General features: G+C 33.6%; 36 protein-coding genes and 1 pseudogene (2 of these 37 running past the window's edge). 29 read left to right on the top strand and 8 right to left on the bottom strand.

Going from position 1 to position 57,671, the window contains the following annotated elements; genetic code table 11:
• From Q4Q47_RS00595 to Q4Q47_RS00510, 18 genes are all read left to right on the top strand, one after another.
• Positions 1-252 carry the end of an alpha-galactosidase gene (locus Q4Q47_RS00595; RefSeq protein WP_303304711.1) on the top strand. It extends 1,860 nt beyond the left edge of the window, so 252 of the gene's 2,112 nt are visible here — the last part of the coding sequence; its start codon lies off the left edge, out of view; the stop codon is at positions 250-252.
• Positions 253-328: 76 nt separating this feature from the next.
• On the top strand, positions 329-2,791 hold the full coding sequence (locus tag Q4Q47_RS00590; protein WP_303304710.1) for a hypothetical protein: 2,463 nt from the start codon (positions 329-331) through the stop codon (positions 2,789-2,791).
• A gap of 7 nt (positions 2,792-2,798) precedes the next feature.
• On the top strand, positions 2,799-5,033 hold the full coding sequence (locus Q4Q47_RS00585; RefSeq protein WP_303304709.1) for an alpha-N-acetylglucosaminidase: 2,235 nt from the start codon (positions 2,799-2,801) through the stop codon (positions 5,031-5,033).
• 20 nt (positions 5,034-5,053) lie between these two features.
• A complete protein-coding gene (locus tag Q4Q47_RS00580; protein ID WP_303304708.1) occupies positions 5,054-6,763 on the top strand; it encodes a glycoside hydrolase family 172 protein in 1,710 nt (569 codons plus the stop codon).
• A gap of 72 nt (positions 6,764-6,835) precedes the next feature.
• Entirely contained in the window at positions 6,836-10,429 is a 3,594-nt protein-coding gene (locus tag Q4Q47_RS00575) for a sialate O-acetylesterase (protein ID WP_303304707.1), read from the top strand.
• Positions 10,430-10,518: 89 nt separating this feature from the next.
• Positions 10,519-11,760 (top strand): alpha/beta hydrolase family protein, encoded by a 1,242-nt coding sequence (locus tag Q4Q47_RS00570; protein WP_303304706.1) that lies wholly within the window; start codon positions 10,519-10,521, stop codon positions 11,758-11,760.
• A 43-nt stretch (positions 11,761-11,803) separates the two neighbouring features.
• Positions 11,804-13,123: an SGNH/GDSL hydrolase family protein gene (locus Q4Q47_RS00565; RefSeq protein WP_303304705.1), complete on the top strand. Its 1,320-nt coding sequence runs from the start codon at positions 11,804-11,806 to the stop codon at positions 13,121-13,123.
• 3 nt (positions 13,124-13,126) lie between these two features.
• Positions 13,127-15,214, top strand: coding sequence for a glycoside hydrolase family 172 protein (locus Q4Q47_RS00560; RefSeq protein ID WP_303304704.1), 2,088 nt, complete (start codon positions 13,127-13,129; stop codon positions 15,212-15,214).
• A gap of 225 nt (positions 15,215-15,439) precedes the next feature.
• On the top strand, positions 15,440-17,056 hold the full coding sequence (locus Q4Q47_RS00555; protein WP_303304703.1) for a UxaA family hydrolase: 1,617 nt from the start codon (positions 15,440-15,442) through the stop codon (positions 17,054-17,056).
• Between the two features lie 103 nt (positions 17,057-17,159).
• Complete coding sequence (locus Q4Q47_RS00550) at positions 17,160-18,635, top strand: alpha-L-fucosidase (RefSeq protein WP_303304702.1); 1,476 nt, start codon at positions 17,160-17,162, stop codon at positions 18,633-18,635.
• 111 nt (positions 18,636-18,746) lie between these two features.
• Complete coding sequence (locus Q4Q47_RS00545) at positions 18,747-19,601, top strand: fumarylacetoacetate hydrolase family protein (protein WP_303304701.1); 855 nt, start codon at positions 18,747-18,749, stop codon at positions 19,599-19,601.
• Between the two features lie 88 nt (positions 19,602-19,689).
• Positions 19,690-21,837, top strand: a complete 2,148-nt coding sequence (locus Q4Q47_RS00540; RefSeq protein ID WP_303304700.1) for a GDSL-type esterase/lipase family protein — start codon at positions 19,690-19,692, stop codon at positions 21,835-21,837.
• 10 nt (positions 21,838-21,847) lie between these two features.
• Positions 21,848-22,672: an amidohydrolase family protein gene (locus Q4Q47_RS00535; protein WP_303304699.1), complete on the top strand. Its 825-nt coding sequence runs from the start codon at positions 21,848-21,850 to the stop codon at positions 22,670-22,672.
• A 709-nt stretch (positions 22,673-23,381) separates the two neighbouring features.
• A complete protein-coding gene (locus tag Q4Q47_RS00530; protein ID WP_303304698.1) occupies positions 23,382-24,164 on the top strand; it encodes an SDR family oxidoreductase in 783 nt (260 codons plus the stop codon).
• Between the two features lie 34 nt (positions 24,165-24,198).
• Positions 24,199-25,539 (top strand): L-fucose:H+ symporter permease, encoded by a 1,341-nt coding sequence (fucP, locus tag Q4Q47_RS00525; protein ID WP_303304697.1) that lies wholly within the window; start codon positions 24,199-24,201, stop codon positions 25,537-25,539.
• Positions 25,540-25,551: 12 nt separating this feature from the next.
• A complete protein-coding gene (locus Q4Q47_RS00520; protein ID WP_303304696.1) occupies positions 25,552-25,881 on the top strand; it encodes an L-rhamnose mutarotase in 330 nt (109 codons plus the stop codon).
• 16 nt (positions 25,882-25,897) lie between these two features.
• Complete coding sequence (locus Q4Q47_RS00515) at positions 25,898-27,595, top strand: beta-N-acetylhexosaminidase (RefSeq protein ID WP_303304695.1); 1,698 nt, start codon at positions 25,898-25,900, stop codon at positions 27,593-27,595.
• Between the two features lie 99 nt (positions 27,596-27,694).
• A complete protein-coding gene (locus Q4Q47_RS00510; protein WP_303304694.1) occupies positions 27,695-28,237 on the top strand; it encodes an NUDIX hydrolase in 543 nt (180 codons plus the stop codon).
• Positions 28,238-28,314: 77 nt separating this feature from the next.
• On the opposite strand, the gene Q4Q47_RS00505 is transcribed toward Q4Q47_RS00510, so the two are convergent.
• Positions 28,315-28,905, bottom strand: coding sequence for an RNA polymerase sigma factor (locus Q4Q47_RS00505; RefSeq protein ID WP_303304693.1), 591 nt, complete (start codon positions 28,903-28,905; stop codon positions 28,315-28,317).
• Positions 28,906-29,009: 104 nt separating this feature from the next.
• On the opposite strand from Q4Q47_RS00505, the gene Q4Q47_RS00500 reads away from it, so the two are divergent.
• The 3 genes from Q4Q47_RS00500 to Q4Q47_RS00490 all read left to right on the top strand — a co-directional run bounded on the left by Q4Q47_RS00500 (position 29,010) and on the right by Q4Q47_RS00490 (position 35,538).
• Complete coding sequence (locus Q4Q47_RS00500) at positions 29,010-30,146, top strand: FecR family protein (protein WP_303304692.1); 1,137 nt, start codon at positions 29,010-29,012, stop codon at positions 30,144-30,146.
• 268 nt (positions 30,147-30,414) lie between these two features.
• A complete protein-coding gene (locus Q4Q47_RS00495; protein WP_303304691.1) occupies positions 30,415-33,996 on the top strand; it encodes a SusC/RagA family TonB-linked outer membrane protein in 3,582 nt (1,193 codons plus the stop codon).
• Between the two features lie 24 nt (positions 33,997-34,020).
• Positions 34,021-35,538 carry a RagB/SusD family nutrient uptake outer membrane protein gene (locus Q4Q47_RS00490; protein ID WP_303304690.1) on the top strand — a complete coding sequence of 506 codons (1,518 nt, stop codon included), beginning with the start codon at positions 34,021-34,023 and terminating at the stop codon, positions 35,536-35,538.
• Positions 35,539-35,880: 342 nt separating this feature from the next.
• On the opposite strand, the gene Q4Q47_RS00485 is transcribed toward Q4Q47_RS00490, so the two are convergent.
• Positions 35,881-37,329 (bottom strand): LamG-like jellyroll fold domain-containing protein, encoded by a 1,449-nt coding sequence (locus Q4Q47_RS00485; RefSeq protein ID WP_303304689.1) that lies wholly within the window; start codon positions 37,327-37,329, stop codon positions 35,881-35,883.
• Positions 37,330-37,865: 536 nt separating this feature from the next.
• Here Q4Q47_RS00485 and Q4Q47_RS00480 point away from each other — a divergent pair.
• From Q4Q47_RS00480 to Q4Q47_RS00445, 8 genes are all read left to right on the top strand, one after another.
• The gene (locus Q4Q47_RS00480; protein ID WP_303304688.1) at positions 37,866-38,441 is read left to right on the top strand and encodes an RNA polymerase sigma factor; all 576 of its coding nucleotides are present in this window, start codon (positions 37,866-37,868) and stop codon (positions 38,439-38,441) included.
• A gap of 178 nt (positions 38,442-38,619) precedes the next feature.
• Complete coding sequence (locus Q4Q47_RS00475; RefSeq protein ID WP_303304687.1) at positions 38,620-39,759, top strand: FecR family protein; 1,140 nt, start codon at positions 38,620-38,622, stop codon at positions 39,757-39,759.
• Positions 39,760-39,887: 128 nt separating this feature from the next.
• Positions 39,888-43,415, top strand: coding sequence for a SusC/RagA family TonB-linked outer membrane protein (locus tag Q4Q47_RS00470; RefSeq protein ID WP_303304686.1), 3,528 nt, complete (start codon positions 39,888-39,890; stop codon positions 43,413-43,415).
• Between the two features lie 18 nt (positions 43,416-43,433).
• Positions 43,434-44,897, top strand: coding sequence for a SusD/RagB family nutrient-binding outer membrane lipoprotein (locus Q4Q47_RS00465; RefSeq protein WP_303304685.1), 1,464 nt, complete (start codon positions 43,434-43,436; stop codon positions 44,895-44,897).
• An 11-nt stretch (positions 44,898-44,908) separates the two neighbouring features.
• The gene (locus tag Q4Q47_RS00460) at positions 44,909-46,678 is read left to right on the top strand and encodes a LamG domain-containing protein (protein ID WP_303304684.1); all 1,770 of its coding nucleotides are present in this window, start codon (positions 44,909-44,911) and stop codon (positions 46,676-46,678) included.
• A 207-nt stretch (positions 46,679-46,885) separates the two neighbouring features.
• Positions 46,886-48,490 (top strand): alkaline phosphatase family protein, encoded by a 1,605-nt coding sequence (locus Q4Q47_RS00455; protein ID WP_303304683.1) that lies wholly within the window; start codon positions 46,886-46,888, stop codon positions 48,488-48,490.
• Positions 48,491-48,503: 13 nt separating this feature from the next.
• On the top strand, positions 48,504-50,120 hold the full coding sequence (gene pafA / locus Q4Q47_RS00450; protein WP_303304682.1) for an alkaline phosphatase PafA: 1,617 nt from the start codon (positions 48,504-48,506) through the stop codon (positions 50,118-50,120).
• Positions 50,121-50,537: 417 nt separating this feature from the next.
• A complete protein-coding gene (locus tag Q4Q47_RS00445; RefSeq protein ID WP_303304681.1) occupies positions 50,538-50,771 on the top strand; it encodes a PI-PLC domain-containing protein in 234 nt (77 codons plus the stop codon).
• A 257-nt stretch (positions 50,772-51,028) separates the two neighbouring features.
• On the opposite strand, the pseudogene hisB reads toward Q4Q47_RS00445, so the two are convergent.
• The 6 genes and pseudogenes from hisB to iolG all read right to left on the bottom strand — a co-directional run.
• A pseudogene (gene hisB / locus Q4Q47_RS00440) lies at positions 51,029-51,580 on the bottom strand (histidinol-phosphatase); the annotation flags it as partial.
• Positions 51,581-51,758: 178 nt separating this feature from the next.
• A complete protein-coding gene (locus Q4Q47_RS00435) occupies positions 51,759-53,108 on the bottom strand; it encodes an aspartate aminotransferase family protein (RefSeq protein ID WP_303304680.1) in 1,350 nt (449 codons plus the stop codon).
• Between the two features lie 133 nt (positions 53,109-53,241).
• Positions 53,242-53,391 carry a hypothetical protein gene (locus tag Q4Q47_RS00430; RefSeq protein ID WP_303304679.1) on the bottom strand — a complete coding sequence of 50 codons (150 nt, stop codon included), beginning with the start codon at positions 53,389-53,391 and terminating at the stop codon, positions 53,242-53,244.
• Between the two features lie 10 nt (positions 53,392-53,401).
• Positions 53,402-54,904: an FN3 associated domain-containing protein gene (locus Q4Q47_RS00425; protein WP_303304678.1), complete on the bottom strand. Its 1,503-nt coding sequence runs from the start codon at positions 54,902-54,904 to the stop codon at positions 53,402-53,404.
• A gap of 5 nt (positions 54,905-54,909) precedes the next feature.
• Positions 54,910-57,186, bottom strand: a complete 2,277-nt coding sequence (locus Q4Q47_RS00420) for a Sip1-related alpha-galactosidase (protein WP_303304677.1) — start codon at positions 57,184-57,186, stop codon at positions 54,910-54,912.
• Positions 57,187-57,249: 63 nt separating this feature from the next.
• A protein-coding gene (gene iolG, locus Q4Q47_RS00415; RefSeq protein ID WP_303304676.1) for an inositol 2-dehydrogenase crosses the window boundary here: on the bottom strand, positions 57,250-57,671 show its final stretch. It continues 583 nt past the right edge of the window; 422 of the gene's 1,005 nt are visible here — the last part of the coding sequence; the start codon falls outside the window, past its right edge — the gene reads right to left on this strand; it ends in the stop codon at positions 57,250-57,252.

Genomic DNA, 57,671 nt, shown 5'->3' with positions numbered 1-57,671 from the left:
GGGTATTGCGGATTTAATAATGAGGGTGGTTACGCATCGTTTCATAACCCTTCGCAAACGGAAACTCAAACATACACATTTACGCTAAACAGATCTATGGGATGCATGACATCATTGAATCGCTTAGGTATGAGTTCTCCTCTTGAAAATGCATCCGAATTTGGTAACGCAGAAACAGGATATGAAAAAACAATTAAAATCATATTAAAACCAAAAGAAGTAAAAGTTCTGAATTTTGATCGGGTTAAATAATATGGATCATCAATTCATTTACAAATAGAATTAGTACAAATTTTAACAGATTTGGAATAAATACAAAACTAAAATTATGCTTAGAAAATTGACTTTGATAATAATGCTCGTTTATGGTATAACAGCATTCAATACTGAAACTAAGGATCCGTTTCTTGAAAACAATTATTTTAAAATTTCGATGGATGAAAAAGGTAGAGTTATCGAGTTGTTGGAAAAGAAATCTGGTAAGAACCTTTTAATTCCAGATTACAAAGTTTCGATCATTACTATTGAGCATGAAGGAATTAAATATCCAGTTTCTAGCTGGAAACCTAAAGGAAAAATATTGAAACTTAAATTCGATGAACTGGAAGCTGAAATTGATGTTAAGGTTAAAAGTAAACCTAATTATTTAACTTTTGAAATCACAAAAATACACTCTGAAAAACAAATTGATAAAGTTATTTTCGGACCATACCATGTATTGCCTTCCGATAAAATAGGTCAATCCATTGGCATCGCCTATGATGATGATACTGCTGTCGGATTTATGGGACTCAATCTAAAAAGCCGCGGTGGTTTTGAAATTATGACACGAGAAAGGTTTGGGAATACAGCTCAAAAAATTGATGGAGGCGCTAGCTTAACAGGTTTTGTTCGTGACCGTTCCACACTTCGTATTGAAGATAATTGGGAACAAAAGTTAGGTCAGGCGGTACCGGTTAATGATAGCGATGCTGAAATCGTAGGTGCAAAATTTGCAATGTATTGTGTACCATCTGAGAGTCTTACAGAGGTAGTTGAGAAAATTATATTGGCAGAAAATTTACCGCATATTAAAAATGGCACTGAATGGAATAAAACTTCGAATTATTCGACATCATCAAAATTTATAATGTCTTATAACGTCAATAACATTGATGCATGTATTGATATTGCGAAAAAGGCTGGGATCACCTGTGTGTATCACGGAGGGATTTTTGAAACTTGGGGAACCTTTAAAGTTAGTGAGAAAAATTTTCCAAATGGTTATCAGTCGGTTAGAGAATGCTCAAATAAGGCGGAAGAACATGGGATCAATCTGGGAGCTCATACCTTAACCAATTTTATCACCCCTAACGATCCACTGGTAACGCCTAAGCCTCATTCAGGTTTAGTTTTAGCTGGTATCACAAAATTGGAAAAAGACATTTCGGAAAACGATATTGAATTGCTATTGCAAGATGAAATGGTACGTGTGGCATATCATGAACCAAATATAGATAAAGTTAATCCTAGATGGCGAGAACATATGGCTGTTCGAATTGGTGATGAAATAATTGAATATACTAATGCAACTGCTAATGGTCAATTAATACTAAAGGACTGTAAACGCGGCGCATTTGGCACCAAGGCAGTAGCTCATAAAAAAGGAGAACAAGTGGCTCGTTTAATGTCGCACGGTTACAAAGTTTTTTTCCCTGATATTAACCTACAAGATGAAATGGCAAAAAATCTGGCTAAATTCTTTAATGAAGGAAATCTAAAGAGAATAAGTTTTGATGGTATTGAAGGTGGTTTGGCTAACGGTCATGGACGTTATGGCAGCGATCGTTTTGTCAAGGTTTTTTACGATAACCTGAATAATCCAAATATAGTAGCCAATTCATCGGATGTGACACATTTTGGCTGGCATTATTTCTCGAACGAAAGTTGGGGTGAACCCTGGACTTCCAAGAATTTTAGAGAAGCCCACTTGGATCATCGAATTAAAGTGCAAAAAGGATTAAAAGAAGATTTATTACCCCGAAAAATGGGGCAATTTAGTATCAATAGAAAAACCACCAAGAAAGACATGGAATGGGTTATGGGCTTGGGAGCAGGCTACGATGCAGGTGTCGATTTTTACATTAGTCCGAATTTTGAAAAAATTAATGATGAGGCTGCCGATATTTTGGCTGAAATAAAGAAATGGGAAAAAGCAAGAATGAACGGTCTTTTTAGTGAAGAACAAAAAGAAAAGCTTCGTGACCCTTATACGTTTTATGGTTTAGAATTAAAAAATGGTCAAGCACAATTAATATTTATAGAATCGTGGGCACCAGAAGGTGGACATGCTTCCGGTTTGGACGAATCTAATACCTTACCCTCTCAAATTTTGGAAAACACATCGAGTGCTCCTATTTCATTAGATTACAAACATTCGAATATGACAACAGAACCTGGCTTACCAACATCCTCTACATGGGAATATTTTTGTGCTGGACCAAAGCAAAAATTACAATACGTCATTCGCCTTCCAAAAGTATCTAAAGGGCCTGTGACGGGAGTTTATCTAAAAGTAGGTACACAGAAAACCGTAATGCCGTTCACATTAGAACCGGGGGAGTATATTGTTAATGAAGGGACTCAAACCCTTAGGCATTATTCAGAAAACCATCAAGTTAAAAAAGAAGTGATACTCAAAGCAAGTGCCTTTATTGTAAATGAAGGCAAAAATCTAATAGAATTTGATTATAAAGGAAAAGGAAGAGTTGCAGGCCCCGAAATGATTGTAAACTTTAGAACAAAAAAATAAAAACAAAATGAAGTTTAGAATAGTAGCAATGTTGTTAATAACAACATCTATGAGTTCGTGTAATTCAGATAAAAAACTGTCAATTAAGGATGAAAAAGTTATTCATAATCTTATTGAAGTATACAATCTTATAGAAAGAGTTATTCCTGGTTATTCTAATCAGTTTGTTTTAGAGAGCATTCCTCAGGAAAATAATAAAGATACTTTTGAAATTGCATCAAAAAATGGAAAAATACTATTAAAAGGAAACAATGGTGTATCAATAGCATCGGCTTTAAATTGGTATTTAAAGTATGAATGTAATGCTCATTTTTCATGGACGGGCGATCAATTAGACTTACCTAAAAAACTACCAATCCCTAAAGAATCTTTTAAAAAAGTAATTCAGCCCGAGTACCGAGTTCATTTTAATTATTGTACAATAAGTTATACAGCTGCATGGTGGGATTGGGAACGCTGGGAACGGGAAATAGATTTTTTGGCATTAAATGGCATTAATATGCCACTTTCTGTGGTTGGTTTAGAAGGTGTATGGTATCATGCGCTTTTAAAATCGGGATTAACAGATGAAGAAGCCCGTAAGTTTTTAGTAGGCCCGGCTTTTTTTGCGTGGCAATGGATGACTAATATACAAAGTCATGGAGGACCTTTACCTAAAACCTGGATAGATAAGCACATTGCATTGGGCAAGAAAATTATGAATAGGCAGTTAGAATTAGGCATGCAGCCAATACAACAAGGTTTTTCAGGATATGTACCCAGAATCTTTAAAGAGAAGTTCCCTAATGCGGCAATAAAACAAGAAACCACATGGTTAGGCTTTAAAGGAACCATGCAACTAGACCCATTAGACCCTCTGTTTAAAACATTTGGAAAGACATTTCTAGAAACTCAAAAAGAACTTTTTGGAGCTCATGGTGTTTATGCTGCTGATCCGTTTCATGAAGGCGAGCCACCACAAGAAGGAGAAGAATATTTAAATAAAGTAGGAAAGGCTATTAAGGATCTTTTGGTTGATTTTGATTCAGAGGCTAAATGGGCGATGCAAGCATGGTCAATTAGAGAAGGTATTGCCACGGCGGTACCTAAAGATAGATTATTGATTTTAGACCTCAATGGGGAGCGTTATAAACAAGACAACTTTTGGGGCTATGATTTTGTTGCCGGAAACTTACATAATTTTGGAGGACGCATCAATATGCATGGCGATATGCGCTTATTAGCCTCCAATCAGTTTAAAACAGCGTTAGAAAAAACTGGTACAGCCAAAGGAAGTGGTCTTTTTATGGAAGCTGTAAATCAAAATCCAGTATACTATGATTTAGCTTTTGAAATGCCATTCCATAATAGTGAAGTAGATATAAATGCATGGTTAAAGAAAAGTATTGCACGTAGATATGGAACAAGTTCTAAAAGTGCTAACGAAGCATGGAATATACTATTGGAAGGCCCGTATAAGCAAGGTACTAATGGTGTAGAAAATAGTTCTATTATCTGTGCCAGACCTGCTATTGATGTTAAAAAGTCAGGACCAAATTATGGGTTTAAGATCCCTTATGCACCGCAAGAACTTATAAAATCACTTCAATTGTTATTACAAGATGCAAAAACTTTGAGCAAGTCTGACCCTTACCTTTTTGATATAGTAGATATAACAAGACAGGTATTGACAAATCTTGGTCAGGAGATACATAAAGAAGCTGCACAGGCCTTTAAGGATAAAAACCTTTATGAATTTGATAAATTTTCAAAACAATTTTTGCAATTATTAAAAGATACAGACCAATTGTTAAAGACAAGGTCTGAGTTCAGCTTCGATAAATGGGTAAATGATGCGCGATCATGGGGAAATACAGAAGAAGAAAAAAATCTTTATGAATATAATGCTTCGATGCTGGTTACCCATTGGGGGTCGGATGAAGACTCCCATATTTTCGATTATTCGTGGAGAGAATGGAGCGGACTTATTGATGGCTACTACCTCCCTAGATGGCAAAAATTTTATGAGATGTTAAGAGGGCATTTAGAGAATGGTACTGACTATAGCGAAGAAGGATTGCCACAAGTGTACGAAAGGGAAACACTAAGAGCAAATGAATTTTATGATAAACTGGCTGATTGGGAAACAAGGTGGATAGAAAGTGTAAAAACTATTGATGCAAAACCTATAGGAAATGAAATAGAAGCAGTGGAAAAAACTCTTAAAAAGTATAATTCCTTTTTCAAAGAATATTATAATTAAAAAATATACAAACCTTATTTATGAAATTACAAAGAAATAAAACAAAAATTCTACTTATTATATTTTTGATAGCCTTTCAAGAGCATGTGATATCTCAAATGATAACGGTAGAAACCTTACTTAAAGAAATGACAGACCGAGCAAGTTTAGCTCAGTGGCCTTCTGCATCTTATACCTGCAAGCAAGCTTCCAGTTATTCCAGGGATTCTAAAACTAAGAACACAGCAATTGAAGATGGTAAATTCAAAACAGGAAATTTTGGGGATGAAAATGTCCCTCGCGATTGGGGAAAAGGCTGGTTTGAAAACCATGATTTTAGTCACTATATCCGTACCGAAGAAAACCAAGGTCGTAAAGAAGATGTGATGTTTGAAGACAAAGGTGCTGGTGCTGTTGTTCGGTTTTGGGCAACATTTGGAGGCGTGCCTTCAGATTATGGGGGCATTTATAGGGTTTATATTGATGGAAACCCTAATCCAGTAATAGAAATGCATAATCAGAATCTTGTAGGTAAAGCAGGTTTAGTAGGGAAGCCTTATTCTTTTTATGCACCAGAAAAAGCCGAGAATGATGTTTGGAGAGGAAGAAATCTATTTTTCCCGATACCCTATGCAAAAAGCTGTAAAATTACATACGATGGAGAACATAAATATGCACACATAGAAGGTTGGAAAGGGCACTATTATCAAATTAATTATCGTACTTATGAATCTGGAACGGAAGTAGAAAGCTTTACCAGAAAGACCATTAGTAAATATCAAGAACAAATCAACACCTATGGTAAACAATTAACAGAGAGGTCTATAGCTGGAGAACAAATTACTAAACAAGACTTAGTTTTAAAACCGGGAGAAAGCATATCTATTAAGCTAAAAGGAGAGAGGGCTATCAATTATTTACGTACAAAATTAAAAGCAAAGAATCAAGAACAGGCTCTAAGGTCTACAGTATTAAAAATTACTTTTGACAATCATCAAACGGTTTGGTGTCCAATAGGTCAGTTTTATGGCCTGGGTTATAAACAACTGGAACATAAATCATATTACATAACTACTACCAAAACAGGAGAAATGACTTCATATTGGGTGATGCCATTTAGTAAAAAAGCAGTTGTAAGTTTAGTGAATCATGGCAGCCAATCAGTAACACTTGAATCATTAGCTCTAGGGCATCAAGAATATGATTGGAATAGACAGTCTATGTACTTTCACGCTACATGGAAGGAAACCAGAGCTTTGGAATCAGAATTGAGGTCAGACTATAATTATATAAGTGTAAAAGGTAAGGGCATTTTTGTTGGAGATAACCTTACGTTATTTAATTCTCACCCAGACACTACAGGGATTAATTGGTGGGGAGAAGGTGATGAAAAAATATATGTAGATGGTGAAGATTTTCCGTCTCATTTTGGTACAGGTACCGAAGATTATTATAGCTATGCCTGGTGTAGACCACAGTGGTTTACATCTCCTTGGGTATCTCAACCTATAGGAGAAGGGAATAAAACACCAGGAAATACAAGTAACAACCGCTATAGGTTATTAGATGGTATTCCGTTTACCAAAGATTTTAAGTTCGATATGGAAATATGGCATCCATATAGAGCTAAAATGAATTACAGTCCGGCTACTTTCTTTTATGCCTTTACTAATGCCACATGGAATGTAAAAGCAGATGTAGAAGGTGTAAAGAAAAAAGTGGCATTAAAAATAGAGGATGTCTCCAATTAAGCAGTGATAAGAGCTCTAATGAAGGGTTTTAATAAAATTAACACAGAACAAAAATATTAACCTAACCATAGCATGAAAAAAATGAAATTAACTCCGTCTTTATTGTCCATAACATTCATTTTGCTTATCACTTTTTCAGCGATAGGCCAATCCACTAAAGAAAAAGACAATTTCCATATTTTTATTCTTATGGGGCAATCCAATATGGCAGGTTATGGAGAACTATTACCAGAAGACAAACTTCCAATAGAAGGTGTTAAAATGTTACGCGGATGGACCCAAGAAGGGAAGAGGTTCTCTTGGGAAGCAGCAAAACATCCCATACATAATCGTTTAGGAAGCGATCAATTTGGTTTAGCAGGATCTTTTGCACAAGCCTACCAGAAAGCACATCCTGGAGTTACAATTGGGTTAATCCCGGTAGCCTATGGCGGCGCTGAGATAGCTTCGCTTAATAAAGGAACCGATGTTTATAAAGATGCTCTTAATAAAGCTAAGTGGGCAAATAAACAAGGTATCATAAAAGGTGTGCTCTGGCACCAAGGAGAATCTGATACGGTAGATCCCGAAAAAGCAAAAAAGTACAAAGAACAACTTAAACGACTTGTTTTTGATTTTCGTAAAGACATAAAAGATTCAAGTTTGCCTTTTATTGTAGGCAATTTGGCAGAGTTTTATGGTACAGGACCAGATCATAGTGCTCCGGAACGTGTGAAACAAATTAATACAGTGCGTCAAAGTCTAAGAGATTTACCTAAAGAACTGCCTCAGGTAGCCTATGTAGAATCTGCAGGTTTGAAAGCAAGAGAGCACCATCAAGTACATTTTGACAGAGCTTCACTAATTACTTTTGGTAAGCGTTATGCCGCAGTTTATGAAACATTAAGTTTGAATAATGAGCCAAAGGCGAGTGTTAAATCCGATTGGTTGTTGGATGGCTCATTATACAAAGCCAATGTGTATAAAGGTAAGCGTAATGACGAGATCATAATATCTAATGGGTTGTTGCGAAGAGTTTTTAGAATAGTACCGAATGCAGCTACTGTACGTTTAGACAATCTTGTAACTGGAGAGTCTCTGCTTAGAGGTGTGAAGCCAGAAGCTATTGTGAAAATTAATGGTATAAATTATGAAGTTGGAGGTCTAAAAGGACAGCCCAATTATGCATTTCTTAAACCTGAATGGTTGGATAAAATGACAGCAGATGCCTCTGCTATGCAATATATCGGCTATGAAGTAAGTGAACCAAAGGCACCATTTGAATGGAAAAGGGTACGATCTCATGCAAAAGGAGCTGAATGGCCTCCTAAAGGAATTCATTTAAAGATGGACTATAGTATGCCTGAGCCAAAATCTTTATTGCAAGGAGGTGGGCTGTTGCCTAGTGACTATGGACGAAACGAATTATTTAAAACAGATTTTAGAACGCTTGATAAAATTTGGAAAACCAGAGTGTCTAAAACACATAAGCGTTCATCTTTTGAAAATGAAGGTAAGGTAGGCGAGATTTATACTCCTCAAAACACAGCTGTATATGTAGAAAAACAGTTGGATAAATCGGCAAAAGTTATTGAAGCCACTTTTAATGTAGGTACAGATAAAAGTAAGGAATATGGTCCGGGCATAGCATTGGTTTGGCCAAATAAAACAATAAAATTTTATTTAAGACCGGGAGGCAATACCTATGATGATGGCGTACCTATGTTTGGATTATGGGATGGTCAAAAAGAGCATAAAGCTGCTGGAGGACGTCAAGTACTTGATATGAGTAAGCCATGGACATTGAGATTTCGTATAACAGATGAAAGTGTTTTTTGTGAAGCTAAACCACAGGGTGGTGATTGGATAACTGTTCAAAAGTTGAAATCTTTTGAAACCTTACCAATATCAGTAAGGATTGGCAAGACCAATGCCCGTGGGGAGGGAAAAGATGCTAGTGGGGAAAAGGGTGATTTAGAGCGACTAACTGTGCTGCATTATGCTTCTTATAGCAATCTTAACAATACAACCAAAGGACTTCAGAAGAACGATGTTATAGTTTCAGTACATTACGAATTATATGACGGTATACCTGTTATGTCTAAATGGATTACCGTACAAAATAAAAATAGTGAAGTCATTACAGTTAATAAATTTACCAGTGAAATAATAGCAGCAGTAGAGTATGGTTCTGCAGTAGAAACAAGGGAGTATAATGTTCCCAAACCGAATATTCATGTAGAAACGGATTATGCATTTGGCAGTTTTAATGTAGATGATGCTAATCATCATGCAGTACATTGGGAAGCAGATCCCGATTATGCTACTCAGGTTAATTATTTAAGAGAAACACCTTGTTTATTAAAGGTAGAACCAGAGGTAGGACCTTCAAAAACGTTGAATAATGGAGACACATTTAAATCATTTAGAACATTTGTACTGCCTTATGACAGTTACGATAGAGAAAGACAAGGTATGTCATTGCGAAAAATGTATCGTACGCTGGCCCCTTGGACTACAGAAAACCCATTAATGATGCACGCACGTTTTGCGGATTGGGATAGAGTAAAAATAGCGATTGACCAAGCTTCTGATGCTGGTTTTGAGATGGTCATTCTCACTTTTGGAAGTGGTTTTAATATTGAAGATGATAGTAAAGCATATATGACAAAAATGAAGAAATATGCTGATTATGCTAAAAGTAAAGGTGTTGAAATAGGGGGGTATTCTTTATTAGCATCCAGAAAAGTAGGCGGAGGGCATGATGTTGTCATGCCAGAAGGAGAACGTCCTACTTTTGGAAATTCGCCATGTATTGGAAGTGAATGGGGCCAGGATTATTTTAAGAAATTATATACTTTTTATGAAAAAACCGGCTTTACATTATTAGAACACGATGGTTCGTACCCTGGAGATGTTTGTACAGCAAATCATCACCCTGGACATAAGGGGGTAGATGATTCTCGTTGGAATCAATATGAAACTATTTCCAAATTCTATCAATGGTGCCGTTCTAATGGTATTTATCTTAATATTCCAGATTATTACTATATGGCAGGAGGTAATAAATGTGGTATGGGATATCGTGAAGTTAACTGGAGTTTGCCTAGAAACCAGCAATTAGTACATACCAGACAAAATATATACGATGGAGGCTGGCAGAAAACACCTTCTATGGGTTGGATGTTTGTGCCTTTAACAGAATACCAAGGTGGAGGATCGGCTGCTACTATAGAACCTCTTAATGAGCATTTAAGTCATTACGAAATGATGATGGTTAGTAATCTAGGAGGAGGTGTACAAGCCTGTTTTAGAGGGCCAAGACTTTTTGATACAGACAAAACAAAGACCATGGTAAAAGGAGTTGTAAATTGGTATAAAAAACACCGAGAAGTACTAGATGGAGACATTATTCATTTGCGTAGAGCAGATGGTTATGATTTGGATTACTGGCTTAATGTAAACGCTCAAGGAAAAGAAAAGGGAATGCTAATGGTTTACAACCCAACAGATAAACCCATTACAAAAGAAATAAAAGTACCCCTTTATTATACTGGATTGAAAGATCAAGTGATTACTAAATCTCAAGAAGGTATATCAAAAACATATAATTTGAATAGGGATTACACAGTAGAACTAGAAGTAAAAGTGCCAGCAGGGAGTTATACTTGGATGGTGTTTGAATAAGCCATATTAGTAGACATTAATTGAAATGCTCAAAGACAAATTTTATCTTAAAAATTTAAAAAAAGTAAAAAGAACAAATGAAATATAGTATGAAAATTAGAGTTTCTTTACTACTTTTTTTGATATTGGTTTTGACAGCATGTGCCAAGCGAGAAAAAAATAAGACTCCAATTATAGATCAATCTTTAATTAAAGTTGATAATTTAATATGGAATTTAGATGCTCTACAAGAGGTGCCGCCATTTAAGTATTTGGATAGCACCTCTAAAGTAAGAGAGATCATGTTTAAAGGTGTTGACCATCAAGGGAAAGAAACTCAAGTGCTTGCCTATTATTCTAACCCTGATATTTTAAAAACGGGCACCAATCTGGGGAATAAATTCCCAGGCGTAGTCTTAATATCTGGAGGAGACCAGCCTGCTTTTAAAGAATGGGTAGAACGTTGGGCTCATGAAGGGTACGCTGCTATAACCTGCGATTACGGAAACACCAGAATGTCTGAAGCAGGCGGTCCTGTTTTTAGAAATCTTGAAGAGCAGTTAAGAGGAATTTATGATGCTATAGAACAAGGCCCTAAAGCGGTACGTTCTTATCGAACTGCAGCAAGTGCCATATTAGCACATTCCTTACTGTTAAGTTTTCCAGAGGTTAAAAAAAATAAAACAGCGGTAACAGGTATTAGTTGGGGAGGTTTTCAAACATGCATTGTATCTGGCATTGATAATCGTTTTAAAGCTGCAACTTCTGTATATGGTAGTGCATTTCATGATGAAATAGCTTTAGATAAAAATCACTTTAGTAAGTTAGATTCAACGTATAGAGCGCTCTGGATGGATAAGATAGACCCTAAAAACTATATAATTTACTCGCAATGCCCCACGCTCTTTATAAATGGGAACACAGATGGTTGTTTTGATATTGTCCCTTTTGATAAGACAACTAAACTGATTCCCGAAAAGAATAGATATGTTAAAATCACGCCAAATATGGAACATGATCACCCTATTGCATGGGAATCAAAAGAAATAGCAGCATTTTTTAACTCAATCTTTAAAGATGGTACGCCATTGGCAAAAATAACAGGAACTAATAAGCATGATTCAATTATTAAATTTAATTACGAGAGTACGGTAACACTTAAACAAGCAAAATTCTATTATTCTAACGATACCATCAACATTAATGAAAAACGTATTTGGCAATCTATTCCGGCTAAAATATTTGATGATATCATTGAAAGTCCAGTTCCTGAAGAAGGATACCTATTAGGATTTCTTTATGTGGAAGATATTATGAATTTAGGAATCTCCAGTGAATTATTAATCAACTAAAAAATCAAAATCATTGAACTTTAAAAGCATATACAAAATGAAAATGCGATACCTAAAGCTTTTAATTGTTCTCTTATTTTTTAGTGTATATGTTTGGGGGCAATCAAATGGGCAACTTTCTTTAAAAAACGACGAAAGTATTGTTTGGGTGGGTAATAGTATTACGCATCAATGTAGGTACTCTCAGTATGTTGAAAATTATCTTTTTACCCGTTTTCCTGATAAGAGGTTTGATTTTCATACCGCGGGAGTATCTGGTGATAAAGTGGCAGATGCCTTAGCACGTTTCGATTTGGATATAGCCCGATATAAACCCGATCATATTACCATACTTTTGGGAATGAATGATGGATCTTACAAAAAATTTGACAAATCTACTTTTGAGACCTATCAGCTAGGGATGTTAAAATTGCTTTCTAAAATTGATAGTATTGGAGCAAAGCCTATTATTATGTCACCTACTATGTTTGATGCAAAATTTGCTAGTACAACAGGTTGGTTTCCAGATCAATCTTATTTTCCTGAATACAATGGTGTATTGGCTTACTATAGTGCATGGCTAAGAGAAATAGCTTGGGAGAAAGACTGCCTCTTTGTCGACTTAAGAACCAGTCTTAATCAAATTACTTCAGAAAAGAGAAAAGAGTACGAAGGTTTTACCATAGTTCCTGATGGAATACATCCTAATCCAGTAGGGTTGGCAGTTATGGCTACCGATATCATTAAGCAATTATTTGGGGAAGAACCATTATCGGAAATTCATTTGGAATTAGTCAAAAATAAAGAAGCAATATCTACTATAAAAGGAGGAATAATGAGCTATTTGAAAATTTCTCGTAAAAAAGTAGCTTTTGATTTTTACCCCGAATCTTTACCATGGGTTATACCCGAAAAAGCCAAAGAAGGTATTAATTTGGCGGGAATAAATAGAATAAATAATGAAATTCTATCCATTTCAGGGCTTGCACGAGGAAGCTATACTATTTATGTAGATGACGTAGCCATTGCAAATAGTACAGCTAGAGAATTAACTAAAGGGATTGATTTGAGTGGGGATACAACAATGTCTCATTATAAGCAATCTTTAACTATTGCAGCACTTAATCAACGACGTAACAAAAAACTATTTCAGCTACGAGAACTTTGGTATCACAAAAAAGCATTAAGTGAAAAGAGAAAAGTAGTACTCGTAATGCCAAATGATGTTAAAATATTAAAAGAGATAGATAAGCATAAAGAAGTCATTAGCAATTTTAGTCAAAAAGAGAAAAAAATATTAGCTCAGACCCATGCATTGCAAATACAGATTTATAAAAATAACAAACCTATCAAGCGTAGTTATCAAATAATAAAAAATAAATAAACAATGAAAAAAGTCAATTTATTATTTTTAATGTTAGGAGTCTCCTTTGCCATCTCATGTTTAAATACATCTGTTGAAAAAGAAATTAACCTTACAACCTTACTCAACGAAATGGTAGATCGCGAACAAATAGCCGAATTTCCTACCATTAATTATCAATCGCTACAAGCAAGTAGCTATAATCGTGAATCAGTCTCACCAGACAAACCAGGTTGGTTTGCCGATAGCGATGGCGTTAGTGCCATAAGGACAGAAGAAAATAATGGTAAAAAAGAATGGGTACTCATGGAAGATGAAGGGCCAGGAGTAATAACCAAAATTTGGGCTGTTTGTTTCTATTATGGTTTGGACAATACAACTGGAGCTAATATCAATTTTTATTTAGATGGCGAAACAACACCAACCATTTCTACCAATTTCTTTAAGCTGGTAAAAGGACAAGATTTTGTAAAAGCACCGTTTGCGGACGAATCCACCAGAGCTGGAAATCTTTATTTCCCAATACCTTATGCTAAAAGTTGTAAAATTACTATGGATAACAAGGCTTTCTACAACATCATCAACTATAGAAAGTATCCAGCAGGAACTAAAGTGAAAACTTTTACCATGGAAGAATTTAATCAAACTGCCGAATGGCAACAAAAGGTGGGTCATATTCTAAATACGAAACCAGAGCCAGAAGGAGAAAAAGATACAATGATTAAGACCCTTGGAAGAGGAGACCAAATTGCCATGAATTTTGGAAAAGGGGGGGCTATTAAGCAGTTGGAAATCAAATTAGATGAAACCGAAAATATGGCACAAGCATTGCGTTCCGTAGTACTGAAAGCCACTTTTGATGGTAAAGAAACAGTCTGGGTTCCGGTTGGCGACTTTTTTAATAATGTGGGCAAAAGTCATCCTTATGATATGTGGGAAAGAACCGTAAAGCCAAATGGTACCATGGTTTGCCGCTGGATCATGCCCTTTGAAAAAGAAGCCCAGATATATCTAGAAAATATGAGTGATTTAAGTGTGAAAGCCCAGTTAACATTAACTACGGATGAATATAAATGGACAGAAAATTCGATGCATTTTTACGCGACTTGGCAAATGGATGATCCTGTGCCTACGTTTCCATTATTTGATTATAACTTTTTAGAAGCGCAGGGCAAAGGAGTGATTGTAGGTGATGAATGGGCTGTATTAAACCCCATAGAAGGTTGGTGGGGAGAAGGTGATGAGAAAATATATATAGATGATGACATTGAAAAAAACTTTCCTTCCCATTTTGGCACAGGTACAGAAGATTATTATGGATGGGCAGGCGGTAAAGTACCAACCTCGAAAGACGAATTCTCAAAACCCTTCTTGGGAAATATTATTGTCGCAGATCCTAACTCAAAGGGTTACAATGTATGTACACGTACTCGTGTTTTGGATGCCATTCCATTTAAGGAGAAAATCAAATTTGATGTAGAGTCCTCTTGTGGTAAGCGAAGCAAATCTCATTTTTTGCAATATGCTCAAACTACTTTTTGGTATGGAGTACCTGGAGTTAAACATAATAAAAAACCACTACCAATAATGGCAGAAAAAAAACTGCCTGTTATTGCCGATTTGGAAGCTTTGATAGAACATGCAGAAAAAGAACACTATATAGTGGATGGTGCTTTAGAAGCAGAAATTTTGAACATAACCAATAAAAGTAAAACTGTAGAAGAAAACTTTGCTGAAATCCCAGAGTGGGGAGAATTGAGTAATGGTGACATGAAAAATATTTGGTTTGAAAACAAAGGTGATTTTGCAGAATTAAAAATTACCGAACAATTCGAAAAATCAATAATCAGTTTCAGTGCTACAGTTGGTCAACCCTGCGGTGATTTTAATATTTATGTAAATGGCGAATTAAAGAAGATGCAAGATTTATATTCAGAGCATGGTGGTATGACAAACCCCTATGTGAGCTTAGGTGAATGTAACCCGGTTGATAATACTTTTATTATCAAGTTTGAATACAAAGGAGCAGGAGAGAAAGGAAGCCATGTAAAAGGAAAACGTGCCTTGGGATTGGATTTCTTTTTGATTGAAAATAATTTTATGAATAGATAGAATCAGTATAAAGAGAATATATTTTCTGCGTTTTTGAGTTCATTATAATACTCTTTTTAAATGATTTCGTTAGCAGTGAAATATAGGATTTATTTATAGTTTTATGAGAGCGTTTAAAATAATAACAAGTGCAAAAATAGTATTGATTTAAGTTGTTTTATTGGTAGATATACCATCTTTTAAAAATTAATTTTGTGGCTACAACATTGTTAACACAGAAGAAAATTGAAAAACTATTTAATTATATCACCTAGTGATAATGTAGCCGTTGCTCTTGAAGATTTGCAAAAAGGAGATGTTTTAAACATTGATGGTAATGAATTAATCATAACAGAAAGAATTCCAATAAAGCATAAGATTTCTTTAGAGTCATTTAAAGAAGGCGATATGATCACTATGTATGGTGTTCCTGTAGGTAGAGTAATTAAACCAATTGCATTAGGGACTCAGATAACAGTAGATAATGTAAAACATGAGTCTGCACCCTATGGCTATAAGGAACATGCATATACATTTAATAAACCAAATGTAACGCATTTAAAAAATAAGACTTTTTTAGGTTATCATAGAAAAGATGGTCAAGTAGGAACTGCAAATTATTGGATTTTTATTCCAATGGTATTTTGTCAAAATAGAAATTTAAAAGTCCTTAAAGAAGCTTTTGAAGCCGAATTAGGTTTAAAAAAAGAAAACCCATATCGATTAAAAATCAGAGAGATGGTTCATGGAGTTTCAGAAGAAACGTATACAGAAGCATCAGAAAACCTGACAGACCGTGTTTTTCAAAATTTGGATGGCATTAAATTTTTAACCCATGAAGGCGGTTGTGGTGGTACCCGTGATGATGCTCAAGCCTTGGTAAACCTTTTAGCGGGCTATATAAAGAATCCAAATGTTGCAGGTGCTACAGTAATGAGTCTAGGCTGTCAGCATGCACAAGTAAGTATGATTCAAGAAGCACTAAATAAATCTTTTAAAACTGACAAACCAGTTTATTACTTTGAACAGCAGCAGTATCCTACAGAAAATGAGATGCTTATTTCTGCCATTGAAGCAACTTATAAAGGGCTAGAAGAAGCCAATTCGATTACTAGACAACTAGCACCTTTAAGTAAGTTGAGCATAGGTTTAGAATGTGGTGGATCTGATGGGTTTTCTGGTATTACAGCAAATCCCTTAATGGGGCTTGTTTCAGATAAAATTAATACTTTAGGAGGTAAAAGTATTCTTTCAGAGTTCCCGGAATTATGTGGTGTAGAACAAGATTTAATTGATAGATGTGAAACCGAAGAAATTGCTGAGAAGTTTATTCATATTATGGATAGTTATAGTAAAAGAGCGGAAGATGTGGGTTCTGGATTTGATATGAATCCTTCACCAGGTAATATTAAAGACGGCTTGATTACCGATGCTATTAAATCTGCTGGAGCAGCTACTAAAGGAGGAAGAAGCCCTGTGGCTGATGTTATAGACTATGGAGAGTACGCAAATAAACAAGGACTTAATTTATTATGCACTCCAGGAAACGATGTAGAATCAACCACTGGTTTAGCAGGTTTTGGTTCAAACATTATTTTGTTTTCTACAGGATTAGGAACACCAACAGGAAATATAGTGTGCCCAACTATAAAAATTTCTACTAATTCTATACTACCTACGAAGATGAAAGATATCATAGATTTTGATGCAGGTAGATTAATTTCAGAACAAGTATCGCAAGAGGATTTGTCGGAAGAATTAATAGATTTAATTATAGATGTAGCCAGTGGAAAACATAAAACTTGCGCTGAAAAATTAGGGCAAGATGATTTTATTCCATGGAAGAGAGGGGTTTCACTTTAAATATTATATATGGCAATTTTTACTTTTTCACTTCACTCCAAAAAGTTTAAATGAGTTCAATAATAAAAAAGAAGTTTGTTAAATAATAAATATATAAAACACCATGAAGAAAGTAATAGTTTTATTAATAATAAGTGCCTCATTTAGCTTTAATATACAGGGGCAAACAACCTATCAACCTACCTGGGAATCTATAGATTCACGTCCAGTAGCACAGTGGTTTGGGGATGCTAAATTTGGAATTTTTATACACTGGGGTCCCTATTCAGTTCCGGCATGGTCGCCTAAAGGGACATACTCAGAATGGTATCAACGTTGGATGCAAGGTAGAAACCTTTTTGGAAACGGAGATTTTAAAGGTGATGAAGTAACACGGTATCATGAGAAGACCTATGGTCCACATTTTAGTTACTATGAGTTTGGAGATATGTTTAAAGCCGACTTATTTGAGCCGGATGATTGGGCAGATTTATTTGAAGAATCCGGAGCAAAATATATTATGTTAACTACTAAACATCACGACGGATTTACATTATGGCCCAGTAAAGAGGCAAACGATAGAGGGTTTGCATGGAACAGTGTTGATATTGGACCAAAAAGAGATTTGGTAGGCGAATTAACAACTGCTGTAAAAAAGACAGATGTAAAGATGGGCTTTTATTATTCTTTATATGAATGGTATCACCCTTGGTGGCAAAATGATAAAGAACGTTTTGTATCCGAACACTTCCATCCACAATTTAAAGACTTAGTAGAAAAATACCAGCCGGATGCATTGTGGGGTGATGGCGAATGGGATATGGAGGCTGAAAAGTGGAAAACCCCCGAATTATTAGCATGGCTTTTTAACGAATCTTCAGTAAAAGATAATGTTGTAATTAATGATCGTTGGGGAAAAGGCATTAGGAAAAAACATGGAGGTTATTTTACAACCGAATACGAATCGGAAGCTCCAGAATTTACAAAACCATGGGAAGAATGTCGTGGTATGGGCTTTTCTTTTGGTTACAATCAGAATGAAGATGTACAAGATTATAATTCTCCAAAAACATTAACCCTTATGCTTGTTAATATTGTAAGTACAGGAGGGAATTTATTGTTAGATATCGGACCAGATTCCAGAGGGAGAATACCAGTCATTATGCAAGAACGATTAAAACAAATTGGGGCATGGTTAAAAATAAATGGAGAAGCTATTTATAAAACAAAGCCATGGAACAAGTCGTTTCAATGGTCTATAAAAGGGAAACAAGATTATAAACCCAAACAGCACTATTTAGGTGGCGATTTTATATTAAAACAAACCATAGACCCAGAACCAGGTTATGGTGTTAAAGAACTTTTCTTTACTCGGAATGAATCGGCATATTATGCGATAAGTCCTAAATGGCCTGGTAAATCATTCACTATACGAAAATTTAAACCTTCTAAAAAGGCAAAAGTTACTTTATTGGCTACAGGAGAGGCATTGCAATGGCGTATGGAAGGAAGGAATATGATAATAGACATGCCTGCATTTAATCCTAACAGGGTCACTGAAGAAGACTACTATGCATGGGCTTTTAAAATTACTAAATAAAACAGAAATTATATTTGCTAAGCTAGAAAAGGCTATCAAAACGGTTTTAAAAAACCAAAGAATAACAGAAATATAGCTAAAATTAAAGAGAGAAATAATCAAAAGGAAAAAATGAAATTAATACGATTTGGAGCAGTAGGCAATGAAAAACCAGGTATAGAATTAGAAGATGGATCGAGAATAGATGTATCAGCATTTGGTGAAGATTATAACGAAAATTTCTTCGGAACAGAAGGAGTAGAACGTTTAGCATTATGGTTAAAGAATAATGGGCCAACGTGCCCGATAATTAGTGGCGATGCCCGTTTAGGATCTCCATTAGTTAGACCTTCCAAATTGGTTTGTGTGGGACTAAATTATGCGCAACATGCTGCAGAGAGTGGCATGGCAATTCCAAAAGAACCTGTATTGTTCTTTAAATCTACCAGTGCCATTGTAGGGCCCAATGATGACATTATTATCCCAAAAGGAAGCGAAAAAACCGATTGGGAAGTTGAACTAGCTATTGTAATAGGTAAAAAAGCATCTTATGTAGAAGAGGCAAATGCTTTAGAGCATATAGCAGGTTATGTATTACATAATGATGTTAGTGAAAGAGCTTTTCAAATAGAGAAAGAAGGACAATGGTGTAAAGGTAAAGGTTGTGATACGTTTGCACCCTTAGGTCCTTTTATTGCTACTCAAGACGAAATACCAAATCCGAATAATCTAAACTTATGGTTAAAACTTAATGGAGACATGGTACAAAATAGTAATACTTCCGATTTTATTTTTAATGTACAGGAAGTAGTAAGTTACATTAGCCAGTTTATGACCTTACTACCGGGAGATGTTATTTCTACCGGTACACCATTTGGAGTTGGTTTAGGTTTTGACCCACCAAAGTATCTTAAACCGGGAGATGTCGTAGAATTAGGGATAGATGGTTTAGGCACATCAAAACAAATAACGAAAGCATATAAATAAACAATTAGGGAGAATAGTAAACAAAATGTAGTTCATGATTTTTTTATATACGGCGTGTAGCACAGATGGGTTCAATAATTAGATATAGATGGAAGTTAAATATTTATTAAAGTTAGTAGTTCATTTTTTAATTGTTTTGTCTTGTCTAGGATGTAAAGAAATAGCCAACAAAGCGAAGCCTATAAAAATTGCTTGTATAGGTAATAGTATTACCTACGGGGCAGGTGTATCAAATAGAGAACAGAACGCATATCCAAAGCAATTACAGGCCATGTTAGGAGATGCTTATTTTGTTGAGAATTTTGGAGTGAGTGGAAATACCTTATTAAAAAAAGGAGATGATCCATATTGGGAGTCTAATGCATACCAAGAAGCTTTAGAGTTCACTCCAGATGTGGTATTTATAAAATTAGGAACTAATGATACCAAGCAACAAAATAGAGTTTATTTAGATACGGATTTTGAAACCGATTATAAAGAATTGATACAATCTTTTAAGAACAAGAATAAAGATACCAGAATTGTTTTATTACTCCCGGTTCCTTCTTTTTTAGAAGATACTACCAGTATTTGGAATCCTATCATAAAAAATAAAATCATTCCATTAACGCAAAAAGTAGCTTATGATACAAAAAGTGAAGTCATTGACCTGTATCAACTGTTTATTGACTCACCAAGCCTTCTTCCAGATGGCGTTCATCCTTCATCATTAGGCGCTACACGAATCGCTAGGAGGTTGTACGAAGCTATAGTTCAAAAGACAGCTAAAAATAGTCAAGGATTTGACCTCTCAAGAATTGCGGAAATAAAGCAGTTTGATTTTCATGGATTTACCCAAACGGATTTTCAATATAATTCTAATCCTTGTAAAATAGTAGAACCAAAACGGATAGCAGAAGGTAAACCTTGGGTGCTACGTGCACGGTTTTGGGGGCATGAACCGCAAACCGATATGGCTTTATTAGAAAGAGGTTTTCATATTGCATATTGTGATGTTGCTCATTTTTTTGGAAATGGAGAAGCTGTAGATCGTTGGAATAATTTTTATAAATTAATGATTGAAAACGGGTTTTCAAAAAAAGTAGTTTTAGAAGGAATGAGTCGTGGTGGTTTAATAGTCTATAATTGGGCAGCCGAAAATCCTGAAAAAGTAGCTTGTATCTATGCCGATGCTCCTGTTTTAGATGGAACAAGTTGGCCTGGAGGTAAAGGAAAAGGTATTGGAAGTGCTGATGATTGGGAAATTTTTAAAAAGATGTATCATATTGCTTCAGAAAAAGCATTAGTAGATTTTAAAGGAAATCCAATACATAAAACAGCTAGTATTGCCAAAGCAGGGTTTCCTATGATGCACGTTTGTGGTGAAGCAGATAAGGTGGTTCCAGTAAATGAAAACACGCGTTTATTCGAACAAAAAATTGAAGAAGCTGGCGGAAATATTTCGACCATTTATAAAGCAGATGTTGGGCATCATCCACACAGTTTAGAAAACTCAACACCCATTGTAGATTTTATTTTACAAGCTACTAAGCGTAAAATTAATTTTGCAACTATTATAGCACCCGGATCAGAATACCGCTCTGCTGCCGGTTGGGAAGAAGGAAAAGGCTGGTGGTATCAGATGAAAGATATTGATTCTTTGATTCGTAATTCGGGAAAACTTGATTTATTATTAATAGGAAACTCCATTACACAAGGCTGGGGAGGGAGTCGTACACTTACCACATATAAACCCGGTCAACAAGCTGCAGATATTTATTTTAAAGACCTAAATTGGGTAAGTGCTGGGATTTCTGGTGACAGAACAGAGCACGTTGCTTGGAGGTTGAAAAATGGATATTATGATAAGGGAGACCCTAAAATGGTTACCCTAGCAATAGGAGTTAATAATTTTGCATTTAACACGGCTGAAGAAATAGCCGAAGGCATTGCGCTAGACATTAAATTGATAGAAGAAAAACTTCCCAAATCTAAAATATTATTTTTTGGCCCATTACCAACCGGTACAAAAGTAGATTCAGGTGCAAGAAAAAAATACAATAAGATACACGAATTGATTTCGCATTTAGCCTCCAAAAAGCATGTCCATTATTATAATATGCTAAAGGCTTTTAGTGATGAAAATGGTGATTTAAAAAAGGACTATTATGGAGGAGATGGTATCCACTTAAACCCTGGAGGTTATAATGCTTGGGGAGCATTTATTAGAGAACAATATAATAAATTGATTAAATAGCCTTTTAATAATGAAAATAGATGCACATCAACACTTTTGGAAATACAATCCCGTACGTGATGCTTGGATTGATGATTCTATGACGGTAATCCGGAAAGATTTTTTACCTCAAGATTTAAAACCTATTCTTGAAGCTAATACAATAGATGGTTGTATAGCGGTACAAGCAGACCAATCTGAAAATGAAACAGATTTTCTTTTACAATGTGCTATAGAAAACCCTTTTATAAAAGGAGTCGTAGGATGGGTTGATCTTTTGAGTGATAATGTAGAGGAACGTCTTGAATATTACTCTAAAAATAACATATTAAAAGGTGTTCGGCACATTGTACAGGCCGAAGCTAATGATTTTATGTTAAGAAAAGATTTTCAAAACGGAATTAGCAAGCTGCAACAATTTAATTTGACTTATGATATTTTAGTGTTTCCACCACAATTGGAAGCGGCAATTCAATTGGTTAGAGAATTTCCAAATCAAAAATTCGTGTTAGATCACATAGCAAAACCGTATATAAAGGATGCGAAAATTCATGATTGGAAGATCAACATGTCAACATTAGCCAAAGCACCAAATGTATATTGTAAAGTCTCAGGAATGGTAACAGAAGCCGATTTAAAGCAATGGAGATTGTCAGATTTTCAACCGTATTTAGATGTGGTTTTTGAAGCTTTTGGAATAGATAGAATCATGTATGGTTCAGACTGGCCCGTATGTTTGTTAGCAGCAGAATATCAAGAACAATTAAATATTATTGAAACCTATATTTCAAGGTTTTCATCAGATGACAAAATAAAAATAATGGGTAATAACGCGATACGTTTTTACAATTTATAGATTATGAACTCATTTAAAGTTTTTTAATTATAGCGAAAATGAGTCATTTTTTATTTGGTAGCTAGTTTTGCAGAAATGGGGATATTAATCGGGTAAACAAAATCATGAATTTAAATTAAAAAAGAACAAAGAGTCAATTAACAGAAAATTATTTTGCTATAAAACTCTTTTAACTGTCGTTTGAACTTTTTTAAATCAAAAAAGTATCAGTTAAAGTCCTTTTATTGGTAGATATAAATTCATTCAAAAATTATTTTTGTTAAAAATTCTTTATTATTAGGTATGTTAGTTTAACTTTTATGCCAAATGAATTTTAAAATGAGCCTTAAATAATTTGAATTATATCACACTCAGATAAATAATAAAATCCAAGCATAGCCTAGTTATGGTTTTATTAGTGAAACTTTGTTTTGAAAAGTTGCGAAGCAATGCCTTCAAAACAGCTAGTTGAACCACGCCTTTGTCGTGGCAGGCTAATCCCGCTTCATGTGCTGAACTTGCTTCGGTATCTAACGGGATCTTAGGTTTAATACCTCAACCCTTGGGGCGATTTTCAAAGGCCAGAGCTTGCTCTGGGGTTAAACCTTTTATTTTATTATTTATCTGAGTGTGATAGAAACGAATTATAAGGCTTACTTACTGTTTATTTGGTATTATAACAGAAAGATTAAGAATGTTTTGGAATATTTATTGAAAAACTAAAATTTAAATGGATTTAAAATTAAAAGATAAAGTAATACTAGTAACCGGAGGGTCTAAAGGTATAGGAAATGGTATTTGTAATGTACTAGCAAATGAAGGAGCTATTCCTGTAATTATTGGTAGAAACAAACCAAACATTCTGGATGCTGTTAAAGCTATTAAAGATTATGGTGGTAATGCGTCTTATGCTTTTGCTGAACTTACAGATGCAAAACAATGTAAAGAAGCTGTAGAGCAAGTTGTTAAAGAATTTGGACGTATTGATGGACTGGTTAACAATGCTGGAATAAATGATGGTGTAGGTCTAGAAAACGGAAATCACGAAGATTTTTTAAGGTCCATAAACCGTAATTTAACACATTATTATTTAATGGGACACCATGCACTTCCGGAACTTAAAAAGAGTAAAGGGGCTATAGTTAATATAGGTTCTAAAACCTCGGTTACCGGACAAGGAGGAACATCTGCCTATGCTGCAGCCAATGGTGGTCGTAACGCATTAACTCGTGAATGGGCCGTAGAATTATTGCCTTATAGTATACGTGTAAATGCCGTAATTGTAGCCGAATGCTATACACCTTTATACGATAGATGGATAAAAACATTCGACAATCCGGAAGAAAAACTACAAAAAATAGTTGAGAAAATACCTTTCGAAAAAAGAATGACTACAGCAGAAGAAATTGCTAATACGGTTACATTTTTACTTTCGGAAAAATCTAGCCACACCACAGGGCAGTTACTATTTGTAGATGGGGGCTATACACACTTAGATAGAGCTTTAAAATAATTTAATACTAATACCAAATTAATAATTCATAAATATGAAAGACACGCAAAAGCTTCCTATAGTATCTAAGCAGGTTTTAATTCCATTTATTTTAGTAACGTCATTATTTGCTTTATGGGGTTTTGCTAATGATATTACAAACCCGATGGTATCTGCATTCAAAAAGATTTTAGAATTAAATAACACACAAGCATCTTGGGTTCAAGCAGCTTTTTATGGCGGCTATTTTACGATGGCACTTCCAGCTGCTTTTGTAGTTAAAAAATATTCTTATAAAGTAGGTATATTGGTTGGGCTTATATTATATGCTGCAGGAGCTTTGTTGTTTTATCCGGCTGCTGCCATGGAAAACTATTTTTTCTTTTTAGCGGCACTTTATATTTTAACATTTGGTCTTGCTTTTTTAGAAACTACAGCAAACCCATATATTATGGCAATGGGCAGTGAAGAGACTGCAACACAGCGTTTAAATCTAGCACAAGCATTTAATCCAGTTGGAGCCTTGTCCGGGTTATTTGTCGCTCAAACATTTATTTTAGGAGCTCTGCAATCTGACAATGTAGATGCAAATGGAAATGGAATATATGAAACATTAACAGGAACAGCCAAAGCAGCAGTGAAAACGTCAGACTTATTGGTTATTAGAAATCCTTATGTCGGTTTAGGTCTGTTTGTTATTTTTATGATGATACTTATTGCTATAGTGAAAATGCCGGAAAAGAAAGAAAGTGATAGTAGTACCGGTATGTGGCGTTCTATACAACGAATTTTCAAAAAAGAAAGATTTGTTGGAGGTGTTATTGCACAAATGTTCTATGTAGGCGCTCAAATTATGTGTTGGACCTATATTTACCAATATGCAGAAAATTTAGGAATTGATAACAGAAGAGCTGTAAATTATGCATATATGGCTTTAGGAATATTTTTATTAGGACGTTTTTTATGTACCTACCTTTTAAAGTTCATTAATTCAGGAAAATTATTAATGTTGTTGTCTTTTGGTGCTGTTGTCTTTTGCTTAGGAACCATTTTTATTGAAGGACTAGGCGGACTATATAGCTTGGTTTGTGTATCTTTTTGTATGTCTTTAATGTTCCCTACAATTTATGGGATTGCACTTTACGGATTGGGAGATGATGCTAAACCAGCTTCAGCATTTTTAGTGATGGCTATTGTAGGTGGTGCTTTTATGCCCATTTTACAAGGGCTAATACTAGACTTTGGTGGCTCAGGATATGCAGATACCAGAATAGCGGGAGTGCCCGAAGTAAATTTCTCTTTTATCTTGCCTTTAATATGCTTTTTGGTAGTTGCTTTATATGGCTATAGAGCATTTAAAGTATACGATTTAATAACTAAGAGCGATGCAAATTAAGAATAAAAAACTATGAATAGACATTGTTTTGCATTAGATTTGAAGAATGATCCAAAAGGAATATCTGAATACAAAAAATACCATGAATTTATATGGCCGGAAATTACAGCAAGTATTAAAAATTCAGGTATTGAAGAACTGGAGATTTATTTGATAGGTAATAGAATGTTTATGATTATGGAGGTTAATGATACTTTTTCTTTAGAAAAAAAATCTCAAATGGATGCAGGAAACCCAAAAGTACAAGAGTGGGAAACACTCATGTGGAAATATCAACAAGCCTTACCTATAGCAAAAGAAGGCGAAAAATGGCTCTTGATGGATAAAATATATCAATTATAATAAACACTAAAATAATATGAAAAAGAGGTTGTCAATTATAGCATTAATTAGCTTATTAAGTTTTTCTTGTTCAAATAAATACAAAGAAGTGGTAAATGCAGAACAAGATTATCAAATTATCCCGAAACCATTAAAGATGGAATTATTAACGGGTAAATTCTTAGTGGATTCTAATACTAAAATTGTTAGTAGTGAAGTTTTAAAAAATGAAGGCGAATTTTTAGCAGGAATGTTAAGCGCTGCAACAGGTGAAACAGTGGCTTTTTCTTCAGAAGGTAAAGGAAATATTGAACTAAAATTAGATGATACAATTGAAAATGAAGAAGGTTATGTGTTAGATGTAGCTTTTAATAAGATTGAAATATCAGGTAAAACGGCACAAGGCGTGTTTTACGGTATTCAAACCTTGAGGCAATTAATGCCTGCAAGTATGGAAACTGGTGATGGCACTTTAAAAGAATTAACTATTCCAGCTGTAGCAATAAAAGATAATCCTCGTTATAAGTATAGAGGTATGCATTTAGATGTGGCTCGCCATTTTTTCCCTGTAGATTTTATAAAAAAATATATCGATTTAATCGCCATGCATAAAATGAATACATTTCATTGGCATTTAACAGAAGATCAGGGGTGGAGAATAGAAATTAAAAAATACCCAAAGCTTACTGAGGTAGGAGCTTGGAGAAACGGAACGATTATAGGACATCATCCAGGAACTGGAAATGATCAAAAAAAATATGGCGGGTTTTATACTCAAGAAGATATTAAAGAAATAGTAGCCTATGCTACCGAGAAACATGTTACTGTAATTCCGGAAATAGAATTACCTGGTCATGGTAGTGCTGCCATTGCTGGTTATCCAAACCTAAGTTGTTTCCCTGACGAAAAAACGACAGTTCATAATGATATGATGTCTGAAGCAAGTAAAGAAGCTCAGGCAAATGGAACCGTTAAAATTGTTCAAGAAACATGGGGCGTTTTTCCTGATGTTTTTTGTGCTGGTAAAGAAGAAACCTTTGCATTTTTACAAGATGTATTAGATGAAGTCATTCCTTTATTTCCTGCTTCTTATATCCATATTGGTGGTGATGAATGCCCAAAAGATAATTGGAAAAAATGCCCAAGTTGTCAAGCTAGAATAAAAGCTGAAGGTTTAAAAGATGAACATCATTTACAAAGCTATTTTATTACCAGAATTGAAAAATATTTAAACTCAAAAGGAAAAAATATTATTGGTTGGGACGAAATTTTAGAAGGCGGTTTAGCACCAAATGCTTCCGTAATGTCTTGGAGAGGTACTGAAGGCGGAATAGAAGCCGCAAAACAAAAACACGATGTAGTTATGACACCAGGACACTCTTGTTATTTTGATCATTACCAAGTTTTAAAAGCAGATAAAGATAAAGAACCTTTGGCCATAGGAGGTGAGTTACCTGTTGAAAAAGTGTATGCTTACGAACCAACACCAGAAGAGTTAACCGTTGAGGAACAAAAATATATTTTAGGAGCTCAAGGAAATGTTTGGAGCGAATATATGGAAACAACTGACTATGTTGAATATATGATTTTACCAAGAATGACTGCATTGTCTGAAGTTGTTTGGTCATCAAAAGAATCAAGAGATTGGGAGAATTTTAAAAACCGATTACACCACCTTAAAGGTAGATATGATGCATTACAATTGAATTATGCTAAACATGTTTTTGAAGATTAGATTAGTTCGCAAAAAGAATAAAATAATTATGTAATATATTCGGTAAATAATTGAGACTAAAAACTCATTTATTTACCGAATTTTATTTTTATAAAAACTATGGACGAATTTGTAGATATAGTTGATGACCATGGAAATAATACAGGAAAGGTTTGTTTAAAATCTGAAGCCCATCAATTTGGGTATTGGCATTCTTGTATTCATGTATGGCTATATACAGATTCTGGTAAAGTCCTTATTCAGAAACGTGCAGCAAATAAAGATACCTTTCCTAACTTATGGGATGTGTCTGTTGCAGGTCATATCGGTGCAGGGGAACAACCGTTAAAAGCAGCCAAAAGGGAGGTGTTAGAAGAGGTGGGTTTTGAAATAAAGAACGAGGAGTTAGTAAAAATTGGAACTTATAAAACCAATTATAAACACCAAGAATCTCTTATAGATAAAGAATTTCATCATGTATATATTACCAAACTTACAGTTCCTTTAGAAACATTAAAATTGCAAATTGAGGAAGTAGCAGAATTAAAGCTTATCTTAATGAATCAACTAAAAAGGGAGCTGCAAGATGAAAAGAAATCAGCAAATTATGCACCATATGCTATGACTTATTTTAATATGGTTTTTAATGCTATTCGAAAATAAGTTTTATAACTAGTATACAAGTATAAACCAGTTAACATAGGTTTTCTTAATAAAAACAAAAGAGACTATCATAAATATTAACGATGATTCAATATCTTTCTAATGAAAATAAGAAAGGAATGGCCGTCTTCAAACCCCTTCCGAATTTTCTTAAAGGCAATTCGTATTTGTTCCTCTACTGTTTTAGGTGATATTTTAAGTTTTTCTGCAATCTCTGTATATTCTAATCCGCGTTGTCTACTTAAGTACAAAATTTCTTTACAACGAGGAGGTAATCCTTCTATTATTTTTTTTAACTTAAATAGGCGTTTTTCTAAAAATTCCCGATCTTCTTCAATACGATTACGTAAGTTTTCCATGCGAAGATCTTCTAGTAAGCCACCAACCCGTTTTTCTTTACGAAGTAGGTCTATATAACGATTATATGCTATGGTATATAAATAGTTTTTTGGAGAAGCTTCATTTGATAGCCTGCTTCGTTTCTGCCATAAAGTAATAAAACTATGTTGTACAATATCTTCCGAAAGTTGTTTGTCTTGTGTATATGTGCTGATGTAACCAACCAATGGCCCATAGTATTGCTCAAACAAAAACTTAAAAGCTACTTTATCCCCTTGTTGTATTGCCATTACTAATTCTTTATGACTCCAGGAAGTATAAATTGACATAAGCGAAATAAAATTTATGTAAAGATTAAAAAAAAAATGATAATAATTTAGGGGATGTAAAAAAATGAAGCGTATATAGAATAAGAACATTAAAATAATACCCCGTGAAATCTCTAATAGATAAGTTTTTAAACAATACCATTACGGTCTCTGAATTGGATGAATTGCAGAAATGGTTACAGAAACCAAAACATCAAGTTGAATTTGAAACTTACTTACGTGATTTAAGTGACACCAATACAGCTTTGCAAGATATAGATTTTGAACTAGCCTACGCAGCAGTTTGGAAAAGTATTCAAAAAACACAAAACCCAGTAAAACGTTTATATAATGGATGGATAAAATATGCTGCAATAGTATTCCTCTTTTTAGGATTAGGGTATTTTTACCAGCAAGGGTTTTTTAATGAGAAATTAGAACCTATTATTGATGAAACACATATCACACTTCAATTAGACAATGGCACTATTAAAGTCATTAATGAGGATGGTTCAACCAAGGTGATTGACGCTAGAGGAGAAGTTATTGGGAAGCAAGAAGGAAGTCAACTAAGTTATGATGATAATTCTAATACAGAAACTTTAGCATACAACACGCTTACAGTACCTTATGGTAAGCGTTTTGATGTTAAATTATCCGATGGTACACTAGTACATTTAAATGCTGGAACCTCATTAAAATACCCGGTCAAGTTTATTAAAGGATTAGACCGTCAGGTGTTTTTAAATGGTGAAGCCTATTTTGATGTTGTCAAAGACACAAACCACCCTTTTATAGTGAATGCTGATGAAATAAATGTGAGAGTTCTTGGTACACAGTTTAACATGACTTCATATCCGGAAGATGCCCATACCAATACAGTATTGGTAGAAGGCTCTGTAAGTATCTATAAAAAGGACGAAACATATAATAAAGAGACGACAACCGTTTTACAACCCGGTTATATAGCTTCTTTAAATAAAGACAATGACCTAATTTCTATCAATCCAGCAGATATAGCTATGCACACGGCCTGGATGAAAGGAAGACTTATACTTAACGAGGTGGCATTTAAAAACATCTTAAAAAAGTTAGAACGCCAATATAATGTCACGTTTATAAACAATTATAAAGCGCTTGAAAATAGATATTTTACAGCAAAATTTGATATAGAAGATATTCATCAGGTAATGACGAGTTTTAGTAATTCGGCATCGTTTAGCTTTACTTTTAACAATAATGAAATAATTATTAACCCATAAACTAAAATTATATGACAAAAAACAACTTTAATTAACTATTAACATTAAATCCAAATGAGCATGACATCACGATGATTAAACTAAATTATCTGTCTTTTTAAAACTTATTTGGTACAAGTAAAAAAACCAATCACTTTTATAATTTGTTTTATAACCTATTAAAATGGTTTAGAAATGATATAAAAAAACCGAAAAATGCTACTACATCTCTCGGTCTTAAAAGTGATTTAAAAAAATGTCTAACAGATTATTAAATCAAAACAAAAGTATGAAAAAATTCATTAAAGGGGTTTGCCTATGCGCCTATTCCTCTAAAATAAGTTTAAAAATGAAATTAACAACACTCTTACTAGTTGTCTCTCTATTTCAGATGCACGCGAATGACACTTATGGTCAAGACATTAAAATTTCGCTAGATATGAAACAGGTAAACTTAAAAAGTGTTTTAAATGTGATTGAACAGAAAACTGACTTTAAGTTTTTATATGAAAAGAACATTTTTCAAACAAATAAAATTGTAAACGTATCTGCAAAAAAAGAAAAGCTATCGTCTATTCTTAATAAACTCTTTAAAGATGCTAATGTATCCATTGTGTTTTTAAAAAAACAAATTGTTATTAAGGCCAAGTTAGGTAGTGTGATGACACCTAAAAAAGAAGTGGAGCAGATCGAGCTTGATAACCAACAACTTGTTGTGAGTGGTGTTGTTTCAGATACTAACGGGCAACCCTTACCAGGAGCCAATATCTTAGAAAAAGGGACTACAAATGGAACACAAACCGATTTTGATGGTAAATTTTCTATTGGACTAGCCGATGAACAAGCTGTGCTTGTTGTTTCTTATTTAGGTTTTTTAACAAAAGAAGTCGTTGTTAATAATCAAGAAACTATTGCTATAACTTTAATTGAAAACGCAGCAAGCTTGGAAGAAATTGTTTTAGTTGGTTATGGCTCTGTTAAAAAAGGTGATTTAACTGGCTCAGTATCCTCCCTTTCTTCTAAAGCATTTGAAACACAACCAACCACTAAACCTTCAGAAATTTTACAGGGAAGAATTGCTGGGGTATCTGTAAGTACACCTTCAGGTAGACCAGGAGGTAACCAAGTTATTAGAATTAGAGGCGCGAACTCAATTATTGGAAATAATGCTCCTTTGGTAGTTGTTGACGATCTTATCGGAGCAGATTTTAATACATTAAATCCAAATAATATTGAGTCTATACAAGTTTTAAAAGATGCATCAGCAACTGCAATATATGGATCTAGAGGTGCAAATGGTGTTATACTAGTTACAACAAAAAAAGGAAAAAAAGGTAAAGCTCAAATTACCTTTGATTATTTCACTACACTGGCATCGGTACCAAAAAAAGTTAAAATTCTAGACGCTGTTGGCTATACAACTTCTGCAAATAATAGAAGGCGATATGCCAAATATTCTCAACAGATTAACGATTTAACAGACTTTAACTATCCTACAGACGAGCAGATTTTAACTCCAGATGTTAATGGTAATAGATCAATGACTTGGTTATATTATCATCCAGAGGCTATAGAGGCTGCCAGAAATGGAGAATTAGCTATAGACTGGCAAGACGAAATTTTTAGAAATGCAAATACTAATAATTATAATCTTAGTGTAAGAGGAGGTAATGATAATATTTCATATAGCCTTGCTGGAAATTATCTAGACCAAGAAGGTTTAGTTATAAATTCGGATTATGAAAGATTTAACTTTAGAGCAAGTGTTAATGTTCAGGCAAACGATCGATTAAAAGTAGGAGCAACGATATTATTATCTAGGGAGAATGATAATCCAGTAGGTGAAGGTGGTCGTGGCAGTCTAGGAGTCGTATCTGCAGCCCTTTATGCATTGCCTGTAGGTCTTGGCGTAAAATACCCTGAAACCTTTAATGATCCTAGATATCCATTTAGCGAATCTTTAATTGGTAGATACTTTAATCATAGAGGGAGCTATGGTGGTTTTGGTGATTCATCACCTAATGGAGGAAGTTTAATAAATCCTGTTGCTGCAGCTTTAGAACCAGAACGAGAAATAATAACATCGAGTAATACCTTATCTACCTATTTGGAATATGAAATTGCTGAAGGCTTAAAATTAAAAGTAACTGGAGGTATGACTTCTTTTAATAATAATGGGAGAACATATCTTAATGAGTTAATTAATGGACGTAGTACTAGCGACGGACAGAGAACAGCAAGTATTAGCAATTCTGAAAACTCTTTTTGGCAAAACTCTAATATCCTAACATATAAGAAAGATTTTAATAAGCATAGTTTAGCGTTTACAGGTTTATTTGAGCAACAGTATACAACATCAACAAGTTCTTCTATCTCTGTTCAGGGCTTTAATAATAATACGACTAGTTTCAATGCCATTCAATCTGCAGAGATTGTAACAGGAAAATCTTCTAATAAAGAGAAGAGAGTCATTTTATCCTATATGGGGCGTGTTAATTATGGTTTTGATGATCGTTTTTTACTTACTGCATCTTTACGATCGGACGGGTCATCTGTTTTTGGAGCTAATAATAAATGGGGTATTTTTCCTTCTGGTGCTTTTGCCTGGAGATTGTCGAACGAAAAATTTCTTGAAAACAGTAATCATATTAATAACTTGAAATTAAGGTTATCATACGGTGTTACAGGTAATCAAGCTATTAGCCCATATCAAACGCTTTCACAAATAACTACCGGTGGTACAAGTTTAGATTATCCTACAAATGGAGGTTCTTTATCTTTAGGTAGTGCCTTTAACAGAATTGCGAATCCAGATTTAAAATGGGAAAAGACAGCACAATCAGATTTCGGTGTTGATATTTCGTTATTTGATTATAAGTTAAACTTTACTGCAGATTATTATTATAAAAAGACGAGCGATTTGTTATCCTCTAGAACCTTGGCAAGTCAATCTGGTTTTAGCTCTGTATTACAAAATGTAGGAGAGGTAGAAAATAGAGGGTTTGAATTTTTAATCGATGGTACGCTTTTAGAACAAAATGATTTTAGATGGACAGCTGGTTTAAATATGACTTTTAATAAAAATAAAGTTGTAGAACTAAGTACCCCTGATGAGGAGCGCATACCTTTAAACAGTGTTATGTATCTATTAAAAGGGCAGCCATTAGGTGCTATTTATGGATATAAATATGTGGGAGTTTGGCAGTTGGATGAAGAAGCTGAAGCTTTTGGGTATGGACAAATACCAGGAACTGCTAAAATTATAGATCAAAATAATGATGGTGTTTATGATGAAAATGATAAAGTTTTTCTTGGATCTGCCAACCCAGATTTTACTTGGGGCTTTAATACTGCGGCAAGTTATAAAGGGTTTGACTTGAATGTACAATTTCAAGGGTCTCAAGGTGGTGAAATTTATAATGAGGGAGCAAGAAGTCGTTTTGATATGGAAGATGTTGGCGCTACGGGTTATAGAGGAAGAGAAAGATGGCATCCCATTAATCATCCAGATGGCTACTACCAACGTGTAGATTATACAGGAACCATTAATCAAACGGCAGCTAGACAAAATGCGACCAATATTTTTACCAGAAAAGATGCTTGGCAATCAGATATTTTTGTTGAAGATGCTTCTTATATTAGGTTAAGTAATGTAACACTTGCTTATAATTTTAACGAAAAGCTTATATCTAAACTAGGGGTAGATGCGATGAGATTGTATTTGAGCGGGCAAAACCTAGCTTTATGGACTGATTATACGGGGTATGATCCAGAATTGGCTGCCAATGAAAATGATGGCGTTAGAGGCTATGAATTAAATGGTTATCCAAAAGCGAGAACATTTACTCTGGGCGTTAAAGTAGATTTTTAATATAGGATTATAAAAATATAAATCATGAAACAAAATAATATATATAAAATTATTGTAGGGTTATTTGCAATTTGCATGTTCACGTTTTCTTGTGAAACCCTAGAAGAAGAACCTTTTAGCTTTGAATCTGCATCCAATACATTTCAAAAAATTGAAAATTTTGAAAGTTTGGTTAATGGAGCAACACGAACTTTACAAAGCATGGGATATTATACACCTACAAGTGGTAGTAAAGCAATAGAAGCAAGTCCTACTATAGATACCTATAGTTTTTCGCCAGCAGATTTCGGCAATTTATGGGCTGATTCTTATAAGGCTATTAATAGCCTTAATAGTGTTATAGACAATATAGCTTTAGCAGAAAATGGAACTGAGAGTCAAAAAAATAAAATTTTAGGAAAAGCTCACTTTTTAAGAGCCTTTGCTTATTTTTATTTGGTAAGGTTTTACGGTGATGTTCCTTTAATATTATCAGGGTCTTCTTCTTTAGATAATATTGGAGTTAGTGATGGAAGAACCCCTTCAACGGAGGTATACACACAAGTTATTGATGATTTTCAAAAATCAGAAACACTTTTAAGTACAACCGCTTTACCAGGAGAGCCTACGTCTTGGACTTCAAAAGCATATCTATCAAAAGTATATCTAACGATGGCTGGAGCGCCATTAAAGCTAACAGAAAATTATGAAAAAGCAGCTTCTAAAGCTAAGGAAATAATAGATTCAGACACCTATAGTTTAGGCGAGTATGTCGATAATTTTATGGCTTCTAAACAGAATAACAGCACTAGTATTATTTTTCAATTTATTCATTCTACCTCGGTAGGTTCAGCTTATAGTAATTCATTATTTAATAATACTGCGTTGCGAAATGGTATTACCAATCCTGGCTCAAGAGCTTATAGAAGATATATGGATGATTTTCCTGATGGACCAAGAAAAGAAGTTACCTTTTATTTGAATAGTGATCCTGTTGTTCAAAACTTTTTAAATGAAATGGATGGTAACGGTAATTTTTCTAATCAGGTTTATAGAAATGTTAATAATATAGGATTGCCAAACGAAAGAAAGTATTTTCTTAAAGATGCTTTGGATACTGGATTTATTAAAAAATACACTTATGGCTCACAAGGACCGGAAGGCGATGAATCTGACCAAAACCTAGTTTTGTTTAGATATGCTGAAGTATTACTTATTTATGCTGAAGCACAAAATATGGCAGATGGAGGTGCAAATGCATTAGCTTATAAATGTATAAATGATGTTAGAGTACGTGGCATTGGCTCTGGATCGGAGCTTTCTGGTTTATCGGTTTCAGATTTTGATAGTGCCGTTATAGAAGAACGTTATTGGGAATTTGGTTATGAAATAAAAAGATGGTTTGATGTCATTAGAAAGGAAATCCCATTAACTTTTGATATTTATACTAGTGGGGTTTATCAAGAATTTACAGCAGCTTTCCCAAATAGGTATTTATTACCAGTACCACAAAGGGAAATAGAATTAAATCCTAACTTACTTCCTCAAAATACAGGGTATTAAGTATTAGTTTGAGTTTAGTTTTTTAATGAGGGGAAGAGATGAAAATTTTCCCCTCATTATTTATGATTATTAATCATGTTATAGAATAATAATTTTTATAACGGTATTGGTGTCAGGAATTAAATTTATATTTTATAGTAGTTGAGATACAACCTCAATGGACGTTTATCTATTCAAAGGCGTTTTTTTCTATACTCAGCAGATTAAAGTCTTTGTGTTCTTATTTCCTCTTTTATGGGCCATAGAACGCTTTTAAATTGGGTTTAACATGCAATTTTTACAAATTGATAATTTGATGATAATGTTTTTTAAAGGAAATAAAGTGAAGTAAATGGAAAATTACTATTGCTTTTTGTTTTTAAAATTTAAATAGAATAATTCCATATCCTCTTTTGTCATGTTAGATTTACTTTCAAGTATAGTATTTAGCTTTTGACTGTTAATGATAGTTTTATAAAAGACAGGCTTGGTTATTTTACCTTTAAAAATATTTCGTAAATCCCATCTGGTTCCTATGAAAATCCCAGGATTTTCTTTGTGGTATGCAATTTTACCTGATAACGAAACGGAGCCTTCTAATATGCCATTTAAATATAATTTGGCATCATTTTCTTCGTCTATAGAAACTAGGATGTGATACCATTTATTTGCTTCTACCATGGTATTGCCACTAATTTTAACCCCTTTAGACTTCTTGCCTTGACCGGATTCAATTCTAGCTTCAAAATAGGGGACACCGGATCTTAGTTCTACCTCCCAACCAAAAGGATATCCTTGATTGGTAATTAGATAATTTTGCCCCAATTGGTTGTTTTCAATACTGGAATTTAACCAAAAGCCAACACTATATTGCTTTGCATCAATAATTAATTGATTTTCAGTTGACAAAAAATAATTTTGCCCTTTTAAATGAAAAATTTCTTCTGAATGAACTGAAAAATATTTATGAATGGTTTTATCTTGCTTGTCTAGTACAAGGTAGGGGCGACTAGCTTTATCGAAATCAAAATTATCATTCACATCTGTAAGGTTTAAATCAGCCCAAACTATAGGATGATCTGATATAAAACGTGATTCCAATTTGGCTTTTTTCCATCCCGAGCCAACAAGTTTAAACCCTTTATTTAATAATATCCAATCGATAAGTTCTTTGTTAAATTTAAGGGCATCATTATGGTTAGGATCATTGAAAACAGGAAAATCATTGATGAATTGATCATAATATTTGCTGGTAAGAGATGCGTTCATATCCCCAGCTAGTAAGGTGCTTTCATGATTCATATCAAGATGTTGTGAAGCCCATGCCATTATTTTTCTGAGATTAAGAAGACTGCCAGCTTCACCTGCTAAATGCATATTCAATACATTCAATTTTTTTCCAGATTGGACATGTTTTAAAGAAGCATGCTGTAATGAAATTGGTCTAACATACCCATGATTTAATAATTCAAACTTATTTTTATGATAAAGAATACTTAATCCATTGGACGCTTTAACTGATTGCAACCAAGGCATTTTTTTTATAATATAGTCTATCTGTTCATACAAAGGCTCGGCTTCTTGTAAGAGAATAATATCAGGTTGTACCGAATCAATATAACGCACCTGCAACATCCTCTTGTACTCATAATCATCTGCTCTTGGGCCCAATTCCATGTTGAATTTAAACTGCCCACTGAGTATATTGAATGAGGCAATTCGGATTTTGGGATTGTAAGAGCAACTATTAGTAACTATGGCTAGGGATAGCATTAACATAGTGATTACACTATACTTATATGTTTTCTTCATTCTATTAAGATAATAGCTTTCAATTTTGGCTTATTCAATATTTTCATACGACTAATATGAACATTATATAAAGATACATGCATTCAGTAAATATTTCATTATGACAGGCGCTTATATTTAATTTGTTTTTTATACGATTGTACCATATGAATTTATTTAAGATGATATTTTAAATCTAAAAGAATTCCTTGAGGCTTGAGAGATAGTTGGTTTCAAGAATTTTTTTATTTTTAGAACCATTATATTTTCAATTTAGATTGGTTTTTGGAAAAAATATAAAATATTTTGGATGTATATTCAAAACTCTGATGTACGCCTTCAGTCTATAAAAGTTTACTTTTTTGTAAAGTATAACGTATTGTAATTCAGTTAAATAGTCGAAGGGTTCATGACATAAATGTTGAAATATTTTAGGTGAAGTATATCAAATATCGTTTTTGAGATAATCATTTTAAAGTGTTAGAAACGCTTTAAAGTTTAAAAACAGTTCTTTTTTTGTATAAATCACTAAATTTACTGTCTTCTGTTTTATATAATTGCTAAATAAAAATAGGACATATCGTCAAATTTTAAAAGAAGCTAATGGTAAAGAATCATTAGCCTTTAAAAAAGTATATTTACATTTTTGGGAAAGATTATACATTTATGCTTTTAAGGTTTTAGGAAATAAAAAAATATGTGAAGATATTGTTCAGGAAATATTCTTGACCTTTTGGAAGAATGGACATAAAGTAGAAATCGAAAATTTATCGGCTTACCTTTTTCAATCATTACGATTTCAATTATTTAAACACTTTCGTGATAAAAAGTTAACAAAAAGTGATATAAAGATGTTTGCTGATGTATATAAAACAAATGTGACAGAAGATTTAATAAACCTTAATGATCTTGAGTCTGTTATACATAGACATTTAAACACTTTACCACCAAAATGTAAGGACATCTTCTATTTAAGTCGATTTGAACATTTATCACATAAAGAAATTGCAGAAAAATTAAATATCTCTACACAAACGGTAAAGAATCAAATCACTACAGCCTTGAAACACTTACGGCTTAAACTTGGAGATACTTATTTGTTTTGGTTGCTTTCTTTGCTATTCAATCTTTAGTCTAAAAAGAGGATATATAAATTTATACCCATCTGGTTTTTAAATTATTTGAGACCTAATTACTATATAATTTCGAAAAAATTGAATTAACTATAGTACCTTTTCATTAAAATAGGTACTTATAAGATATACACCTATTTCTAAACGATGCTCTCTTAATCTACTTTATATAAAAATCATGACAGAAAATCAAATCAAATCACTAATAAACAAGTACTTAAATAACGACTGCAGTGCTGAAGAGAAAAAAAAATTAGAAAATTTTTTAGAATCTTATCAAGGAGAAAGTGACCTGTGGAATACATTTGATTATGGAAATAAGCTAAAAATTGAAAAAAGTATTTATAATAAAATTCGCAAAAAAATTCGTCTGGAAAACTCTAAACGTATCTTTAAGTTAGAACGAAGGCCACTTTTTTATATGAAGTATGCTGCAATTTTATTAATAGGTCTTTTTATAACCATATATGTTAATAGACAACCGGAAACTGTAAATAATAATGAAAATATTGTTTTAGAGCTTCATGATGGTTCTAAGAAAGTGATTAATATTGATGATAATCAAAAAATAACTAATGCCAAAGGGGTGGTATTAGGCAAGCAAGATAAAAACTTATTAATTTACGAAAACATAGATACTACAAATCAAGTAACAAAACTTACATATAATACACTATATGTCCCTTACGGCAAAAAAATTCAGATTAGATTATCAGATGGTTCTTTAATTTATTTAAACTCTGGATCAACCTTAAAATATCCTGTTCAATTTATAAAGGGGTTGTCTAGAGAAGTATTTTTAAATGGAGAAGCTTACTTTAATGTAGCTAAAAATAAAAACGATGCTTTTATCGCTTATGCCAATGATGTCGTTACCGAAGTCTACGGAACAGAATTTAATATTTCATCTTATGAAAATGATGATAATCAAGACATTGTTTTAGTTGAAGGGTCTGTTGGGGTTTATAATAATAACTTAAAAGAAAACTCCTCTAAACAAATTATTTTAATTCCTAACCAAAAAGCATCACTAAGAAAAAGCAGTTTACAGTTTACAACAGAAACAGTAGATGTTAAAAACCATATAGCTTGGATAGACGGTGTGCTTCTTTTTCAAAAGGAACGATTTGAAAACATTATTAGAAAGTTAGAAAGACATTATAATATTTCCATTCAAAATAATAACGAATTACTTAACGATATTAGATTTACTGGATCTTTCGATGTAGAAACTATCGATCAGGTCTTAAGATCATTTAATGGTTACAAACCATTTAATTACATAATAGATAACAATAAAATAATTATTAACCCATAAACACATTTATATGATAAAATAACTACGAACAAATAAAATTAAAAAAAATCAGGAAATGTTACGACCATTCCCTGACTTATCTAACGACTTTAAAAAATTTGAACAACCTTTAAAATCAGTACAAAATTATGAAAAAAAAGCCAAGTTTTTCATGGGGTTATCTTGAAATCCCAAAAATAGATTTAAAAATGAAACTAACATTTATACTTTTTTTTATTTTTCTTCTCAAAATTAACGCTAATTCGTATTCGCAGAACACCAAGATTTCGTTAGATCTTGATGATGTTACTATAGCCCACGTTTTTTCTGAAATAAAGAAAATAACCGAGTTTAAAATACTCTTTGCTAATAGTGAGATAGATTTAGAAAGAAAAATCACTATAAATGTAAAAAAGAAGCGCATAGAAAAAATATTAGATCTTCTTTTTTCAAAAACAGCCATTCGGTATAAAATCATCGACAAGCAAATTGTATTGGCAAAAGATGATATCAATAAAGGTATTATTCAAGAGCATTTTAATAATAATTTAAAAGCTAAAGTTCCAAAGCTTCAACAAATTGAAATTAGAGGAACTGTAAAAGACGGAAAAGGTGTGCCTTTGCCAGGAGCAAACGTCTTGATTGAAGGCACTTCTACAGGTACACAGACTGATTTTGATGGGAATTATTCCATAGATGCCAATAAAGAAACCGTTTTGGTATTTTCCTATCTTGGCATGAAAACTGCTAAAATAACTGTTGGAGATAGCGTAACAATTAATGTTGTTTTACAAGAAGATACTGCTGCATTAGATGAGATAGTTGTAACAGCTTTAGGAATTACCAAAGCACAAAAAAAAGTAGGCTATTCCATTCAAAAGATTGACGGTGAAAGTTTAACTTTAGGGAGGGAAGCTAATGTTGCCAGTAAATTAGCAGGTAATGTTGCTGGTTTACAAATAAATAGTTCGTCTTCAATTGGAGGTTCAACTAGAATAACATTACGAGGAGAGACGTCTCTCTCTGAGGGAGGTAATACCCCACTTTTTGTAGTTGATGGTGTTCCTATAGATAATTCGTTTTCAACAAATAGTACAGTAGACTGGGGATCAGCGATAGCAGATATTAATCCAGATGATATTGAGTCCATGAATGTTTTAAAAGGTCCGGTTGCAGCTGCTTTATATGGCTCAAGAGCAGGTAATGGCGCTATTATTATAGTGACTAAAAAAGGAACATCTAAAAAAGGGATAAGTGTTAATGTGAATTCTAGTATCATATTTGACGAAATACTTAAATACCCTGATACTTATCAATATAAATATGGCGCAGGATTACATGGTGATCGTTTAGCTTTTAATCGAAATGACTTTTCTTTTAATCAATCGGTATATGACGAAACTTGGGCTAACATCCCTTATGATCCTAATTTATTAGTAGAATGGTGGTGGTCTGAAACCAGTAATGGAACCAGAGCTGGTGCTGTAGATTTAGTTAGAGGTGTTTCTGTTAAGCATCCATATGTATCAAATGGGAAAAATAATTACAAACAATTTTTTGAAACAGGGGTTACCTTAACTAATAATGTTTCCATTTCTTCAGGTGGAGATAAATCTAATTTCAGAGCCTCTTATACTAATTTAGATCAAGAAGGAATTATTCCTGGAACCAACTTAAAACGTCATAATTTTTCGCTGAATGCCGGAGGTGAAATCCTTTCTAAGTTAACAGCAAGTATTAATGTTAATATTGTAAATGTAGGCAGTGATAACAGACCTAAACTTGATAGGGGTACAGATGGTATTGGCTATGCTTTGGCGTGGATGGCTCCAGGAACACATATAGACAAACTTGAAGAATATTGGCAAAGAGGTTTAGAGGGGAGTTCTCAAATTAGATGGAGGGATAATATTAATAACCCTTATTTTATTGGAAATGAAATTCGTCATGAACTAAGCAAAGATAGACTCTATGGTAACGCTTCTCTTAATTATGCATTTACCGATCGCTTAAATCTAACGGTTCGATATGGAATGGATTTAAGTACAGAATTGAATACATCTAGACGCCCTTTTGGAATAGTGAATTTTCAAACAAGATATCAAGAAAACAATATTAAGAAAAGAGAAACTAATGCTGACTTTTTATTAACTTATAATACATCTTTTAAAGATAATAAATGGGGATTAAACGCTTCGCTAGGAGGTAACCTTTTACATATTGATAATAGTAATTTGTTTGGGAATGCTAATAATTTATTGATACCTAATATTTATACAATAAACAATGCAGCTACTCAAGATATAAGTTTATTTCCCGGAATAAGTCAAAAAAAGGTGAACAGTATTTATGGTGTAGCATCTTTGGCATATAATGATGCCATTTTTTTAGATCTTACAGCTAGAAATGACTGGTCTAGTACTTTACCAGAGACTAATAGAAGTTATTTTTACCCCTCTGCTAGCCTTAGTTTTTTATTACCTGAATTGGTGGAGTTGCCTAAAGAAATTTCTTTTTTAAAGTTTAGATTGGCTTATGCTCAAGTAGGTAAAGATACAAGCCCATATCAAGGTTCAACAGTATTTAATGGAGCAGGATCTTATGGGGCTACTAATACATATAGTTTGAGTGGTTCAATTGCAAACCAAAATCTATTGCCTGAAGAAACATCATCGTATGAGTTTGGAGTTGATGCTAAATTTTTTAATAATAGATTGGGTGTAGATTTTACATATTATTATATAGATAATAAAAATCAAGTTTTGAATGCCACATTACCTAACTCATCAGGTTTTAATAGTAGAACCATAAATGCAGGTAAAATAGAAAATAAAGGAATAGAGTTAGTTTTAAAAGGTACGCCATTAAGAACAGATGACTTTAGCTGGAATGTTATTGCCAATTTTAGTAAAAATGAAAACAAAGTAATAGAGTTAGCAGAAGGTCTTACACAATTTGGCTTAGGAAGCTACGGTGATGGAGACCAATTTATTATTGCTGAAGTAGGACGACCTATTTTTGGTGTTTTTGGTTTCAAACAAGCAACTGTTGAAGATGAGAATAGTCCGCATTTTGGACGGCAAATCTTTGATTCTAACGGCGTTTTAGTAAGAAATAATACGCCCCAGTATTTAGGAAATGCCAGCCCGGATTGGATGTTAGGTCTAACAAATACATTTAAATATAAAAATTTCACGCTTAGCACACTAATAGATATTAGACATGGAGGTGTTTTACATTCAGGAGTTACAGATGTGTTATATCGAGGTGGATATAACCAAGAAACTTTACAATGGCGTGAAGAAGGTATTTTAGGGGATGGTGTCGTTGCTCAATCTGATGGTAGTTATATTGAAAATACAACAAGAGTTATTGGAGAAGATATAAAAAGGTTATGGTCTAGCCCTTACGAACTAACAAGTGCAAACCAGGTATATGATGCATCATTTGTTAAATTACGTGAGTTATCATTATCCTATAGTTTTCCAAAATCTTTTCTTTCTAAAACAGCTTTTCAAAGCATTAATATAGCATTGGTAGGTAGAAACTTATTGCTATTCTCTAATGTGCCAAATCAAGATCCAGATGTATATTTTGAAGGTGTTCCTGGAAATTCCGGACGCTATTATATACCTACGACACGCTCTTATGGGTTTAATATAAATATTGGTTTATAGACTTAAATTTTAAAGATTATGAAAATAAAAAATATAAAAAAGTTGAGCATTATATTTACATTGTTATTCACTTTTTCTTGTAGTGATTTTAATGACATTAATGTAAACGACATTACACCTACGTCGATACCTCTTGGTAACTTAATACCAAACATTGTAATACAGCCAACACTGGAACATACAATTTTTGCCGTTGACGTAACCAACAAACTCATTCAGTATACGACACGTTTTGAAGATGCCGAAGGAGACAAATATAATACAGCAGCTTTAGAACCGATGTGGAATGATACTTATGCTGCTTTAAGAAACTTGAACTTTTTGTTAGAAGGCAAAGAAGGAAATGAAAATTATGAAGGGATTGCCTTGGTAATAAAATCGTGGTTGTTTTATAATTTAACAAACTTGTATGGAGATGTACCTTACTCAGAAGCAGGAAACGCATCTTCAGGTCAAAACTTACCAAAGTACGATTCTCAAGAATCAATTTATGAAGGTTTAATTGCAGATTTAGAACGTGCCAATACTCTAATAGGAAACGGTACTGTAGCTTTAACAGGAGACATTATTTATGATGGGGATTTATTAAAATGGAAGAAATTTGCAAATTCATTAAAGATCCGCGTATTAATGTCTCGTTCTTCCAAGGTTGATCCAAGTGTTAAATTACAGGAAATGATAGATAACCCTGCCCAATTTCCAATTTTTGAAGCTTTTGGGGACCAACCAGCTTATAAATATCTTACAGACCAATATGTGGTTTCTAAACATGAAGGTTGGGTTGGTGTTACTGCCATAACAACTCCCTTTATAAATTTATTAAAAGATACTAATGATGAGCGTATTAAAACCATAGCTGCACCAGTACCAAATACAACTAACACTTTTGAAGGTGCAGAACCCGCAGGAACAGACGCTTTTGATGTTAATGCCATATCGGTTCAATCTGCATTAATATGGGACTCACATGAATTTCCAATAGTTCAAACCGTATGGATGATGCATTCAGAATTATTATTCCTTTTAGCTGAGGCTGCTGAAAAAGGGTATATCACTGGAGGAACAACTGTGGCAGAAAATTACTATAAAGATGGAATAAAATCTTCATATAATTATCAAAAATGGATGGGAGACCAAGCAGTTGCTGCTGCTTTAGTTGGTATGGAGCCCATGGCTAATTTTAATGATAGCTATTTTTCAGATCCTCAAGTGACTTATACAGGTTCACGTGATGAAAAACTCGAAAAAATTGGAAAGCAAATGTGGATTTCATCTTTAAACCATATAGAAATCTATTTTTATCAAAGGAGAACAGGATATCCAGTGATTACACCAGGTCCAACTACAGTAAATAATAATAAAATACCTGTACGATTTAACTATCCTAATAATGAAAAAATATTTAACACCACTGCGTATAATAATGCTGTTAGTGCGATGGGAGGCGATGATATTAATACGAAAATGTGGATTATCAAGTAAACTATAATAAAATGAAAAAAACAACCAAAATAGTATTTCTATTAATCACAGTATTAATAGGGGTAATAGTGAGCTGCGATTCAGATGAAGCAGTTAAATTTGATGATCGTTTGGCAGGTAAAGAAGGTTTAGTTATAGAGCACAATAACCCAATAACTGGAGAACCCTATACTAATGAAGAATTAGAAGAGCTAACATATAATCCTTTAGAAAAAGAATCTTATTCTGAAGGGCAACCTATTGACTTAAAAATTGTTATGGATGCCAAACCTTTGTCGATTAAAGTCACTGTGGCTCCTCTTCACGATGTTGTTATAGCCGAAATAAATACTTTTACACAAGTTGATGGTAAGTATGTGGGAGATTATAGCACAACACTTGAAGACAGAGGACTTCTTGAAGTAGGCGATAAACAAACTATACTATTTAGTGTGAGCTACGATGACCTGGGTGTTAATGGATTTGATTATAATTCTTTGAACAGAATTGCATTCGAATTAAAAAAGAGAGCACCTTTTGATCCTTTTGCGGGCCTTTTAGAATATTTTGTGTATTTAAAGAAACAAACAGGAGAAGTGGAAGGATTAACTACAACTGATGCCGTTACTAGCAAAGCTAAAGACATTTATACCGGTGCAAGTGTAAAGTATAATGGAGTAGACAATTTTACAACTATAGACGAATCAGATTCTAAATTAAATTTTAGGTATACAGGTGATTTTTCTATTGGCTTTTGGGTAAAAACAACATCTACAGATAGCGATCCTGTTATGTTGGGAGATCAAGATTGGGATAGCTCTGGTAATACAGGTTTAACTGTAGCTTTTAGAGGAGACAATTGGCGTGTGGCTATTTCTGATGGAACAACTAAAGCAGATGCACGAACAGCTGGTCTAAATATACCTTTTAATGATGGTGACTGGCATTTTTTGTCAGCTACTTTCGATAGAGATGGTGATATGAATATGTACCAGGATGGAGTTTTGGTAGCCACAGAAGATATGTCTGCTGTTGGTTCAATAGGAAATGGTAACCCTTTACGTATAGCACAAGATGGTCCTGCAACCTATTCGCAGTTCTTTGAAGGCAATATAGGAAACACTTATATTTATGATTATGTATTAACACCAGAGCAAATAGCAAATGAATCATCTCTTAGAACTGGGGTTGAGTTAAGAAAGCAAGATGGTTCAACAAAAAATATAGAAGTAACCAATTCAGGAGGAGATATTAGTTCTGAAGCAGGTCGTTTTAGTTATACATTTAATGGAGTAGATCAATACGCTACCATAGCCGATACAGGTGATTTAGGCTTTAGACACACAGGTGATTATTCGATTGCTTTTTGGGTAAATACCACATCTACAGATAGCGATCCCGTAATGATAGGTGACCAAGATTGGGGAAGTTCCAGTAATGCAGGTTTAACGGTAGCCTTTAGAGGAGATAACTGGCGTGTTGCAACTTCAGATGGGGCAGGTAATAAGGCAGATGCCAGAACGGAAGGTCTTGGTATTCCATTTAATGATAATGAGTGGCATTTATTAGTAGCCACATTTGATAGAGATGGAGATTTGTCTATGTACCAAGATGGAACAAAGGTTGCAAGCGCAAATAATTTAAGTACAGTAGTAAACTCAGAGAGTGGTAATCCACTTCGTATGGCTCAAGATGGCCCAGCTACTTATGGCCAGTTTTTTGAAGGAAAAATTGCTAACACGATTATTTTTGATTATGTACTTAGTGAAACAGAAGTAGCAGATTTGTTTGCCAATGAATAATTTAAGTGTTTTTTGAGTTAATTAAAAAAACAGGGTTGAAATTTCAACCCTGTTTTTGTATCATTTTATTTTACATATACTATAATTTAGTTTATAAAATTATAATATATGTAAAAAATATCTATTTTTGTTATTATAAGATTTTATGACTATCTAACGGTAACTATCTCATTAAAGAGCTATTACAATACTTTAAATAAATTAAAAATGAAAACCTTACTAAAATTATTATTCCTAAGTTCTATTTCGTTCTCGTGTAATGAAAAAAACATAGAGCAAAGCAAAAGTGAAGTAGAACATGTTGTCGTAATTGGTGTCGATGCCTTTAGTCCGGATGGGCTTCAAAAAGCAAAGACGCCCAACATTAATTCATTAGTACAAAATGGAGCAGCAACCATGCATGCTCGTGGTGTGTTTCCAACAAAAAGTAGCCCCAATTGGGCCTCTATGATTTTAGGTGCCGGTCCTGAACAGCATGGAATTACCTCAAATGATTGGGAATTGGTTCGCGCTAATATTCCTTCAACAATAACGGATGATAAAGGATATTTCCCTTCCATATTTACTGTATTAAGAGACCAAAAGGGAAAGGGTTTTAAAATGGGCGTATTCCACCATTGGAAAGGTTATGCCAGACTTTTTAATAATGATTATGTAAACGAAGTAAAACATGGAAAAACTACAGATGAAACCATAGATTTAGCCACCAGTTTTATAAAGAAAGAGAAGCCTAATTTCACGTTTATTCATTTGGATGAATTGGATCATGAAGGACATAAATATGGACACGGTACACCTCAATTTTATAAAGAAGTAGAAGTTACAGATACAGCAATTGGTAATGTTATAAATGCTTTAAAAGAAGCTGGTATATTTGAGCAATCTATCATTATTGTTACGGCAGACCATGGTGGGTTAGGTAAAGATCATGGAGAAGAGACCATGAACGAACTTGAAATACCGTGGATTATTTCCGGACCTGGTATTGTAAAAAATAAACGAATAGATGTACCTGTTAATACGTATGATACCGCAGCAACAGTAGCACATATTTTTAACTGCGAACAACCCTTCGCTTGGATAGCTAGACCTGTATTAGATGCCTTTTCGAATTCGAATGAGAAAGAGCACTATCAGCATGTAGCAAAACCACAAATTAGCCCTTTTTTAAAGAAATATATTTCTGAAGAAACCAAGATTTCTATAACGTCCGATACGCCAAATGTAGAGATTAGGTATACTTTAGATGGAACAGAACCAACAATACAATCTAAATTGTACATCAAAGAATTTAAACTGGCACATACGGCATTAATTAGAGCTAAAGCTTTTTTAGGGAATAGTGAAAGTGATGAAGATCAACAATCGCTAAATTATGTAGAAGCCAATTCATCTAAAAATGTACATTATAACTATTATGAAGCTGATATTCTGGATTGGAAAGAAGTAGAAACATTAAAGCCCATTAAACAAGGAAAATTATTTGGATTAGATTTAAATGATGTGCCACATAGAGCAAAGAATTATGTAGTTAAATATACCGCCAAGATTAGTGTTAATGCCTTTGGTACTTATAGATTTGCGGCTCATTCTTATGGATGGTCACTTCTTAAAATTAATAAAGAAGTAGTCATAGACGAGAAAACGCATCATATGAGTTCTAGATTAGGATTTATAACATTAGAAGAAGGGGAACACGAATTAGAGTTTATCTATTATACTTATAAGACTAAAGATCAGCCTTTTGAATTGTATTATGCCGGACCAGACTTCATCATGCAGAAAATTCCTGTTACTGCATTTAAATCTTAAAAAAAAAGTACGTATGAAAATAGCAGTAAAGTTGTTTCTGATAATATATATTATTACCAATCAATCCCTTTTAAGTCAAGATAATAATAAACCAAAATTAGTTGTGGGTATTGTTATAGACCAAATGCGAGCCGAATATTTATACCGTTTTCAAGAAAACTATTCAGAAAATGGATTTAAAAAATTAATGACTGATGGATTTCATGTCAAGAATGTGCACTATAATTATACGCCTACATCAACGGGGCCAGGGCATGCCTCTATCTATACAGGTACAACACCTTCCAACCATGGTGTTATTGGTAATAATTGGTTAGATAGAAAATCAGGAAAAGAGATGTATTGTAGTGAAGATAATACAGTTTACAAGATTGATATGGATAATGCAGATATTAATGCTACTGCATATGCTAGATCTCCAAAAAAACTGCTAGTAACTACAATTACAGACGAGTTAAAATTGTTCACAAATAAAAGATCTAAAGTTATTGGTGTTTCAATAAAGGATAGGGGGGCTATACTCCCAGCGGGACATTTAGCAGATTATGCTTTTTGGTATAATTCAAAAAACGGAAATTTCATTACCAGCAGTTATTATTCTAAAAAGCTTCCAAAATGGTTAGAAACTTTTAATAATAATAAAGTGGCAGATTCACTTTTAAATAGTGTTTGGAATACTTTATTACCTATAGATAAATATGTAAATAGTAGTGCAGACAACGCCTCTTTTGAAAAAATCTTTAATGGGAAAGAAGATGCTGCTTTTCCGTATGATTTAAAAAGATTGAGAAAGCAAAATAATGATTATGGGCTGATTAGTGAAATACCGTTTGGTAATACGTTGGTAACAAAAATGGCAAAAGCAGCTTTGATAGGAGAGCGGTTAGGGAAAGGAAAAGAAACAGATTTTTTAGCTATTAGTTATTCCAGTACAGATTATGTCGGTCATAATTTTGGTATACGTTCTAAAGAGTTGGAAGATACGTATGTTCGAATGGATAGAGAAATAGAATCATTGCTAACAACGTTGGATAAAGAAATTGGTAAAGAAAATTATATACTATTTATTACTGCAGATCATGCTGCAAGAGATAATCCAATCTACCTTGAAAATATGAGATTACCTGGAGCATTTTATAGCCCCTTAGACATTAAGAAGAGCCTTAATGAGCATTTATCTCAGGAATTTGGAGGAACAAATTATGTTGAATATGTTGGTAAATCACAGATCTATATTAATAAAACCCTAAGTAATAGAGAAAAAGTACTTAAAAGTGCCAAATCATTTCTTATGAAGCAAGAAGTGGTAAAAGAGGTATGCATACCATCTTTATCAACTTCTTTATGTAATTCATTTATGGAAAATGGTTATCATAGTAAAAGGTCTGGGGACCTATTGATCTCATATAATTTTGGATGGATGACAGACATGAAATTTGGAACTACTCACGGAAGTTCTAGTAATAATGATACTCATGTTCCTTTACTTTGGTATGGACATAATATTTCGAAAGGCGAAACCATAAAGCCATATTCCATTACTCAAATTGTGCCTACACTTTCCTTTTTGTTAAATATTCCATTACCAAATGCTTCAAATAACGTACCGATTTTTGAATTGTTTAAGTAAATTAAGGTGAATGATGGATACAAAATCCTGAAATAATTTTACTCGAAGAGGCATTGCAGTTCTTAAACATTATTTGTCTTAAATCTAAAGAATTCCTCAAGGCCTGCCTGCCTGCAAAGGCAGGGTTTCCAATTCACCTCTCCTTCGGAGAGGTCGGGACTGCTTTTATGCAGTTCAGGGAAAGATATAATACAAAATTTCGAATTTTTAGTCAATTATAAAAGTCTAAATGAGTTCATTATAAACAAAAGAATTATACTTCATTTCTATATACTAGTTTTATATTCTCGTGGCAAACAGCCATACTGTTTCTTAAAACATTTTGTATAGTATGCTGGTGTGTTAAAACCAACTTTATAGGCAATTTAGAAACCATTAACACATTACCGGCAACCACATTTATATGGTTAATCTAAGATGGGAAAGTACTTTAATTGGAAAGGGAAAGGGATCATGCCTGTTGAAGAAAAAAGAATATTAAATAATATGGTGAAAACCATTCATGAACAAGGTAGGATACTACGTTTTTGGGATAATCCAGAAATTACTTCTGAATATGGAGAAAATTTTTGGGAAACTGTTTTAAATGAGGGTGTAGATATGCTAAGTACCGATCTTCCAAAAGAAATAAAAGCATTTTTTAATAACTAAACCATTATGGACTACAACAAGTCCATGGGTTTTAAGAACAGGCTGAAAGTTTGTTACATTCGTGAAATTCTAAAATCTAGATATTCTAAGCATCTACTTTTAACATTACGAAAAAATTAGTATGAATTAGTGAAATTTGTGGCTAAACCTTTTTAGAAGCTAAAGCGGGATGCTCTAAAGTACATAGTTTTAACTTAATTTGAGACCAATAAAATATCCAATGTAAATTATTGAGAAATTTTATTTAAGTATCACTTTTTTAAAAATCCATAAATGGCTTCCCAATCATTACTTTCAAAAGCGATATATGGATTTAACTCATCTCGTTTAACAGTGATTTCTGAGGTTCCCAATTCGGTTTTGTCATTTATAAATATACCCTTGGCACCTAGATTTTTAGCGAGCTCTACATCAGTAAGCCTATCGCCAATAACAAATGAATTTTCTATATCGTAAGCATCATTTGATAAATAATGGGTTAACAAGCCTATATTAGGCTTGCGAGTTGGTGCATTTTCTTCAGGAAAAGTTTTATCTATGAGTTGCTCTTTAAAAATGACTCCCTCATTTTTAAAGGTTTCAATAATAAAATTATGTACAGGCCAAAAAGTACTTTCGGGAAAAGCATCTGTACTTAAGCCATCCTGATTTGTAACCATCACAATTTCAAAATCAAGTTCTTTAGCAATTTTATTTAAAGATGATAAGGCTTTGGGGTAAAAAACTAGTTTTTCGAAACTGTCTATTTTTTCATCAGTAGTTTCTTTAATAATCGTTCCGTCTCGATCTATAAATAATACTTTTTTCATGTGTTTATATGTATTGTTTTTAATTGTCATGCTTCGATTTTAGTTTTTCTTGAGCATCTCGTTAAGCTCGATACAAGCTTAATTCAAAAGGCTTAGCACAGGAATGTAACATCCATAGTCATTCTTCAATGTGACTAAATTTTCAGTCATGGATGTTTCATATAAAGTGACTTTATAATTAGTTGTCATTTAAGTTTAATGATAAAAAAGCATTATCTAAAATCTTCAATGCTTTTGCAAGATCTGTTCTCTCAATAGTTAAAACAGGTGACAGTTGTAATACATGACCTTGAGAGACTTTAAAACTTAAACCATGCTGTAAGCAGTAATACATTATTTTTTCAGCTTCTGCTTTTGCCGGTTTTTTTGTTGTAGGATCTACCAATTCTACGCCCCATAAAAGCCCTATGCCTCTTATGTGCCCAATAATAGCATGCTTATCTTTAAGTAAATTCAGTTGACTATCCATCCAAAGGGCATCATTGTCCACTTTTTGTAAAATATTTTCGTTTTCAATATAATCTATAACTGCTTGAGCTGCTGCACAGCCAACGGGACTTTTTTCATGAGTAAAATGCCCTAAAGAAATATCTTGAGCCACATTGTGTTTATCACGACATACCATGGCTGCAAATGGAATAATGCCGCCTCCAAGACCTTTGCCAATGCAAAGAATGTCCGGTTCTATACCAAAATTTTCAAAAGTGAACATTTTACCTGTGCGTCCTAAAGCAATAGGGATTTCATCTAAAATAAGTAATACATTATGCTTATCGCATATTTCACGAATGCGTTTCCAATAGGCCTTAGAAGGAATTTGTACATCGGTATTTCTAACAGTTTCTGCTATAAACGCTCCTATTTCACCTTCTTTTTCAATAACATACTCCAAATAATCGGCATATTTCATTTCGTCATCAAAAAAACCACCGGTATTCATTGGAGGCGGAATTCGAATACTTCCGGGCATCATAGGCCCCATATGTTGACGAAATACGGCTTCACCACCAGCACTAATCGCATCCAGAGATGCTCCGTGAAAAGAATCCCAATAAGAAACTACCTTGTGCTTACCGGTTACAACTCTGGCTAATTTTAAAGCCATACTTACTACAGAGGTTCCACCTGGAGCAAAGAGTACTCTATTCAAATCACTAGGAAGTAATGACGTTAGTTTTTCTGCAAAAGCAATCGCTTTTTCGTTGGTAAAACGACGCGTACAAAAGGCCAATTCGTCTAATTGTTTCTTAATTTGATCAACAACATAGGTATTGGTAAACCCAACTTGATGTACATTATTGCCATGAAAGTCAAGGTACTTTTTACCGTTAATATTTTCAATAGTAGGCCCTTCACAAGCTCCCAATACATCTAAGCAAGGGGTTGACATGGACTGGTGCAGAAACAGACGTGCATCATCATCTAAAAGCTGTCGCGTTTTAGAGTCTAAAATGTTGTTTTGCTGCCATTTTGCTCTTTCTTCCGTAAGATTTACATCACCTTCTGTACTCAAAATTTTTTGTTCCATTTGTTGTACTCAATTTTTTGTATTTTAACTCAATTTTTTGTAGTTATATGCAAATATGTGCAAAAAAAATCAATAATTTGATGTTTTATAAGTATTTTTAAGTTAATCTATTTTCTCAACTTTTACAGGTATTTTACTTTGTAATATTACCAAATGATAATACACTCATACCATCCACACCAATTAGAAAAACCGTAGTCGGTTTTTGTTGTTCTTGTGCTTCTAATGATAAGGGATTTAATCCTATAAAAAGCACTAAAATTATTACGAGTTTAATTTCCATATCTCTGTTTTTAATGACATAATAGGTTTGACGAAATAATCTGTTTCTGTAATGTAGGGCCTTCAATTTGTAAATTAAAAGAAGCTTCCAGACCAACATAAAAGTCCACCTGTATAGGATGCAGTCCTTTAGCCAGTGGGACTGTCCTCTTCTTTTCCTGATGTCCTTTATTTTCCAATTCTAATATATCATGAAGTAAGACAAAGTTAATGGCTTCGGTAGATTTACTTGTAAATGTATACATACCATCTTCTGGAATATTGATGTACCCTTTATAGCGAAGCGCATACATAGCATCTTCTTTAAAATCTGTATCGCTAATGTCATTAACTATATCCGTTTTTTTAGATGTTAAACTATTTAAATCCGGGAGTTGGTTACTTGTGTCTTCCTTATAGTAATACCGTAAAGCACCTTTATGTACATCAGCTTTTACAGAAGGAATTAAAACAGGAGTTTTAATCTTTTTACTAGTCTCTTTACTCCCTAAAAGGCTTCCGTTTTTTTTCCAAAAGGTTTTGGCTTTTATTTGTATGTCTTTTGAAAAGAGAACCGGACCTATATATTTTGGTGAATTTACAGTGGGCGATGTACCATCCGTAGTATAATGTGTGTCTCCTTCTTCTCCTTTAGTCTCAATAAAAAACGACCAATGTCCATTAACCAATTGAGGATGCGCTAAAATTTTCGGCTTCGGAGTTTTACTGCTTTTTTCATCAAAAAAATCTTTTATAGCTTTAGGAGCGTCAGTATTAATTATATCAACACCTAAGTCTAAAATAGTATTCCAAAAATTTTCACCATAGGTTGTATTGATATCTGGATTGTCCCAAAACCGTAAAATTCTTCCTTGTTCGTGAGTATCTTTCACAAGTTTAAGAAGCTGTCCTTTTTCTTCTAAAGGGAAAGTACCTTCACCTGTCCATGAAAAATATGTTGTCCATCGTAAATTCACCATATAAAATTCACTGGAAGTAAAGCTTTTAGGTGTTTCTAAATGTCCTTCGGCAACTATAAAGCGTTGTGTGTTTACTATTGAATTAGGACCTCCGCAAATTACAAAAATAGGCTTGTCTGTTTTTCCTTCTTTTGTGAATGAAGCAATAATATCACTGTTTTTTTGAAGAAAATCGTTTATCTTTTCAACCGTTTTACCACCCGTTTTGGTGTTTATATAAAGCGTGAAAGGCACCCCCTTTTTATAAACAAAACCGCCATTCTTTTTAATAATATCCCGTAATGGTTTTAAATATAGCGATTCAAAGGTGTTATCTTCCTTAATCTCATCTATAGCATGTGTAACATATAGTGTTTCATTTATATATGCAATATCTACTTCTACACAGTTAATTCTCGCGTCTAAAGCATCAAATAATGGGTTGGGTTGCTCATAATCGTTATGGGATAGTACATGTGTTAAAACAGGTAATTCTAACGCCTTTTTTTGTGTACAATTGGTTAACAAAAAAGAAGTTGCAACCAGCCATGCAATAAACCTGATTTTATCAGTCATAGTTTTTACAATTTAATTTCTATACGAACTGGAGACATAGTTTCGTCTACAATTTTTAAAATAAACAAATTACTGGTATAACTCCAATCTTCAGGTACTAGACTTGTACCATTAATAATCACTTCTTTTGGTTCAGAAGGTAAATAGGCACCAAATTCGCCTCCATGAATTAAGGTCACATCAATGGTGTTTTTATCGATTTTTTGATTTTGAATTGCCTTAGGTGAAATGTATTTGTTTAGTAAACCAATAATTGCAATGTCGTTTTCTAAGGGAACTATTGAGTATAATTTATAGCCTTTTCTTTTTAATACTACGGAAACTGTTTCTGATGCTCCTAATTTTTTAACCGATTTAGAAAAATAATCATATACTGCAAATGTATCACCTTGTAACCCGTTTACATCTGTAGGACTTATTGTTCCTTCTACTAGATCTGCATCAACGGTATTCCAGGCTCCTATTAATCCGGAATTATTAACTGTTGAAAATGTTTTAAATAATTTTTCTTCATTTAACTGAAATAAACAATCTTCGGTAGGTAAAGCAGGGACATCCGGGCGTAATATTTTACCATTATTTAAAATGAGTTGATTTAAAATATCAAAATTCTGTTTTCCCGGAGTATCGGTTAAATAGACAGGGCCTCCACTAATAGCTCTACTAATTGCATGGTATTCCCCATCTATATGATGTGATTGAAACATATCAAAATCCGGCCAAACCATATTCGAATACCACATAGAATTATGAACATTCATAAGTACGTGAGCTGCGGCATTGCCTTTTTCAACTTCTAAACTAAAATAGGCGGTGCGTTCCGGAAAAAAATCATCGGAATTTCTTCCAATTGCAGATGATGTGAAATTATAAACAGCTTCGGTTGCCATATCCTGACAATTAATAACAGCTCCGTTAAAGTGGTTTTTAATTGCCGATTGTAAATTCGATTCTAAATTTGTAGCAATATCCCAAAAAGGTATATTATCTGTTTTCGAAAGTTGCCCTTTAGCAACTCTTTTTATTACCGATTGCTGATCGACTTTTACAAAGTTAATACCTTGGTTTTTTAAATACTCATACCACGCATTATAAAAGTTTTGTCCGCTATTAGAAACAGCATTAGGCGTATGGTAAGTAATGCCACTTAAGCTATCGGCGTGTACATCATTCTTATCATAATAAGGCATTAAAGGTTTATCGGAATTTAATTTGAAGTTGTTTTTAGATACACCGCTCCAATAACCATTCATAGTATGCCAAACACCAATATTTTTAACACCGTGTGTCGTTTTTAGTTTCTCTGCGCTAGCTTTAAAGCCATTGGGGAATTTTGTAGTATCAAAATTAAAACTGGTTAACTGTTTTTCATCATTTATAGATAGCCAACCATCATCAATTAGCATAAAAGGCAAAGGGAATTTATTTTCACTAAATGTAGCTACAGCATCCATTAGCTTTTTTTCGGTGACATCTTCTCCCAAAGCATTCCATGAGCACCAACCAATAGATTCAAATATCTCAGGATAGGTCTTGTTTTTACGTAACCCTTTTTCTTTTCCCATGGCAGTCATGCCAGATTCATATAAGTTTTTTACAGTTTCGTATGGATTACCCCCAAAGGCTATAGCCATTAAAGGAACCTTTACTGCTTCAAAATTATTCTTATAACTTACTGAGTGTGCTCCAAATTTATGTTGCTGACTACCCAAAGTAGCATTATATCCTTCACCTCCAAGAGGCATCATAGCACCATAGGTGCCATCATTATATTTAAATAAAAAGAATAATATTTTTTCAGAAAGTGTATTTTTATAATCACTTACCTGTACAGGCTTAGTCCAAGATTCCCAATCTCCAAATAAATAGCTTGCCATGCCTTCTTGATACTCGGGAAAATCATTAAAAAATAAACCAACATAATCTTCGCCGTTTTTTGACTGATGACCATTAGAGGATAATGATAAAATAAGCGTATTGTTATCTGTATTGATTAGAGATTGCACTTCAATAGTGGTACTATCTGAGGTATTTGTATATTGAATAATAGTATGTTCATTGTCATTCTTAATATCGGTATTATTAATTTGAAATGCTTTGTTTTGGAATATAGGAATTCCTCCAGTGACCCTACTTTTATTATTCCACTGTATGTTTATACCCTGATTATTTCCGGAAATAGAAATAAGATCATGGGATTTTTTTACACTTTTTGAATTATTGCAAGAATATGCTAAACAGATAAAGATCCATATATAAGATGCTATTTTTAATAGTTTCATTTTAATTTATTTTTTATTTAGAATTCTACTTTTTAAAGTGTATTTTTTGTGTAACAATAGGAATTAAATCTCAGAAATATTGACTGGCCTGTTTTCTTGCACAGACTTTAAAGCTGCCAATCCAATTTTTAATGATTGCAAGCCATCATTCCCAGAAACAGGAAGTATTGTACCATTTACTAAGCCATCAATAAAATCTGAAACTTCTGCTTTATAAGCCTGTTCATAACGTTCTAAAAAGAAATGTAAAGGTAAAGAGCTGTTTACACCATCTTTGTTATACAGTTGATGCGTATCACTGGTATTATTATCTGCTTTCACCATGCCTTTAGATCCAAAAACTTCTATGCGCTGGTCATAGCCATAAGATGCTTCTCTGCTATTGTCTATAATAGCCATGGTTCCGTCTGTATATGTTAATGTAATAATTGCGGTATCAATATCTCCGGCTTCACCTATAGCCGGATCTATTAATACGGCTCCTT

This window comes from Flavivirga spongiicola (assembly GCF_030540825.1).
Taxonomy (GTDB): Bacteria; Bacteroidota; Bacteroidia; order Flavobacteriales; family Flavobacteriaceae; genus Flavivirga; species Flavivirga spongiicola.
Note: the sequence above shows the minus strand (reverse complement) of the source record. Positions and strands in the feature narration are given on the sequence as shown.

Excerpts from the sequence above, each read along its gene's own strand:
- pafA (WP_303304682.1), top strand. The coding sequence starts at position 48,504 with ATGAAAATAGCAGTAAAGTTGTTTCTGATAATATATATTATTACCAAT.
- Q4Q47_RS00550 (WP_303304702.1), top strand. The coding sequence starts at position 17,160 with ATGAAGAAAGTAATAGTTTTATTAATAATAAGTGCCTCATTTAGCTTT.
- Q4Q47_RS00535 (WP_303304699.1), top strand. The coding sequence starts at position 21,848 with ATGAAAATAGATGCACATCAACACTTTTGGAAATACAATCCCGTACGT.
- Q4Q47_RS00565 (WP_303304705.1), top strand. The coding sequence starts at position 11,804 with ATGCGATACCTAAAGCTTTTAATTGTTCTCTTATTTTTTAGTGTATAT.
- Q4Q47_RS00460 (WP_303304684.1), top strand. The coding sequence starts at position 44,909 with ATGAAAAAAACAACCAAAATAGTATTTCTATTAATCACAGTATTAATA.
- fucP (WP_303304697.1), top strand. The coding sequence starts at position 24,199 with ATGAAAGACACGCAAAAGCTTCCTATAGTATCTAAGCAGGTTTTAATT.
- Q4Q47_RS00560 (WP_303304704.1), top strand. The coding sequence starts at position 13,127 with ATGAAAAAAGTCAATTTATTATTTTTAATGTTAGGAGTCTCCTTTGCC.
- Q4Q47_RS00470 (WP_303304686.1), top strand. The coding sequence starts at position 39,888 with ATGAAAAAAAAGCCAAGTTTTTCATGGGGTTATCTTGAAATCCCAAAA.
- Q4Q47_RS00445 (WP_303304681.1), top strand. The coding sequence starts at position 50,538 with ATGGGAAAGTACTTTAATTGGAAAGGGAAAGGGATCATGCCTGTTGAA.
- Q4Q47_RS00455 (WP_303304683.1), top strand. The coding sequence starts at position 46,886 with ATGAAAACCTTACTAAAATTATTATTCCTAAGTTCTATTTCGTTCTCG.
- Q4Q47_RS00520 (WP_303304696.1), top strand. The coding sequence starts at position 25,552 with ATGAATAGACATTGTTTTGCATTAGATTTGAAGAATGATCCAAAAGGA.
- Q4Q47_RS00505 (WP_303304693.1), bottom strand. The coding sequence starts at position 28,905 with ATGTCAATTTATACTTCCTGGAGTCATAAAGAATTAGTAATGGCAATA.
- Q4Q47_RS00580 (WP_303304708.1), top strand. The coding sequence starts at position 5,054 with ATGAAATTACAAAGAAATAAAACAAAAATTCTACTTATTATATTTTTG.
- Q4Q47_RS00465 (WP_303304685.1), top strand. The coding sequence starts at position 43,434 with ATGAAAATAAAAAATATAAAAAAGTTGAGCATTATATTTACATTGTTA.
- Q4Q47_RS00495 (WP_303304691.1), top strand. The coding sequence starts at position 30,415 with ATGAAAAAATTCATTAAAGGGGTTTGCCTATGCGCCTATTCCTCTAAA.
- Q4Q47_RS00510 (WP_303304694.1), top strand. The coding sequence starts at position 27,695 with ATGGACGAATTTGTAGATATAGTTGATGACCATGGAAATAATACAGGA.
- Q4Q47_RS00475 (WP_303304687.1), top strand. The coding sequence starts at position 38,620 with ATGACAGAAAATCAAATCAAATCACTAATAAACAAGTACTTAAATAAC.
- Q4Q47_RS00570 (WP_303304706.1), top strand. The coding sequence starts at position 10,519 with ATGAAAATTAGAGTTTCTTTACTACTTTTTTTGATATTGGTTTTGACA.
- Q4Q47_RS00435 (WP_303304680.1), bottom strand. The coding sequence starts at position 53,108 with ATGGAACAAAAAATTTTGAGTACAGAAGGTGATGTAAATCTTACGGAA.
- Q4Q47_RS00575 (WP_303304707.1), top strand. The coding sequence starts at position 6,836 with ATGAAAAAAATGAAATTAACTCCGTCTTTATTGTCCATAACATTCATT.
- Q4Q47_RS00430 (WP_303304679.1), bottom strand. The coding sequence starts at position 53,391 with ATGGAAATTAAACTCGTAATAATTTTAGTGCTTTTTATAGGATTAAAT.
- Q4Q47_RS00590 (WP_303304710.1), top strand. The coding sequence starts at position 329 with ATGCTTAGAAAATTGACTTTGATAATAATGCTCGTTTATGGTATAACA.
- Q4Q47_RS00530 (WP_303304698.1), top strand. The coding sequence starts at position 23,382 with ATGGATTTAAAATTAAAAGATAAAGTAATACTAGTAACCGGAGGGTCT.
- Q4Q47_RS00425 (WP_303304678.1), bottom strand. The coding sequence starts at position 54,904 with ATGACTGATAAAATCAGGTTTATTGCATGGCTGGTTGCAACTTCTTTT.
- Q4Q47_RS00420 (WP_303304677.1), bottom strand. The coding sequence starts at position 57,186 with ATGAAACTATTAAAAATAGCATCTTATATATGGATCTTTATCTGTTTA.
- Q4Q47_RS00545 (WP_303304701.1), top strand. The coding sequence starts at position 18,747 with ATGAAATTAATACGATTTGGAGCAGTAGGCAATGAAAAACCAGGTATA.
- Q4Q47_RS00585 (WP_303304709.1), top strand. The coding sequence starts at position 2,799 with ATGAAGTTTAGAATAGTAGCAATGTTGTTAATAACAACATCTATGAGT.
- Q4Q47_RS00485 (WP_303304689.1), bottom strand. The coding sequence starts at position 37,329 with ATGAAGAAAACATATAAGTATAGTGTAATCACTATGTTAATGCTATCC.
- Q4Q47_RS00540 (WP_303304700.1), top strand. The coding sequence starts at position 19,690 with ATGGAAGTTAAATATTTATTAAAGTTAGTAGTTCATTTTTTAATTGTT.
- Q4Q47_RS00490 (WP_303304690.1), top strand. The coding sequence starts at position 34,021 with ATGAAACAAAATAATATATATAAAATTATTGTAGGGTTATTTGCAATT.
- Q4Q47_RS00515 (WP_303304695.1), top strand. The coding sequence starts at position 25,898 with ATGAAAAAGAGGTTGTCAATTATAGCATTAATTAGCTTATTAAGTTTT.